Annotated in this window: 54 protein-coding genes (1 of these 54 only partly in view); 25 read left to right on the top strand and 29 right to left on the bottom strand. The window is 70.9% G+C overall.

Annotated features, from left to right (window positions below; genetic code table 11):
* Window positions 1-175: 175 nt before the first annotated feature.
* The 4 genes from ACGFWI_RS26925 to ACGFWI_RS26940 all read right to left on the bottom strand — a co-directional run bounded on the left by ACGFWI_RS26925 (window position 176) and on the right by ACGFWI_RS26940 (window position 4,349).
* Entirely contained in the window at window positions 176-1,360 is a 1,185-nt protein-coding gene (locus ACGFWI_RS26925) for a hypothetical protein (protein WP_393908611.1), read from the bottom strand.
* 85 nt (window positions 1,361-1,445) lie between these two features.
* Window positions 1,446-2,012, bottom strand: a complete 567-nt coding sequence (locus ACGFWI_RS26930) for a DUF6114 domain-containing protein (protein ID WP_393908612.1) — start codon at window positions 2,010-2,012, stop codon at window positions 1,446-1,448.
* 130 nt (window positions 2,013-2,142) lie between these two features.
* Window positions 2,143-2,760, bottom strand: coding sequence for a DUF6230 family protein (locus ACGFWI_RS26935; RefSeq protein WP_393908613.1), 618 nt, complete (start codon window positions 2,758-2,760; stop codon window positions 2,143-2,145).
* Between the two features lie 611 nt (window positions 2,761-3,371).
* The gene (locus tag ACGFWI_RS26940) at window positions 3,372-4,349 is read right to left on the bottom strand and encodes a tetratricopeptide repeat protein (protein ID WP_393908614.1); all 978 of its coding nucleotides are present in this window, start codon (window positions 4,347-4,349) and stop codon (window positions 3,372-3,374) included.
* 403 nt (window positions 4,350-4,752) lie between these two features.
* On the opposite strand from ACGFWI_RS26940, the gene ACGFWI_RS26945 reads away from it, so the two are divergent.
* On the top strand, window positions 4,753-5,397 hold the full coding sequence (locus ACGFWI_RS26945; protein ID WP_393908615.1) for a TetR/AcrR family transcriptional regulator: 645 nt from the start codon (window positions 4,753-4,755) through the stop codon (window positions 5,395-5,397).
* 58 nt (window positions 5,398-5,455) lie between these two features.
* Here ACGFWI_RS26945 and ACGFWI_RS26950 read toward each other — a convergent pair whose 3' ends face one another.
* Both ACGFWI_RS26950 and ACGFWI_RS26955 read right to left on the bottom strand, forming a co-directional pair.
* Window positions 5,456-6,457: an SDR family NAD(P)-dependent oxidoreductase gene (locus ACGFWI_RS26950; RefSeq protein ID WP_393908616.1), complete on the bottom strand. Its 1,002-nt coding sequence runs from the start codon at window positions 6,455-6,457 to the stop codon at window positions 5,456-5,458.
* The gene (locus ACGFWI_RS26955) at window positions 6,454-7,617 is read right to left on the bottom strand and encodes a glycosyltransferase (RefSeq protein WP_393908617.1); all 1,164 of its coding nucleotides are present in this window, start codon (window positions 7,615-7,617) and stop codon (window positions 6,454-6,456) included. Before ACGFWI_RS26955 ends, ACGFWI_RS26950 begins: the two co-directional genes overlap by 4 nt.
* A gap of 57 nt (window positions 7,618-7,674) precedes the next feature.
* On the opposite strand from ACGFWI_RS26955, the gene ACGFWI_RS26960 reads away from it, so the two are divergent.
* Window positions 7,675-8,397, top strand: coding sequence for a response regulator transcription factor (locus tag ACGFWI_RS26960; RefSeq protein ID WP_393908618.1), 723 nt, complete (start codon window positions 7,675-7,677; stop codon window positions 8,395-8,397).
* Window positions 8,394-9,797: a sensor histidine kinase gene (locus ACGFWI_RS26965; protein WP_393908619.1), complete on the top strand. Its 1,404-nt coding sequence runs from the start codon at window positions 8,394-8,396 to the stop codon at window positions 9,795-9,797. Before ACGFWI_RS26960 ends, ACGFWI_RS26965 begins: the two co-directional genes overlap by 4 nt.
* Window positions 9,798-9,803: 6 nt before the next feature.
* Here ACGFWI_RS26965 and ACGFWI_RS26970 read toward each other — a convergent pair whose 3' ends face one another.
* The 3 genes from ACGFWI_RS26970 to ACGFWI_RS26980 all read right to left on the bottom strand — a co-directional run bounded on the left by ACGFWI_RS26970 (window position 9,804) and on the right by ACGFWI_RS26980 (window position 11,763).
* Window positions 9,804-10,145, bottom strand: coding sequence for a hypothetical protein (locus ACGFWI_RS26970; protein WP_393908620.1), 342 nt, complete (start codon window positions 10,143-10,145; stop codon window positions 9,804-9,806).
* A gap of 16 nt (window positions 10,146-10,161) precedes the next feature.
* Complete coding sequence (locus ACGFWI_RS26975; RefSeq protein WP_393908621.1) at window positions 10,162-11,343, bottom strand: hypothetical protein; 1,182 nt, start codon at window positions 11,341-11,343, stop codon at window positions 10,162-10,164.
* Window positions 11,344-11,418: 75 nt separating this feature from the next.
* Window positions 11,419-11,763, bottom strand: a complete 345-nt coding sequence (locus ACGFWI_RS26980) for a hypothetical protein (protein WP_393908622.1) — start codon at window positions 11,761-11,763, stop codon at window positions 11,419-11,421.
* Between the two features lie 561 nt (window positions 11,764-12,324).
* On the opposite strand from ACGFWI_RS26980, the gene ACGFWI_RS26985 reads away from it, so the two are divergent.
* Window positions 12,325-12,915, top strand: a complete 591-nt coding sequence (locus ACGFWI_RS26985; protein ID WP_393908623.1) for a hypothetical protein — start codon at window positions 12,325-12,327, stop codon at window positions 12,913-12,915.
* A gap of 45 nt (window positions 12,916-12,960) precedes the next feature.
* Here ACGFWI_RS26985 and ACGFWI_RS26990 read toward each other — a convergent pair whose 3' ends face one another.
* The 4 genes from ACGFWI_RS26990 to ACGFWI_RS27005 form a co-directional block, all read right to left on the bottom strand.
* On the bottom strand, window positions 12,961-14,661 hold the full coding sequence (locus ACGFWI_RS26990) for a methylmalonyl-CoA mutase (protein ID WP_393908624.1): 1,701 nt from the start codon (window positions 14,659-14,661) through the stop codon (window positions 12,961-12,963).
* 191 nt (window positions 14,662-14,852) lie between these two features.
* Entirely contained in the window at window positions 14,853-15,185 is a 333-nt protein-coding gene (locus ACGFWI_RS26995) for a DUF3817 domain-containing protein (protein WP_393908625.1), read from the bottom strand.
* A gap of 85 nt (window positions 15,186-15,270) precedes the next feature.
* Window positions 15,271-15,780 (bottom strand): MarR family winged helix-turn-helix transcriptional regulator, encoded by a 510-nt coding sequence (locus tag ACGFWI_RS27000; RefSeq protein WP_393908626.1) that lies wholly within the window; start codon window positions 15,778-15,780, stop codon window positions 15,271-15,273.
* Window positions 15,781-15,823: 43 nt separating this feature from the next.
* Window positions 15,824-17,200, bottom strand: a complete 1,377-nt coding sequence (locus ACGFWI_RS27005) for an MFS transporter (RefSeq protein ID WP_393908627.1) — start codon at window positions 17,198-17,200, stop codon at window positions 15,824-15,826.
* Between the two features lie 83 nt (window positions 17,201-17,283).
* Between ACGFWI_RS27005 and ACGFWI_RS27010 the strand changes: the two genes are divergently transcribed.
* Entirely contained in the window at window positions 17,284-18,264 is a 981-nt protein-coding gene (locus ACGFWI_RS27010; protein ID WP_393908628.1) for a DUF5937 family protein, read from the top strand.
* Window positions 18,265-18,301: 37 nt separating this feature from the next.
* Here ACGFWI_RS27010 and ACGFWI_RS27015 read toward each other — a convergent pair whose 3' ends face one another.
* Window positions 18,302-18,613 (bottom strand): MTH1187 family thiamine-binding protein, encoded by a 312-nt coding sequence (locus ACGFWI_RS27015; RefSeq protein ID WP_393908629.1) that lies wholly within the window; start codon window positions 18,611-18,613, stop codon window positions 18,302-18,304.
* On the bottom strand, window positions 18,610-18,960 hold the full coding sequence (locus ACGFWI_RS27020) for a DUF3817 domain-containing protein (protein ID WP_393908630.1): 351 nt from the start codon (window positions 18,958-18,960) through the stop codon (window positions 18,610-18,612). Before ACGFWI_RS27020 ends, ACGFWI_RS27015 begins: the two co-directional genes overlap by 4 nt.
* A 201-nt stretch (window positions 18,961-19,161) precedes the next feature.
* Here ACGFWI_RS27020 and ACGFWI_RS27025 point away from each other — a divergent pair, with 201 nt between their 5' ends.
* The 4 genes from ACGFWI_RS27025 to ACGFWI_RS27040 all read left to right on the top strand — a co-directional run bounded on the left by ACGFWI_RS27025 (window position 19,162) and on the right by ACGFWI_RS27040 (window position 21,813).
* The gene (locus ACGFWI_RS27025) at window positions 19,162-19,800 is read left to right on the top strand and encodes an AIM24 family protein (protein WP_393908631.1); all 639 of its coding nucleotides are present in this window, start codon (window positions 19,162-19,164) and stop codon (window positions 19,798-19,800) included.
* Window positions 19,800-20,450, top strand: coding sequence for an AIM24 family protein (locus tag ACGFWI_RS27030; protein WP_393908632.1), 651 nt, complete (start codon window positions 19,800-19,802; stop codon window positions 20,448-20,450). The genes ACGFWI_RS27025 and ACGFWI_RS27030 overlap by 1 nt, the downstream gene beginning before the upstream one ends.
* The gene (locus ACGFWI_RS27035) at window positions 20,447-21,220 is read left to right on the top strand and encodes an AIM24 family protein (protein WP_393908633.1); all 774 of its coding nucleotides are present in this window, start codon (window positions 20,447-20,449) and stop codon (window positions 21,218-21,220) included. The genes ACGFWI_RS27030 and ACGFWI_RS27035 overlap by 4 nt, the downstream gene beginning before the upstream one ends.
* A gap of 116 nt (window positions 21,221-21,336) precedes the next feature.
* Window positions 21,337-21,813, top strand: coding sequence for a MarR family winged helix-turn-helix transcriptional regulator (locus tag ACGFWI_RS27040; RefSeq protein ID WP_393908634.1), 477 nt, complete (start codon window positions 21,337-21,339; stop codon window positions 21,811-21,813).
* A gap of 58 nt (window positions 21,814-21,871) precedes the next feature.
* Here the strand turns inward: ACGFWI_RS27040 and ACGFWI_RS27045 are convergent, their stop codons facing one another.
* Entirely contained in the window at window positions 21,872-23,275 is a 1,404-nt protein-coding gene (locus ACGFWI_RS27045) for a sensor histidine kinase (protein WP_393908735.1), read from the bottom strand.
* Window positions 23,276-23,279: 4 nt separating this feature from the next.
* Window positions 23,280-23,996, bottom strand: a complete 717-nt coding sequence (locus tag ACGFWI_RS27050; protein WP_393908635.1) for a response regulator transcription factor — start codon at window positions 23,994-23,996, stop codon at window positions 23,280-23,282.
* Window positions 23,997-24,104: 108 nt separating this feature from the next.
* On the opposite strand from ACGFWI_RS27050, the gene ACGFWI_RS27055 reads away from it, so the two are divergent.
* Together ACGFWI_RS27055 and ACGFWI_RS27060 are read left to right on the top strand one after the other, a co-directional pair.
* Entirely contained in the window at window positions 24,105-24,818 is a 714-nt protein-coding gene (locus ACGFWI_RS27055) for a PepSY domain-containing protein (protein ID WP_393908636.1), read from the top strand.
* Between the two features lie 539 nt (window positions 24,819-25,357).
* Window positions 25,358-26,520, top strand: a protein-coding gene (locus ACGFWI_RS27060) for an IS3 family transposase (protein ID WP_393908637.1) whose coding sequence is annotated in 2 segments (ribosomal slippage) — window positions 25,358-25,642 and window positions 25,645-26,520 — 1,161 coding nt in all. Because the reading frame shifts where the segments join, the coding sequence is not laid out codon by codon here.
* Between the two features lie 555 nt (window positions 26,521-27,075).
* Here ACGFWI_RS27060 and meaB read toward each other — a convergent pair.
* A complete protein-coding gene (gene meaB / locus ACGFWI_RS27065; protein ID WP_393908638.1) occupies window positions 27,076-28,035 on the bottom strand; it encodes a methylmalonyl Co-A mutase-associated GTPase MeaB in 960 nt (319 codons plus the stop codon).
* 72 nt (window positions 28,036-28,107) lie between these two features.
* Window positions 28,108-29,283 carry an acetyl-CoA C-acetyltransferase gene (locus ACGFWI_RS27070; protein WP_393908736.1) on the bottom strand — a complete coding sequence of 392 codons (1,176 nt, stop codon included), beginning with the start codon at window positions 29,281-29,283 and terminating at the stop codon, window positions 28,108-28,110.
* 173 nt (window positions 29,284-29,456) lie between these two features.
* On the opposite strand from ACGFWI_RS27070, the gene mce reads away from it, so the two are divergent.
* The 7 genes from mce to ACGFWI_RS27105 all read left to right on the top strand — a co-directional run bounded on the left by mce (window position 29,457) and on the right by ACGFWI_RS27105 (window position 40,008).
* Window positions 29,457-29,897, top strand: a complete 441-nt coding sequence (gene mce / locus ACGFWI_RS27075) for a methylmalonyl-CoA epimerase (protein WP_393908639.1) — start codon at window positions 29,457-29,459, stop codon at window positions 29,895-29,897.
* Between the two features lie 208 nt (window positions 29,898-30,105).
* Window positions 30,106-34,356 carry a polarized growth protein Scy gene (gene scy, locus ACGFWI_RS27080; RefSeq protein ID WP_393908640.1) on the top strand — a complete coding sequence of 1,417 codons (4,251 nt, stop codon included), beginning with the start codon at window positions 30,106-30,108 and terminating at the stop codon, window positions 34,354-34,356.
* Window positions 34,357-34,469: 113 nt separating this feature from the next.
* Window positions 34,470-35,408, top strand: a complete 939-nt coding sequence (locus ACGFWI_RS27085; protein WP_393908641.1) for a cellulose-binding protein — start codon at window positions 34,470-34,472, stop codon at window positions 35,406-35,408.
* A 142-nt stretch (window positions 35,409-35,550) separates the two neighbouring features.
* Complete coding sequence (locus ACGFWI_RS27090; RefSeq protein ID WP_393908642.1) at window positions 35,551-36,588, top strand: ABC transporter ATP-binding protein; 1,038 nt, start codon at window positions 35,551-35,553, stop codon at window positions 36,586-36,588.
* A 3-nt stretch (window positions 36,589-36,591) separates the two neighbouring features.
* Window positions 36,592-37,365 carry an ABC transporter permease gene (locus ACGFWI_RS27095; protein ID WP_393908643.1) on the top strand — a complete coding sequence of 258 codons (774 nt, stop codon included), beginning with the start codon at window positions 36,592-36,594 and terminating at the stop codon, window positions 37,363-37,365.
* Window positions 37,366-37,501: 136 nt separating this feature from the next.
* Window positions 37,502-38,773 carry an ABC transporter ATP-binding protein gene (locus tag ACGFWI_RS27100; protein WP_393908644.1) on the top strand — a complete coding sequence of 424 codons (1,272 nt, stop codon included), beginning with the start codon at window positions 37,502-37,504 and terminating at the stop codon, window positions 38,771-38,773.
* A 362-nt stretch (window positions 38,774-39,135) separates the two neighbouring features.
* Entirely contained in the window at window positions 39,136-40,008 is an 873-nt protein-coding gene (locus tag ACGFWI_RS27105; RefSeq protein ID WP_393908737.1) for an ABC transporter permease, read from the top strand.
* A 69-nt stretch (window positions 40,009-40,077) separates the two neighbouring features.
* On the opposite strand, the gene ACGFWI_RS27110 is transcribed toward ACGFWI_RS27105, so the two are convergent.
* Complete coding sequence (locus ACGFWI_RS27110) at window positions 40,078-40,425, bottom strand: ATP/GTP-binding protein (protein ID WP_393908645.1); 348 nt, start codon at window positions 40,423-40,425, stop codon at window positions 40,078-40,080.
* Between the two features lie 186 nt (window positions 40,426-40,611).
* On the opposite strand from ACGFWI_RS27110, the gene ACGFWI_RS27115 reads away from it, so the two are divergent.
* Window positions 40,612-41,652 (top strand): LLM class flavin-dependent oxidoreductase, encoded by a 1,041-nt coding sequence (locus ACGFWI_RS27115; protein ID WP_393908646.1) that lies wholly within the window; start codon window positions 40,612-40,614, stop codon window positions 41,650-41,652.
* 177 nt (window positions 41,653-41,829) lie between these two features.
* Here ACGFWI_RS27115 and ACGFWI_RS27120 read toward each other — a convergent pair whose 3' ends face one another.
* The gene (locus ACGFWI_RS27120; protein WP_393908647.1) at window positions 41,830-42,222 is read right to left on the bottom strand and encodes an SCO5389 family protein; all 393 of its coding nucleotides are present in this window, start codon (window positions 42,220-42,222) and stop codon (window positions 41,830-41,832) included.
* A gap of 249 nt (window positions 42,223-42,471) precedes the next feature.
* Here ACGFWI_RS27120 and nucS point away from each other — a divergent pair, with 249 nt between their 5' ends.
* Window positions 42,472-43,134: an endonuclease NucS gene (gene nucS / locus ACGFWI_RS27125; RefSeq protein WP_159470079.1), complete on the top strand. Its 663-nt coding sequence runs from the start codon at window positions 42,472-42,474 to the stop codon at window positions 43,132-43,134.
* Window positions 43,135-43,238: 104 nt separating this feature from the next.
* On the opposite strand, the gene ACGFWI_RS27130 is transcribed toward nucS, so the two are convergent.
* The 4 genes from ACGFWI_RS27130 to ACGFWI_RS27145 all read right to left on the bottom strand — a co-directional run bounded on the left by ACGFWI_RS27130 (window position 43,239) and on the right by ACGFWI_RS27145 (window position 48,318).
* Window positions 43,239-45,866, bottom strand: coding sequence for an ATP-binding protein (locus tag ACGFWI_RS27130; protein ID WP_393908648.1), 2,628 nt, complete (start codon window positions 45,864-45,866; stop codon window positions 43,239-43,241).
* A 335-nt stretch (window positions 45,867-46,201) separates the two neighbouring features.
* Window positions 46,202-46,525, bottom strand: coding sequence for an STAS domain-containing protein (locus ACGFWI_RS27135; RefSeq protein ID WP_393908649.1), 324 nt, complete (start codon window positions 46,523-46,525; stop codon window positions 46,202-46,204).
* Window positions 46,526-46,672: 147 nt separating this feature from the next.
* Window positions 46,673-47,521: a 3-hydroxyacyl-CoA dehydrogenase family protein gene (locus tag ACGFWI_RS27140; RefSeq protein ID WP_393908650.1), complete on the bottom strand. Its 849-nt coding sequence runs from the start codon at window positions 47,519-47,521 to the stop codon at window positions 46,673-46,675.
* A gap of 155 nt (window positions 47,522-47,676) precedes the next feature.
* Window positions 47,677-48,318 (bottom strand): TetR/AcrR family transcriptional regulator, encoded by a 642-nt coding sequence (locus ACGFWI_RS27145; protein WP_393908651.1) that lies wholly within the window; start codon window positions 48,316-48,318, stop codon window positions 47,677-47,679.
* A gap of 80 nt (window positions 48,319-48,398) precedes the next feature.
* Here ACGFWI_RS27145 and ACGFWI_RS27150 point away from each other — a divergent pair, with 80 nt between their 5' ends.
* The 3 genes from ACGFWI_RS27150 to ACGFWI_RS27160 are packed head-to-tail and all read left to right on the top strand — an operon-like array spanning window position 48,399 to window position 50,528.
* Window positions 48,399-49,181, top strand: a complete 783-nt coding sequence (locus tag ACGFWI_RS27150) for an ABC transporter ATP-binding protein (protein WP_393908652.1) — start codon at window positions 48,399-48,401, stop codon at window positions 49,179-49,181.
* 8 nt (window positions 49,182-49,189) lie between these two features.
* On the top strand, window positions 49,190-49,945 hold the full coding sequence (locus tag ACGFWI_RS27155) for an ABC transporter permease (protein WP_393908653.1): 756 nt from the start codon (window positions 49,190-49,192) through the stop codon (window positions 49,943-49,945).
* 10 nt (window positions 49,946-49,955) lie between these two features.
* On the top strand, window positions 49,956-50,528 hold the full coding sequence (locus ACGFWI_RS27160; RefSeq protein ID WP_393908654.1) for a cob(I)yrinic acid a,c-diamide adenosyltransferase: 573 nt from the start codon (window positions 49,956-49,958) through the stop codon (window positions 50,526-50,528).
* Between the two features lie 10 nt (window positions 50,529-50,538).
* On the opposite strand, the gene ACGFWI_RS27165 is transcribed toward ACGFWI_RS27160, so the two are convergent.
* Complete coding sequence (locus tag ACGFWI_RS27165; protein ID WP_393908655.1) at window positions 50,539-51,126, bottom strand: hypothetical protein; 588 nt, start codon at window positions 51,124-51,126, stop codon at window positions 50,539-50,541.
* 172 nt (window positions 51,127-51,298) lie between these two features.
* Here ACGFWI_RS27165 and ACGFWI_RS27170 point away from each other — a divergent pair, with 172 nt between their 5' ends.
* Window positions 51,299-52,534: a sensor histidine kinase gene (locus ACGFWI_RS27170; protein WP_393908656.1), complete on the top strand. Its 1,236-nt coding sequence runs from the start codon at window positions 51,299-51,301 to the stop codon at window positions 52,532-52,534.
* Window positions 52,531-53,223 carry a response regulator gene (locus tag ACGFWI_RS27175; protein WP_393908657.1) on the top strand — a complete coding sequence of 231 codons (693 nt, stop codon included), beginning with the start codon at window positions 52,531-52,533 and terminating at the stop codon, window positions 53,221-53,223. Before ACGFWI_RS27170 ends, ACGFWI_RS27175 begins: the two co-directional genes overlap by 4 nt.
* A 93-nt stretch (window positions 53,224-53,316) precedes the next feature.
* Here the strand turns inward: ACGFWI_RS27175 and ACGFWI_RS27180 are convergent, their stop codons facing one another.
* The 3 genes from ACGFWI_RS27180 to atpD form a co-directional block, all read right to left on the bottom strand.
* Window positions 53,317-53,760 carry a DUF2550 domain-containing protein gene (locus ACGFWI_RS27180; RefSeq protein WP_393908658.1) on the bottom strand — a complete coding sequence of 148 codons (444 nt, stop codon included), beginning with the start codon at window positions 53,758-53,760 and terminating at the stop codon, window positions 53,317-53,319.
* A gap of 145 nt (window positions 53,761-53,905) precedes the next feature.
* Entirely contained in the window at window positions 53,906-54,289 is a 384-nt protein-coding gene (locus ACGFWI_RS27185) for a F0F1 ATP synthase subunit epsilon (RefSeq protein WP_393908659.1), read from the bottom strand.
* A gap of 108 nt (window positions 54,290-54,397) precedes the next feature.
* Window positions 54,398-55,599 carry the 3' portion of a F0F1 ATP synthase subunit beta gene (atpD, locus tag ACGFWI_RS27190; RefSeq protein ID WP_393908660.1) on the bottom strand. 253 nt of this gene lie beyond the right edge of the window, so the window shows 1,202 of its 1,455 coding nt (coding positions 254-1,455); its start codon lies off the right edge, out of view; the stop codon is at window positions 54,398-54,400.

Below are 55,599 nucleotides of genomic sequence, written 5' to 3' on the forward strand. Positions count from 1 at the left end.
CCCCGCCGCCCCCCCCCCCCCCCCCGGGGCCCCGGCCCCCCCGGGGGGGGGGCCCCGCCCCCCCCCCCCCCCCCCCCCCGCGGGGGGGGGCCCCCCCCCGGGGGGGCCCCCCCCCCACCGCCGTTTTCTGCGGCTCCCGAACGGGTCCATGGTCCTCGGCCCGCTGCAGTGATCCTCAGCCCGTGATCGACTGATGCAGACCCGGGATGTGGAGATTGCCGCCGAACTGGCCCGCCTGGTCGATCTTCACCTTGGTGAAGTACGCGAACGGGACGTTGATCGGCGGCGGGTGCTCGGGGTCGAAGACGATCGGGATCAGACCGAAGAGGTTGCCCTGCAGCCGCTCGGTGTACATCGTCACCTTGCCGCCGCGGATCGTGGACGTCGACCCCGGTGCGCCCTGGACGTGGTACTTCTTCCCGGACGTCGGGTCGTCGACGATCTGGTGCAGATCGCCGATGTCGACGCTGTCGGCGGTGAACTTCAGGGCCTGCTTGGTGTGGCCGTTCTGTGTCTGGACATTGACGACGCCCTCATAGTTCAGACCGCGCAGGGTGAGCGCGCTGGACTCCAGGTGCCAGGGGTCGTCGGGCAGGGTGGCGGGGGTCTGCTCGCCCTTGCCCTTCTGCTTGTTCTCGACGACGCAGGGGTATGACTTCTTACCGCTGGCGTCCTTGCCGTCCAGGCCGCCGCCGGGCAGGGCGTTGTCCGCCGCACCCACCGCGCCGTGGACGGTGTCGTTGACCGTCTTCGACCCGTTCTTGGCGGCGTCCCCGGCCTTGCCGGCGCCGTCCTTGAGGCCGTCGACCGTGTCCGTGACCGGCTTGGTGACCTTGTCGGTGGCGGAGCCGGAGTCCTTGGACGCGGACGGCGAGGCCGACTCGGACGTCGAGGGGCTCGGCGAAGCCGACGGCTCGTCGGACTTGTCGCCGCCGAGGAGACCGCCGAGTGCGTCACCGACGCCGCCCAGCAGACCGCCGTCATCCTTCTTCTCCTCGGAGGCCGACGGCGACGGAGTCGCGGAGCCCGAAGGCTCGTCGGTCTTCGCGGAGCCGGACGGCGCGGGCTCGGGCGCCTTGTCGGCGTCCTTACCGGCCGAGGGTGAGGGCGAGGCGGACGGCTTGGTGTCGTCCTTGCCCTGCGTCGCACCCTTGTCGTCCGTCTTGTTCTGCTTGTCCGCCGCACCGTCCTTGGACTTGGTGTCCTTGTCGTCCACCTTGTCCGGAGCGGTGACGCACGGGCCGTCCTTGAAGGGGCTCTTGGGCGCCGGCTTGGCTATGGCCATCTGGGGCGTCAGCCCCATGCCCATGAGCACGGCGGACGGCATGGCGGCAATGGCTATCGCCTTGCCCGCGGGCACGTGGAGCCGAGTCAGCAGCGGCTTCCTCGGCGCCGCGTGCCTCGGCCCGGTTCTCGCCCCGGCAGCTGCGCTCTCGTGCAGCTCGTCACCCGGCACGGTGCCTCCCGTTCATTCCGTTGGTCGGGCTCGTTCCTGACAGGTCGTCCAGTCCATTGCCCGACCGGGGACCGGCAGCCGAGGCGGGGTGCGTGGCAAGCACCGGTCCGGCAACCGTGTTGCGGTCCGGTTCCTCGGCTTCGTCCCCGCTCCGGTCGGCCTTGCCCGGCGCCCAGGAGACTCCCAGCGCACCGCCGATCAGCCCCAGGAGGAAGCCGATCAGGAAGGCACCGAAGTTCGAGACGACCAGGGAGACCAGGGAGAGCAGAATCGCCGCCACACCCGCAAAAACGCGCGAGGCGGGCTGGAACCACATGGTCAGACCGAGCACGACCAGCAGTACGCCGATGATCAGCGAGCCGGCGCCGGCGGTGGTCGCCATGCGGACGGTCAGGGAACCGATCGTGAGATTCGCGTAAGGGATGTACATGATCGGGATGCCGGCCAGCAGAGTCAGCAAACCGCCCCAGTAGGGGCGGTGTCCGCGCCACTCCCGGAACGAAGTCCGCTTCCGGCCGATGGTCTCGATCAGCCGTGGTCGCGTTTCGGCGCTCATGTCGTACAGCTCCTCGGGACTGGCAAATCGGTGGTTCTGTGCTGGTGTCCTACTAGGCGCTACCCGGCGTACGGGCACGGGGAACGGCGAATGCCGCACAGCTCAACCCCGCGCCCGCACGCTCAGTGCGTCAGTAGCACTCGCTCTTGCCCTTGGCGACGCTCATCTTCAGGCCGCTGAGCTTGAACGTTCCGGCCGTAGTGGCCCATGCCTGCTGCCTGACGTGGGTCAGCACGGCCGAGTCGGCCTGCTGGGCGAACGAGCCCGGGTCGGCCTTGTCGCCCTTGTGCATGCCCGGACCCTTGGTCGTCGAGCCTGCAGCAACACCGATGTCGATGTTGTTGAAGGTCGCGTCCGCGTCCAGCTGGTCGAGGTCGATGTAAAGGTTCTTCGCCTCGACAGGCGTGCTACCGCCACCGGCCGACAGCTTCATCGACACATCGCCGAAGACCGGGACCGGAACGACTACCGACTGGCAGAGGTTCTTGATCTTGGCGTTCGAGAACCCCGAGACCGCCACCGGGACCTGCTTGCCGCCCTTCTGGGCGTCAATGGCTCCGTACTGAACAAATCCGGTGCCGTCCAGCCGGTCCGTAGTGACCTTGAACTGCTGGCCGGACACGCTGAACGACGCCGCGAGCGCACCCTGCGAGAGGGCAACGCCGATCGCGGCAGTAGCCGCGACGCTCGGCACCATGACGACGGCGAACCGCTTCCATCTGGTCCCGCCACGAGCCAGGGACTCCATGACTTTCCTCCTTCTCGGACGTACATCTCCGGTACGGGTCGCCTCAGTTGGGACAGCCCTACCTGGGATGGGAGAAGTGCTACGTCCTCGGGAAGGAGAGCGCCTGTCTCGGAGGCACAGCGTGTTCCGAATACCGGCGATCACCCCCGAGCGACAACCACTGGCCACGCTCTCGCGCAACCTCCTGGACAGGCCCTGCCGGGTGGGGCAGAGACCCCCCTGTCCACGGCCGGCGACATTGCCGCCGACCACTCGGTGGGGACCCAAGTACCCCGCGGCACCAACCGGATGCCGGGCTGCGGGAATGGACCGAGCCTGGCCGATCGTGGTCCATTCGAGGCCGCCGCACAAGGGGCTCGTTACTTGCGGGTAACGACCCGATAACCACGCCACGACCCACCGAAATCAACCGGACACACACGGTCGCCACTAACGGTGAGGGGACATTGGGCAATTGCGGACACAGTGCCGCAAGGAGGCCGCTCAGGCTTACTTGAAGTAACAGCGGCCACGATTACCAAGTTTTGGTAAAACGTGGCCGCCGAGTCGTTTGTTCGGTCAACTCATGGAGGTCGTACTGGTCAGAAGCGGGCGAGTTCGAAGACAGCGGGTCAGAACAGCACCCGGGCCAGCGCGGTACGCGCCGCCGTCACCCGCGGATCCTCCGCACCGATGACCTCGAACAGGTCCAGCAGCCGCAGCCTCGCGGCCTCCCGGTCGTCACCCGCCGACCGCTTCACCGCGTCGACCAGCCGGCTGAACGCGTCCTCGATGTGCCCGCCGACCAGGTCGAGGTCCGCGGCACGGATCTGCGCCTGCACATCGGCCGGATTCTCCGCGGCCTCCTGGCGCACCGCCTGCGGGTCCAGATCCTGCACCCGGCGCAGAAGTTCGGCCTGGGCCAGGCCGAGCTTGGCCTCCGGGTTGGCCGGGTCATCGTTGAGCACGTTCTTGTACGCCTGGACGGCACCGCCCAGATCGCCGTCGTCGAGCGCCTGGTTCGCGGCCTCCAGCAGCGCGTCGTAGGGACCGGCCGGGACCGGCGGGGCCTCGGCCTCCTCCGCCGGCTCGCCCGCGTCCTGCGCGTCGAGCGGCGCCCCCACGATGCCGAACTGCTGCTCGGCGGCCTGCACCAGTTGGTCGAGCACCTCGCGGATCTGCGACTCCGGGGCCGCGCCCTGGAACAGCGGGATCGGCTGCCCCGCGACGACCGCGAAGACCGCCGGGATGCCCTGCACCCCGAACTGCTGGAACAGCATCTGGTTGGCATCGACGTCGATCTTGGCCAGCACGAACTTGCCGGCGTACTCGCCCGCGAGGCGCTCCAGCAGCGGACCCAGCTGCTTGCACGGCTCGCACCACTCGGCCCAGAAGTCAATGACGACCGGGACCTCGGTGGAGCGCTGCAGGACGTCCTGCTGGAACCCCGCCTCGTCGACGTCGAACACCAGGCGGGCACCGCTCACGGGTGCCTGGCCCGTACGGGCGGCCTCGGCGCGTGCCTGCTCCGCCTTCTGCTTCGCTTCCCCGGCCGCCTTCACCGCTGCGAGGTCGACGACTCCACTCATGGACATATTGCGTGGCTGCATGGGTCCATCCTCCCCCCTGGGCGGGCCGTTCCGAAAAGCGATCCGGAAAGCACTGCGGTCGGCGACGCGGTCGGTACTGCGGCCCGCGGTGCGGACGGTCGGTCCGGTGCCCCCGCAAGGCCTTCGTGCCGGGCGGCGCACCCCGTCCGTACGCCCCGCCGGAATGCCGGCGTACGTCCGGGATCGCTGCCCGTTGCGGTCCCGAGGAGGACCGGTGTGCGGTCCCGAGGAGGACCGTCGTGCGCGGCCATGGGTCCCCACCCATGGCCAGTGGCTATCGCTCTTACGCTACGACCCGTAGCGTAACTGGCCGTCGCCCCTGCACAACAACCGGTTCCGGCCCCGTGGAGAGTGATCTGCCTCACAGGGGGCGCCGCCCGTACTCGCCGGTATGGTCGCCCGCATGCACCACGCCGCCAGCCCCCGGAAAGGCCGCACGGGCCGCCCCCGCAGCGCCGAGACCGATTTCGCGATCCTGCACGCGACCCGTACCGCGCTCGTCGATCTGGGCTGGGGGCGGCTCACCATGAGCGATGTGGCGGCCCGGGCCGGCGTCGCCAAGACGACGCTCTACCGCCGCTGGGCCAACAAGAACGAGCTCGTCGTGGACGCCGTGGCGGTCCTTTTCGACGAGCTCGAACTCCCCGACCGGGGGTGTCTGCAGTCCGACATCGAGGGCGTGGTGCTGCAGTTCGGCGCGCTGCTCGCGCGGCCGGAGACCAAGACGGCGCTGATGGCCGTGGTCGCCGAGTCCACCACCGACGAGGCACTGCGCGAACGGATCCGCTCGGCGATCGTCGACCGCCAGAAGCGGCTGGTCCTGCTCGGCCGCTCGCGTGCGCAGGCCCGTGGCGAGCTGCCCCCGGACACCCCCGGTGAGGAGGGCGAGCGGGCAGCGGCCCGCAACATGGACCTGATCTTCGATGTGATCGCCGGGGCGATCGTGCATCGCACCCTGGTCAGCGGTGAACCCGTGGATGCCGCGTGGGGGCGTGACTTCACCGCCCTCTTCCTCACCGGGCTGTCCGGCCTGGGCGACCAGGGCTGAGGCCGGAACCGGCCGCCCGGCCGCGGCGCGACACCGAGGTGCCCCGCCGCGGCGCCGGTCAGACCTGGTAGCGGTCCACCGCGAACAGCCGCAGGTTCCCGGCCACCCACTCCGACGTCCACTTCAGCCCCTGCTCCAGGGAGACCTCCGGCCGCCACGAAGCCCACTCGCGCGCCCGGGAGTTGTCCGACAGCAGCCGCTCGACCTCACTGCCGGCGGGCCGCAGCCGCGCGGTGTCCACCACCACCTCGGCCTCCCGTCCCGAGGCCGCTATCAGCGCCTCGGCGAGCGCCCCGATGGCGATCTCCCGCCCGGTGCCGAGGTTGACGACCTCGCCCAGCGCCCGGTCGCAGTCGGCCAGCGCGAGGAATCCGGCCGCGGTGTCCGTGACATAGGTGAAGTCACGGGTCGGGGTGAGCGAGCCGAGCTTGATCTGCCGGGCACCCGAGTGGAGTTGGGCCAGGATCGTGGGGATCACGGCGCGCGCGGACTGCCGGGGCCCGTAGGTGTTGAACGGCCGCACCACGGTCACCGGCAGCCCGAAGGCGTGCCGGTGCGACAGCGCCATCATGTCCGCGCCGATCTTCGAGGCGGAGTACGGCGACTGCGGCTGCAGCGGGTGGTCCTCGCCGATCGGCGCGGTCAGCGCGGTCCCGTAGACCTCACTGGTCGACGTGTGCACCAGCCGTCGCACCGCATGCCGCCGGCAGGCCTCCGCGACGTTCTCCGTACCGACCACATTCGTCTGCACATAAGCGCCCGGCGCGTCATAGCTGTACGGAATCCCGATCAGCGCGGCCAGATGGAAGACGGTGTCGCAGCCCGCGACCGCGTCCATCACCCGGCCCGCGTCGCGCACATCCCCCGCGATCATCTCGACCGGGCCGCCCGGCACGAGATAACGCGCCAGATTTCCCTTTTCGGCGTACGGCTTGTAGTGGACGAACGCGCGCACCTGGGCGCCGGCCTCCACCAGCATGTCGACCAGGGCCGAGCCGATGAATCCCTCGGCGCCGGTGACCAGGACCTGACGGCCCGTCCACTGCGTACTGCTGCTCATGCTGACTCCTTCATCGTGAGGGGGTGGTTGTCGTGCGGGTGGCCGGCCAGCGCCAGCACCTTGGCGGCCAGCAGCCCGGCGGCCCGCGCATGGGTACCGGGGTCGGCGGCCGCGCCCATCGCGGCGAGCCGGCCTGGATCGTCGAGAAGCGGGGTGACCAGCTCGTCCAGCCGCTCCGCCGAGGTCTGCGGATCGGGCAGCAGCAGCGCCGCCCCGGCGTCCGAGAGCACCCGTGCGTTATGTGTCTGGTGGTCGCCCGGCGCGTGCGGATACGGCACGAGGACGGCCGGCATCCCGATGGTGGCCAGCTCCGCGACGGTCGCCGAACCGGCCCGGCACACCACCAGATCGGCGGCGGCATACGCCAGATCCATCCGGTCCAGGTACGGCACGGCCTGGGCGACCGCGTCCCCGCCGTTCGCCGCCAGGAGGGCCCGGGTCTCCTCCAGGGCCGCGGGCCCGGTCTTGATCAGCAGCCGCAGGTCGGTACGCGACCGGTAGCGGCCGGCCAGGCCCACCGCCGCCTCGGTCAGCCGGGCCGCCCCCAGGCTTCCGCCGTTGACCAGCAGCAGCCGCGCCCCGTCCGGGACACCCAGGGTCCGCCGGGCGGTGGGCCGCAGCCCTGCCCGGTCCAGCTCGGCCAGCGGGCCCACCAGCGGCATCCCCACCGTCTCCGCCCGCTCACCGCCCGCCAGATGGTTCCGGCTGCGGTCGAAGGCGAGGGCGATGTGCGGGGTGAGCCGGGCCGCGAACTTGTTGGCCCGGCCGGGCACCGCGTTGGACTCATGGACCAGGCTCGGGAGCCCGGCCAGCCTGGCCCCGACGATCACCGGGGCGCTCGGATAGCCGCCCATACCGACCGCGACCTGGGCTTTCTGTTCCTTGAGGATCGTCCGGCACTGGGCACCCGAGCGCAGCAGCGCGGCCGGCAGCAGATAGCGTCGGGCGCCGAGCGAGGGGTCGAAGGGAATCATGTCGACGGTGTGCAGCCGGTATCCGGCCTGGGGGATCAGCCGTGTCTCCAGGCCGCGTTCGGTCCCGACGAAGGAGATCACCGCATCGGGCACGGCCCGGCGGAGCGCGTCGGCGAGAGCGAGTCCGGGATAGATGTGGCCGCCGGTGCCGCCCGCACCGATCACGACAGAGAGTGGTGTGCGCATGCTCGCCACGCTCGCGATGCGCCCTAAGAAGCTTCTAAGAGAGGTGTTTGGCAGCCTATGTCCATGCCGTCCACGCCCGGGAACACCCCCGCCGCCAAGATCCTCGTCGTCGACGACGAACCGGAGGTGCGCGCCGCCGTGGAGGACGGCCTCGCCGTGGAGGGCTATGAGGTACGTGGCGCCGCCGACGGCCTGGCCGCCCTCTCGGAGGTCGCCGGCTGGCAGCCGGACGCCATCGTCCTGGACGTGATGATGCCCGTCCTGGACGGCCTGGCCGTCTGCCGCCGGCTGCGCGCCCTGGACGACCGCACCCCGATCCTCGTCCTGACCGCGCTGGACTCGGTCAGCGAACGGGTCGACGGGCTCGACGCCGGCGCCGATGACTACCTCGTCAAACCGTTCGCCCTGGACGAGTTGGTGGCCCGCGTCCGGGCCCTGCTGCGCCGGGCCTCGACCACGGCCGTCGAGGACACCCGGTTCTCCTTCGGCGATCTGGTCGTCGACCCCATGACCCGCACCGGCCACCGGGCCGGCCGGCCGCTGGAGTTCAGCCGCACCGAATGGGCGTTGCTGGAACTGCTGCTGCTGCACCCCGGGCAGGTGCTGCCGCGCGAAGTGATCCTGGAGCGCGTCTGGGGCCGCGACTTCGGGCCTGACTCCAACTCCCTGGCCGTCTACATCGGTTATCTGCGCCGCAAGCTGGAGGCGGACGGCGAGCCGCGCCTCGTCCACACCGTGCACGGGGTGGGCTACCGCCTGGACCACGCGGAGGGCGCATGACCGGCACCCGCGGCCTGGGGGCCCGCTGGCGGCGCCGCCGCCCGCTGCGCGCCCGGCTGGCGCTGGCCGCCTCCTCCGCGGTGGCACTGGTGGCGGTCGGCGTCTGTGCGGCCGCGTTCTCCATCATCGACTACCAGATGACCCGTCAGCTGGAGCTGAACCTGACCCAGACGGCCACGCAGGCCATCCGGCAGCGCCACGACTGGGGCCCGACGGCAAGTGACACCCTCTGCCGATACCCGGCCTCGCCCTGTATCCAGATCGTGCCGTCCGACCCCGACAAGGACCCGCGCGAGCGGTATGAGCTGCCCGTCTCCGACGCCACCCGGCAGGTCGCCGACGGCCGGCACGCGGCGTTCTACAACAAGCTCACGGTGGCCGGGCAGCCGGTCCGCATGCTCACCATGCGCCTGGGGACCAAGGACGAGGCGGTGCAGGTCGCCCAGCGCTCCGACACCGTCGACCGAGGCGTACAACAGGCCGCCTGGGCGCTGTCCGCGGTCGGCGGCATCGGCGTCCTGCTGGCCGCCGCACTCGGCTACTGGGTGTCCCGTACGGGCCTGGCCCCGGTCGCCCGGCTCACCGCCACCGCGGAACGCATCGCCGCCACCCGCGACGCCCGCCACCGCATCGAACTCCCCGCGGGACCACCGGCCCGGGAGGACGAGGTCACCCGCCTCGCCACCAGCTTCAACACCATGCTCGGCGAACTGGAACAGTCCGTCACCGCCCAGCGCCGCCTGGTCGCCGACGCCTCGCACGAACTGCGCACCCCGCTGACGGCGCTGCGCACCAACGCCGAGCTCCTGGCCCGCGCCGACCGCCTGACCGACGCCCAGCGCGACCGCGCCTCGGCCGCGCTGGGCCGCCAGCTGCGCGAGGTCACCACCCTCGTCAACGACCTGATCGAACTGGCCCGTGACGAGGAGCCGCAGCCCCTGGTGGAGCAGGTACGCCCGGCCGCCCTCCTGGAGCACGCGGTGACCGCGGCCCGCGAACACTGGCCGGAGATCACCTTCAGCGCCGGAATCGACCCGGCAGCGGCCGGCCTCACGATCCCCGGAGTGCCGCCCCGCCTGTCCCGGCTGCTGTCCAACCTCCTCGACAACGCCGCGAAGTTCTCCCCGCCGGGCGGTCCGGTCGACACCGAACTCGCCGTCGTTTCAGGCGAGTTGGACCTGACGATCCGCGACCACGGCCCCGGCATCGCGGAGGACGACCTCCCCCATGTCTTCGACCGCTTCTACCGCGCCGAGACGGCCCGCGCCCTGCCCGGCTCCGGCCTGGGCCTGGCCATGGCCCGCCAGATCGCCCGCGCACACGGCGCCGAACTCACCGCCGAGCAGGCGCCGGGGGGCGGGGCGCTGTTCCGGCTGCGGGTGCCTGTCGCAACGCCGTAGAGCCGGTCACCGGCCGCCCTCAGCCTCTTTCTCCGCCGCCTTCTCCTCGACCTCCGCACGCACCGCCTGCCGGTCCTGCGGCGGCATCGACCGCCAGCTCTCCCGCATCCCGGAGATCCCGTCGGTGAGCGCCCGGTACCCGGACGGGTCGTCGAGGACGTCCTTCAGCTCCACCCGGCCACCGAGCATTTTGCGCGCCAGATCCTGCAGTGCGGGCGGCGCGGCCGGATTGCCCCGTACGGCTCGGAGCGCCTTGGTCAGGTGCTCGTTCTGCTCCTCCGAGAGGTCCTTGTCCTCGACGGGGTAGTCGCGGTCACCGGGGGCGGTGATGTCGTCGCTGCTGTTCATGGTTCGGGAGTTCCTCTCAGCCGAAGGCGTTGCGCGCCCGATCGGCCTCGGCCTGGCCGCTTTCGGTGGTGGGGGCGGGAGGAGGGGTGGGCGTGGCGCTGCGGGTGGAGGCATCGGTGGACGCCGATCCGCCGGACTCACCGGCCCCGCCGCCCGACGAGGACGAACCGCCGGACGAGGAGGCCGCAGACCGGGACCCGCCGCTCTCGGACGAGCCACCCGACCCGCCGCTTCCGGACGACGCGTCGGAGCCGCCGTCGGACGTACCGCCTTCGCCCGAGCCGTCGCCCTCGGCCGGTGCCTCTTTGTTCTTCGTGACGATCCCGGCGACTTCCGTCATCCCGGCGGCCTGCTCCTGCTGCCCCTCCCAGATCTTCTTCCCTCCGCCGGAGAAGTCGCCCTGCGCGACCTGCCCGACGCCCTGTCCCATGTGGTAGGCACCGGTACCGACCTTGCCGACGTCCTTGAGCTTGTCGCCGAATCCCACGTGGCCCTTGTCGTCGACGTCCACGACGGGCTTCAGCCCCGCCCGCCCGGCTTCCTTCCAGTCGAACCCGTCCTGCGCCCCGAAGTGGCTCTTGATGCCCTGGGTGGCGACGTTCTGCCCGAGCCCCTTGAGCGCGTCCTTGCCGATGTCCTTGAGCAGGTCCACGGCCATCTCTTTGGCGCTCTTGACGACCTTCTTCTCGATCGCCTCGGTGATGGCCTGGACGATCTTCTGCTTGGCCTCGTTGATGATCCTCCGGACGATCACCCGGGTCGTCGCCGTGGCCGCCGCCGCCCCGGCCTCGGAGGCCCCCAGCGTGACCGGCGCGGCCGCCTGGGCGATGGCGAACTCGACGGCCAGCGCGATGAGTTGGGCGATCACCGCGATCTTCATGACCATCACGATCGTGGCCACCACCTGGAGCACGACGGCGAGCACCTCGGCGGCCTCGATGGCCTCGTCCAGGTAGCCGCCGCCGTCGCCGTACTTCTTCCAGTTGTCGCCGAAGGCCTCGATCGCCTCACCGGAGTTGGCGCCGCGCACGGTGTTCGCGGCGGTGGTGCCCTCGGCCTGGTGCCGGCGAGCGGCGGCGGCGAAGCTGCTCCACGCCTCGGCCGCCTCCCGCATCTTGTCCTCGTCGACATTGGGCCACTGAAAGCCCAGCAGGTCGAGGATCCAGTCGACCTCGGTCGGCAGCATGATGGTGGCCACGGTGCGTAAATCCCCCGAAAGCGCGAATGCGTTGATGGTTATTGCGGATATCCGGCGGCGGACGCCGGTGAGGTGTCAGGTCGCGATATCGGGGCGGTTTGCCGCGTACTTCGCGAGATGGTCGTGCTGCTCCTGCTCGGTGGAGCCGTAATGCGCGCCCATCGCCTCAAGCTTGTTGCCGATCTTGGCGATCGCCTCACCGAGGTGGGGCATCGAATCGCAGATGCCCTCCGCCACCGGGCCGTAGAAGTCGTTGAAGGTACCGACGAAGTCGTCCTTGCCCCAGGCCTCACCGGGATCGCCACCCACAGCGGCCTTCAGCTTCTTGGCGGCCTCGCTGAAATCGGAACCGATATCCCCGAAGACACCACCCTGCGTCTTGAGCACGGCCGGATCCACGTCATAGCCGGAGCCTGCCACGAGCTTCCCTCCATACCATTAAAGATCAGATCATTTTGATGCCGTACGGTATCTCACGCCCGCCGGACGGAAGTGGGAGAAACGTGAAGGCCGTTCGCATCCGCATTGCTGACGACGATGCCTGTCGGACTCCCGGGGAGCGGGTTCCGTGATCCCGTCGGCGACCATGAAAGGGGTGCCGCACTCGTGTCCGAGCCTCGGCCCGCGTCCGGCGCGGTGTCATCGAGGCGCTGTGCGCAGGCGTGCTGCCGCCCGCTGCCGCCGCCGCGGCCCTCACCCTTTTCACCGTGCGGGGACTGACCACGACGGGCCCGACAGGTACACACGGAACCTTCACTGCGAAGGGGTGTTCCGAATGCCGCAACTCCACCTCACGGCAGCCCGGACGCCGGCCGCGGAGAAGTCAACCGCCGGTCAGCGCGGAAGGCCTGATCGCATGCCGGTTCCCGCCCGCTCCGGCGGTTTCAAAAAAGGACGCCCCTGGCGACGCACGACGCCGCCCGTCATGGAACATTCCCCTCACCACGACCTCACCGGAGCTCCCGGGAAAGGATGCCCAACATGCCCCAATTTCCCTCCACATCCACGATAAAGCGAGCGTGGGGGCGATTCCTCCATCTGGTCGCCATGATCATGCTCCTGGCGTTCAGCGTGGTTTTCGCCTGGCTGGGACTGGCCCAGGCGGGCGTTATGGGCACGCAGGGAACATTCACCGTCGAGGAGTGCCACCTCGTCCGGCACCACCACACCTCCGGTAAGCGCGGCACCGGTTCGACCACCGACTACACCTGCACGGGACGATTCCGCTCCGACGACGGAAAGGTCGTGGCCGAAAATTCCCAGATGAGTGGTCTGCAATCCAGCTATCCGAAGGCGTCCACCATCTCCAGCCAGCGCAGCGGCAATCAGGTCATCCTGCGCAACGACCGGGGCGCCGCGGTGAAATTCATCATCGCCTTTGCGGCTCTCCTCGTCGACGCCTTCGTCTTCTTCTGGTTTGTCACGCGTTTCGACAAGAACGGCCTGACCTTGAAGGAGACCTGGCGTACGACCAGGGGCACACCGACCCGCGCGATCGTGGTCGGCGTCTCGGCGGTGGCCCTCGTCGGGATCGCCGCCGGCACGGTCGGCGCCGTCGCGCTGCCCGGCTGAGCAGGCGGCCCGCGGGGGTTGGCCGGCGGTGCGCCCCAACCCCCGTCAGAACCCGGCCGGCTCCGTATAGACGCCCCACTCGTCCCGCAGCACCCCGCAGATCTCGCCGAGGGTCGCCTCGGCCCGTACGGCCTCCAGCATCGGCTCGATCATGTTGCCGCCGTCGCGGGCGGCTTCCAGCATCGCCTTGAGCGAGGTCTGGACCCGGGCGTCGTCACGGGACTGTTTGCGCTGTGCGAGCTCCCGCACCTGCTCGCGCTCGACCTCGTGGCTGACCCGCAGGATCTCCAGATCGCCGGTGACCGAGCCGTGGTGGCAGTTGACGCCGACGACCTTCTTGTCGCCCTTCTCCAGCGCCTGCTGGTACTGGAAGGCGGATTCGGCGATCTCGCCGGTGAACCAGCCGTCCTCGATGCCGCGCAGGATGCCGGACGTCATCGGGCCGATCGGGTGCTCGCCGTTCGGGACCGCCCGCCTGCCGCGCTCCTTGATCTGCTCGAAGATCTTCTCGGCGTCCGCCTCGATCCGGTCGGTCAGCGACTCGATGAACCACGAACCGCCGAGCGGGTCCGCGACGTTGGCGACGCCGGTCTCCTCCATCAGCACCTGCTGGGTGCGCAGCGCGATCTCCGCGGCCTGCTCGCTGGGCAGCGCGAGGGTCTCGTCGAGCGCGTTGGTGTGCAGCGAGTTCGTCCCGCCGAGCACGGCCGCCAGGGCCTCGACGGCGGTCCGTACGACGTTGTTGTACGGCTGCTGGGCGGTCAGCGAGACACCGGCGGTCTGGGTGTGGAAGCGCAGCCACTGCGCCTTGTCGCTCGTCGCGCCGTACACGTCCCGCATCCAGCGGGCCCAGATGCGGCGCGCGGCACGGAACTTGGCGATCTCCTCGAAGAAGTCCAGATGCGCGTCGAAGAAGAAGGACAGGCCGGGGGCGAAGGTGTCGACGTCCAGGCCGCGGGAGAGGCCCAGCTCCACATAGCCGAAGCCGTCGGCGAGCGTGTACGCCAGCTCCTGCCCGGCCGTCGCGCCCGCCTCGCGGATGTGGTAGCCGGAGACCGAGAGCGGCTTGTACGCGGGAATGCCGCGCGCACAGTGCTCCATCAGGTCGCCGATCAGGCGCAGATGCGGCTCGGGCTGGAAGAGCCACTCCTTCTGTGCGATGTACTCCTTGAAGATATCCGTCTGGAGGGTGCCGTTCAGCACACCCGGATCGATCCCCTGCCGCTCGGCGGCCACCAGATACATGCAGAAGACCGGGACGGCGGGTCCGCTGATCGTCATCGACGTCGTGACATCACCCAGCGGGATGTCCTGGAACAGGACCTCCATGTCGGCCGCCGAGTCGATGGCGACGCCGCAGTGCCCGACCTCGCCCAGCGAGCGCGGGTCGTCGGAGTCCCGGCCCATGAGGGTGGGCATGTCGAAGGCGACGGAGAGGCCGCCCCCGCCCGCCTTCAGGATCATCTTGTAGCGCTCATTGGTCTGCTCGGCATTGCCGAAGCCGGCAAACTGGCGGATCGTCCACGTCCGCCCGCGGTAGCCGGTCGGATACAGGCCCCGCGTGAAGGGGAACTCGCCCGGCCACCCGATCCGCTCGAACCCCTCGACCGAGTCTCCGGGCCGGGGCCCGTACGCCGGCTCGACGGGATCACCCGAGAGCGTGGTGAAGTCCGCGTCCCGCTTCCGGGCGGAGTCGTACCGAGCCTGCCAGCGGCGGCGGCCCTCATCGATCGCGTCAGCGTCCATGCTGCAAATTTACTTGGACGTCCTAGTACTTGTCGACGGGAGAGGGCCGTGAGTTGCCACACGCATCGTCGATGTCACGTTCCGTAATGGGTACCGGGCCACGCAAACGCGCCCGTCCGGCACAGGGACAGGCGCGTAGGGGGAGGTCGTAAGGGGTGCCATCGGACCGCGCCGAGGCGGACCGGGTGCGGTCAGACCTTCACCGGCTCCGGAGCGTCATCGGCGATCAGCGGCTCGATCTCCCGCACCACCTGGCGCTCCACGAAGAAGGCGGCGGTGGGGATCGTGCCCGAGATCAGCACCCACAGCAGCTTGCCGAACTTCCACTTGGCCTTGGAGCCCAGGTCGAAGGCGAAGACCAGGTAGATGATGTAGAGCACGCCGTGGATCTGCGAGACGACGAGGGTGAGGTCCTTGCCCATCCCGAAGCCGTACTTGAAAACCATGCACGTGCAGAGCACCAGCAGCATCACGGCGGTGATGTAGGCCATCGCCCGGTAGCGGGTCAGGACGCTTCGCTTCATGCCCCGAGCGTAACGACCCGTTCCGGGGCGATCTTCGCCGCCCCCCTGCGAACGCCGGGCCCGCCGGGGAGGGTGAGGACACCCGCTACTCGTCCTGGAAATCCGCCGCCGCCACCCGCAAGGGCCGCAGCATCGCGAAGATCTCCCCGCACTCCTCGGCGTCGTACGCCCTGAGTCCGAAGTCCATCTCCATCAGATCGCGGGTCGCCGCGTCACACACCTCGCGACCCTTCTGGGTGATGGTGGCGAGCGTGCCCCGGCCGTCGTTCGGGTTCGGCCGCTTGGCGACGAGACCGGACTTCACCAGCCGGTCGACGGTGTTGGTCACCGAGGTCGGATGCACCATCAGCCGCTCGCCGATCTTCGACATCGGCAGCTCACCGGCCTTGGAGAAGGTCAGCAGCACCAGTGCCTCGTAGCGGGCGAAGGTCAGCCCGTACGGCTTGACCACCGCGTCCACCTCGGCCAGCAGGATCTGATGGGCGCGCATGATCGAGGTGATGGCGGCCATCGAGGGCACGGCGCCCCACCGCTGCTGCCACAGTTCGTCGGCGCGCGCGATGGGATCGAAAGCAAGGCTGAGCGGCTTCGGCACGCTTCCGACCCTACCCGGCGCTCAAATGGTGGTCAGCCGTGTCTCAGTTTTCGGTATCGGGGAGCGGTCCGGCCGCCCCGCGCACCACTCCACCCGCCGCACGGACCGCTCCCGCCGGCCGTCCCGGCGCCGTACGCCGCACCTCCCGGATCACCGCCAGTACACAGACCACCCCCAGCACTCCGGCGGCCGGCATCACGACCCGCAGCGGTGCGTACTCCGCGGCGGCGCCGGCCAGCCCCATCGCCAGCCCCATCACCGTCATCCGCCCTGCCTGCATCACCGTCATCGCCTGTCCCAGCAGCTGCTCGGGGACCGCGGCGACGAACCAGCGGTCGACACCGAAGTTGTACGAGATCCCGGTGCCGGTCAGTACGAGCAGCAGCACCGCCCAGCCGAGCGACGGCTGCGCGGCGAAGCCGAGCGAGGGCAGGACGGCGAAGACGCCCATGGGGAAGGTCAGCCGGGTGCGGGCGTGCGGGCCGAGGAACGAGCCCGCCAGGCTCTCGGCGACCACCGCCCCGATGGGCATGCTGCACATCAGCAGCCCCATGCCGGCCGGGCCGACGCCGAGCAGACCGGCGTAGGCGATCAGCAGCGCTTCGGGGACGACGACGAACGCCGGCGGCAGCCAGGTCAGCAACAACAGCGCCCGCACCCGGCGGTCGGCCAGCAGCCGCCGGACCCCGCCCAGCGAGGCTCCCAGCAGCGCACCGCGCCCCTCGCCCCGCGCCACGTCGCGCGCCGGCCGCGCCAGGGTCCCCAGCCGCAGCAGCAGCGCCGAGCCGAGGAACGTACCCGCGGTGATCGCGAGCACCGCCCCCGGGGACACCACGGCGAGCAGCAGGCCCCCGGCCCCGAACCCGGCGAGCTGTGCGCTCTGGTTCACGATCCGGATCACCGAGCGCCCCAGGACGAACAACTCCCCCTCGCCGAGGATCTCCCCCAGCGTCGCGGCGCGGGTCCCGGCGAAGACCGGCGCGACGGCCGCGATCACACAGCGCAGCACCAGCAGGACCGCGACCGGCGTGCCCGGCGCCACCATCCCCGCCGCCGCCGGCGCGCACAGCAGATCGCAGCCGACCAGCACCCGCCGGGCCGGATACCGGTCGGCGACCGCGGACAGCAGCGTCCCGCCGAGGACGTACGGCAGCAGTCCCAGCGCAAACGTCAGGGCGCTCAGCAGCGGCGACGCGGTGAGCCGGAAGACGAGGACGGACAACGCGAGTTCGCAGACGACCACGCCCAGCGAGGACAGCAGATGCGCGGCGAAGACGAACCGGAACTCCGGGACGGCGAACACGGCGCGGTAGCCGTCCTCGCGGGCCTCGTCGGCGCAGGGTCCGGCGTCGGCGGCAGCGCCCTCATCGGGGCAGGCGGGAAGGCGGCCCGATGGCACGGGCCCGGCAGGGGAGGGCATGCACGCAGCCTGCCGGACGCCGGTTCCGCCCCGTATTGTTTCGGATGCAGCCGAATCCCGGGGCGGGGGGAGCGTGCACGGCCATGCCGGTGAACCTGCACTTCGGGGCCGACGACCTGCTCCGCATCCGGTTCGCCGTCTCACCGCTGTGCGAGACCCATGAGGCCGTCCGCACCCTGCGCCGCGCCAACCGGCACGGCTATCACGCGCCGTGGCTGCGCCGGATGCGCCAGGCGCTGGCCGGCCTGGATCTGATGCCGCTGTGGCTCTTCATGCCGTCGTCGGGCTACACACCGGACTTCCTGGGCCGCCCGCCGGAGACCCCGATGGCCGGCTTCGACGAGGAACTGGGGCGGCTGCGCGCCACCGACCCGGCCCTGGCCCGCGCCGAGATGGCCAAGTCGCTGGCGGGCACGCCGGGTGCCGCACAGTCGGCGCGCGGCCGGGCGGCGCTGGCGGATCCGGCGCGGGCCGTACACGAGCTGGCCCAGGTCACCGAGCGGGCCTGGCGGACGCTGATCGCCCCGGACTGGCCGCGGCTGCGGGCGCTGCTGGAGGCCGAGATCGCCTATCGGTCGCGCCAGTTGGCGGGCGGCGGACTGCAGCGGCTGTTCGCCGATCTGCACCCGCGGCTGTCCTGGTCGGGCGGGACACTCACGGTCCGCACCCGTACCGACATCGCCCGGATGCAGGATCTGGACGGCCGCGGGGTGCTGTTGCTGCCCAGCGTCTTCGTCTGGCCGGACGTGATCAGCGGATTCGACCCGCCCTGGCAGCCCACCGTCATCTATCCGGCGCGCGGCATCGGCGGGCTGTGGACCGAGCCGGAGACGGGCCCGGCGCTGGCGCGGCTGCTGGGGGCGAACCGCGCCGCCGTACTGGCCGCCCTCGACGCGCCGTCGACCACAACGGCCCTGGCCCACCGGCTCGGTCTGGCGCCGTCCTCCGTCTCGGTGCACCTGTCCGTGCTGCGCGACGCCGGTCTGCTGGCCTCGCGCCGGCACGGACACCAGGTGCTCTACGAGCGCACACCGCTGGGGATCACCCTGGCGGCGGGAGGGTGAAGCCCGGACGGGCGCTCAGGGGTGTCCCGCGGACGGCTCAGGAGCGGCGGGCGTCGCCGTCCGCGAGGTACCGCTCCACGGTCTCCACCTTCGAGGTCAGTCCGTCCGTGACGCCCGGCCGGATGTCGGCCTTGAGCACCAGGGAGACCCGCCCGGAGCGCGCCTCGACGGCCGCGACCGCGCGCTTGACGACGTCCATGACCTCGTCCCACTCACCCTCGATGGAGGTGAACATCGCGTCCGTGCGGTGCGGCAGCCCCGATTCGCGGACGACCCGGACCGCGTCGGCGACGTACTCGCCGACGTCCTCGCCGACACCCAGGGGGCTCACGGAGAAGGCGACGATCATGCGTTCAGGACCCCTTCCTTGCGGGCGCGGGCCGCGATCACGCCGGCCTCTTCTTCGCGCTTGAGCACCTTGTCCCCGTAGAGGCCGCCGAACGGCAGGATCGCCAGCACGAAGAAGAAGGCGACGCGCTTGGCGGGCCACTTCGTGCGGTTCCACACGTCCAGCAGCAGGACCACGTAGGTGATGAAGAGCAGGCCGTGGATCAGGCCGAGCGGCATCACCAGGGAGTCGTAGTCGAAGGCCAGACGGAAACCGGTGCCGAAGATCAGCAGCGCCGGGAAGGAGAGCGCCTCCGGGATGGATGCCAGGCGCAGTCGGTGCAGGGCGGCGGCGGTCTTGATGTCCACGGGAACCTCGTTCGGGTGGCGGGCGAGGAGCACTGCTTGTGCAAGAGTTCACAAGCTTCGCCCCATTGTTACAGCCGTCTCGGCGATCACCGCGCCGGGGGGAGGTACGGGACGCCCCGGGCCGGCGCCCGGCGGAGATCAGGGCGATATCAGGGCCGAAGGACCTGCCCCGCGCGGCCGCGGCCGACTACCGTCTGACCCGTGGCTCAGTTTCGGCTCCAGGGGAGCAAGGTGCTCGCCGTCGACATGACGGGCGACGCCGTCAAGGCGAAAAACGGTGCGATGGTCGCGTACGACGGCCAGATGTCGTTCAAGAAGATGTCCGGTGGCGGCGAGGGCCTGCGCGGCATGGTCACCCGGCGGCTCACGGGCGAGCAGATGGCCGTGATGGAGGTGAAGGGCCACGGCACCTGCTTCTTCGCCGACCGCGCCAGCGAGATCAACTTGGTGCAGCTGCAGGGCGAGAAGCTGTACGTCGAGGCCAGCAATCTGCTGTGCACGGACGCCGCGCTGCGGACGGGCACGACCTTCACCGGCCTGCGCGGCGCCTCCCAGGGCAACGGCCTGTTCACCACCACCGTCGAGGGCAGCGGCCAGGCGGCGATCACCTCCGACGGCCCCGCGGTGGTACTGCGGGTCACCAAGCAGTACCCCCTCCAGGTCGACCCGGGTGCGTATGTCGCCCACACCGGCGACCTCAAGCAGCACTTCCAGTCCGGGGTGAATTTCCGCACCTTCCTCGGGGAGGGCTCCGGCGAGGCCTTCCAGATCCGCTTCGAGGGCGAGGGTCTGGTCTACGTCCAGCCCAGCGAGCGCAACACCGTGGGAGGTGAGGTCTGATGCCGTTCACGGTGCTCAACTCCCGCATGGTGGAGGCCAGGATCGGGCCGGGCCAGCGGCTGTTCAGCCAGCGCGGCGCGATGCTCGCCTACCGGGGCGACGTCAATTTCACCCCGAACATCCAGGGCGGCCAGGGCGGTGTCGGCTCGATGATCGGCCGCCGGATCGCCGGTGAGGCCACCCCGCTGATGACCGTCGAAGGCACGGGAACGGTCATGTTCGGCCACGGCGGCCATCACGTCCATGTCGTCGACCTGACGGGCGAGACGCTCTACGTCGAGGCCGACCGGCTGCTGGCCTTCGACGGCTCGCTCCAGCAGGGCACGATGTTCATGGGCTCGCAGGGCGGGGTGATGGGCATGGTGCGCGGCCAGGTCACCGGCCAGGGCCTGTTCACCACGACCCTCAAGGGCGTCGGCTCGGCCGCGGTGATGGCACACGGCGGCGTCATCGAGCTGCCGATCACGTCCCAGCGCCCGGTCCATGTCGACCCGCAGGCCTATGTCGCCCACCGCGGCGACGTCCGCAACAAACTGTCCACGGCGCTCGGCTGGCGCGACATGGTCGGCCGCGGCTCGGGCGAGGCCTTCCAGCTGGAGCTGTCGGGACAGGGCACCGTCTACGTACAGGCGTCGGAGGAAAAGCTGTGACCGGTCCCGTCGTCCACGACGCCTCTTCGCTCCCCTCCGACGACAACGTCAACGCGTACGCCTTCAGTGTCGAGCTGAACGGCCAGTGGTTCCTGCAGAAGGGGAAGATGATCGCCTACTACGGGCAGATCGACTTCCACGGCATCGGGCACGGCCGCCTGGACCGCCTGATCGCCGGAAGTTTCCATTCGCCATTGCACGCCGCGGACTGGGTCGTCGCCGAGGGCCGCGGAAAGATGCTGCTCGCGGACCGTGCCTTCGATGTGAATTCCTTCGATCTGGAGGAAGGCAACCTCACGATTCGCTCGGGCAACTTGCTTGCATTTCAGCCATCTCTCGCACTGAAACAGTCGATCATCCCGGGCTTCCTCACCCTCATCGGGACGGGCAAGTTCGTGGCCGCTTCCAACGGCCCGGTGGTCTTCGTGGAGCCGCCGATCCGGGTGGACCCGCAGGCGCTCGTCGGCTGGGCCGACTGCCCCTCCCCGTGCCACCACTACGACCACCAGTACCTGCGGGGATTCCTGGGCGGGCTGCGGGCGCACACCGGAATCGGCGGCGCGTCCGGCGAGGAGCACCAGTTCGAGTTCATCGGCGCCGGCACGGTCCTGCTGCAGTCCACCGAGCAGCTGATGCCGGAGCTGGCAACTGGGGCGGTACCGAACGAGGCGGGCGTTCCGGGCGGGGGTGGACACGCTCCGCAAAGTGGCTCACAACTGCCCCAGCTCCCTGGCAACCTCGGGAGCCTCCAGCGCCGCTTCGGGCTGTGAGCGGTACTCTGCGGACGGTGACCTCGAACGTCTGACCAACGTCCGCCCCCGGCCGCCGGTGTCACCACCTTCAGCTGATTAATTCACTATTCAACTTTCACGGGTAGAATCATTCCATGACGACCGACAGCGACACCCCCTGGCTGACCGACCAGGAGCAGTGTGCCTGGCGCACCCACCTGGACGTCAGCAGGCTGCTGATGCACCAACTCGAACGCGATCTGCAGCCGTTCGGCCTGACGAACAATGACTACGAGATCCTGGTCAACCTCTCTGAGGCCGAGGACCGACGGCTCCGGATGAGCGACCTGGCAACCAGCACCCTGCAGTCCAAGAGCCGTCTCTCCCACCAGATCACCCGGATGGAGAACGCGGGTCTGGTGCGCCGCGAGAGCTGCGAGTCGGATCGCCGCGGCCTCTACGCCGTGCTCACCGACGAAGGCTGGGACACCATGCGCCGGGTCGCCCCGCACCATGTCGCCTCGGTCCGCAAGCACTTCATCGACCTGTTCACCACCGACCACCTCCAGGCGCTGCGCACCTCGCTCGCCCCCGTCGCCGAGCACCTGCGCAAGGAGCGCGGCGGCCTCTGACCGCCCGGCCTCGGCCCCCTGACCGGGCCGAGGCCCCGCGGCCCCGGGCCGCGGCGGGTCAGTCGGCCACCGGCAGCCGCAGCTCGAACACCGACCCCGCGCGCACGGCCAGCGAGCCACCGTGCCGCACCGCGACGTCCCGCGCAATGGCCAGCCCCAGCCCGGCCCCGCCGTCGTCCCGTGCCCGCGCGTCATCGAGCCGCACGAACCGCTCGAAGATCCGCTCCCGCTCGCCTTCCGGCACCCCGGGTCCGTCGTCCTCGACCCGCAGCACCACCCACTCCCCCTCGCGCACCAGGCCCACCCGCACGGACGAGACGGCATGCCGCTGCGCATTGTCGAGCAGATTCCCCAGCACCCGCCCCAACTGGCCGCGGGACCCGGTCACTTCCCCGCTCGCCGGCTCCCCCACGCGCACCGGGATCCGGTCCGCGATCCGCTGCGAGCTCTCCTCGCGCACCATCGCCGCCAGATCGACCCGGGCATCCGCCGGCCGCTCCCCCGCATCCAGGCGCGCCAGCAACAGCAGATCCGCCGCCAGCCGCTGCAGCCGTACGGTGTCTTCCACCGCACCCGGCACATCCAGCAACTCCGGGTGTGCCACCCCCACTTCGAGCTGGGTGCGCAGACTCGCGATCGGGCTGCGCAGCTCGTGCGAGGCGTCCGCGACGAACCGCCGCTGCCGCTCCACGGACGACTCCAGCGCCGCCAGCGTCTCGTTGGTCGTCCGCGCCAGCCGGCCGACCTCGTCCTGCGACGACGGCACCGGCACCCGCCGGCTCAGATCCGTACTCGCCGTGATCGCGGCCATCTCCCCGCGGATCCCCTCCACCGGCCGCAGCGCCCGCCGGGTCACCAGCCAGGTCACCCCCGCCACCACCACGAGCAGCAGCGGCAGCCCGCTCAGCATGGCCGTCCGCACCGACCCCACGGCATCCTGCTCCGGCTCCAGCGGCGACCCCGCCCGCACCGTCGCCTTCTCACCACGGGTGTCCTTGGCCTCCACCAGCGCGAACCGGTAATCGGCCACCTTCCCGTCGACGTTCGCGGTCCCGTCCCGGTGATCGACATCCCCGTCGACCTCACCGGGCTTGAGCCCACGCCTGTCATCGTCGTCGTCATCGCCCGACACCCCCGGCCCGACGCTCCCCGCCCCCTGCTTCGCGCCGCCGACCGGCTTCCCGTCGACCGCGCGCACCTCCTCGCCGACCGCCAGCACCCGTCCGTCCTCATCGGCGACCACCACCGGATGGTCCTCGCCGTCCGGCAGTTCCAGCTTGTCGTACGGCGTACCCGTCGCGATCTTCGAGGCCACCTCCCGCGCCGCGACCTCGGCCTGCAGCCCGGCCTGCTCCTGCAGATTGCCGCGCAGCACCAGCAGCACCGCCGTCCCCGCCGCGATCAGCGCCAGGGCCACCACCACGGTCGCGCCGGCCGCCGCCCTGGCCCGTACGGAGCCCAGCACCCTACGCACCGGCCACCAGCCGGTATCCCGCGCCGCGCACCGTCACGATGTGCCCGGCGCCGAGCTTGCGCCGCAGTGCGCTCACATACACCTCGATGATGTTGACATCGCCCTCGTAGGCGAAGTCCCAGACGTGCTCCAGGATCTCCGCCTTGGAGACCACCTCCCCCGCCCGCAGCGCCAGCTGTTCCAGCACGGCGAACTCCTTCGTCGTCAGCGCCACTTCGGCACCGTCCCGCTCCACCCGCTGCGCGCCCTGGTCGAGGGTCAGCGCCCCCACCCGCAGCACCGGCAGCGCACTCCGGCCGTGCCGGCGCAGCAGCGCCTTCACCCGCGCCACCAGGACCACATACGAGAACGGCTTGGTCAGATAGTCGTCGGCGCCGGTGTCCAGGCCCTCGGCCTCGTCGTACTCGCCGTCCTTGGCCGTCAGCATCAGCACCGGCACGTCATGGCCGGCGGCCCGCAGCGCCCCGCACACGCGGTAGCCGTTCATCCCCGGCAGCATGATGTCGAGCACGATCAGGTCATAGCCGTCCGCCGTCGCCCGGCGCAGCCCCTCCAGGCCGTCGTGCACCACGTCGACCGCGTACCCCTCGGCCATCAGACCCTTGGCCAGCGACAGTGCCAGCCGCTTCTCGTCCTCCACGATCAGGAGACGAAAGGGACGGCGCGCGGCGTCTCCGGGAGGGCGGTGGCGCGTGACGGGCGGGTACATGCGCTCACCATGCCACCCCGTAGCTGAAGCCCGCTTCAGGTGCCTTCAGCGTCCCTTCAGCTTCGTTCGGCCAGTGTGTGGGCACAGCCGATCGCAAGGGGAGAACACATGAAGCGCCGACTCATCATCGCCACCGCCGCCGCGGCCGCCCTCGTCGCGGGCGGCACGGTCACCGCCGTCGCGGTCAGCAACGACGGCGGCGCCGGCACCCCGTCCGGCCACCCGCTCTCGGCACAGCCGGCCGCCCAGCACGCGGGGTCGCACGGCTCGGGCACGGCCCAGGTGCAGGACGGTTCGTCCAGCATCCGGATGCAGGACGACGACGCGAACGGCCAGGAGGAGATCCGCGAGGCCAACGCCGCCAAGGTGACCGCACCGGACGTCGCGGCCGCCGCCCTGAAGGCCGTCCCCGGCACCGTGACCGGTCTCGACCTGGACGCGGACCGCCCCGGCCTGGTCTGGGACGCGGATGTCCTGGGCAAGGACGGCACGTGGCACGAGATCACCCTCGACGCCGGCAATGCGCGGGTTCTGAACCAGCACGTCGACCACGAGGACGACGACGACCACGCCCGGGAGCGGGCCGCCGTCAAGAACGCCAGGACCGACGCCGCGGCCGCCGCGCGTACCGCCGCGGCCTCGCACGGCACGGTGACCTCCGTCGAGCTGGACGACGACCACCGGGCGAAGGCCGTCTGGGAGGTCGAGACCGTCACGAAGGACGGCAAGGAGCACAAGCTGCTGGTCGACCCGCAGTCCGGCAAGCTGAGCGCCGCACCGCACCACGCGGACGACGACGACAACGACGGTTCGGACGACTGACGCCGGACGCCGCCTCCGACCGGCCCTCGCCCACGATGCTGTGGGCGGGGGCCGGTGGCGTGGCTTGTGACGGGGACCGGTGGCGTGGCTTGAGGCGGGGCCGGTGCGTGGCTGGGGTCTCCGGTGCGTGGCAGGGGCCGGTGCATGGCTGGGGTCTCCGGCGCGTGGCCGCTTCGCCGTTCGGCTCCGTGCGCGTTGCCGGTGGCTGGGGCCGTTTCGCCTCTTCCCCGCGGGTGGTGGGCCGGAGGGGACGCCCGGTACCCCGTCCTCGGCGCGGGCGGCCCTGGTACGAGCGGAAGGCACCCCGGCGTTCGCTCCGGTCCTGCGGGCGGGGCACCGGACATCCCCTCCGACCGCCGCACGTCGGCGACCGTCCCGCCGTACCGATGACCGTCACGGCCACCGCGCTCGCCCCTTGCCAGGGCACTGGGCAACGGCCAGGTTCGAGCCGCACCAGGACTTGGCAGGGCGGGTCTGCTGCACGATCAGGTGACATCTGAACTGGCTTGCCCTGTAGGGCGGGTGGAAAGGATGTCGCTGTGCCCAAGCCTTATCCGGAAGAGTTCCGCCAGGACGTCGTGCGGGTCGCGAGAAACCGCGGCCCGGGCGTGACGGTGGAGCAGGTGGCCACCGACTTCGGAGTCCACCCGATGACGTTGTGGAAGTGGATGCGCCGGGCGGATATCGACGACGGGACCAAGCCCGGGGTGACCAGCCAGGAGAGCGCGGAACTGCGGGAAGCACGTCGGCGGATCAAGCTGCTGGAGCAGGAGAACGAGGTCCTGCGCCGGGCCGCGGCCTACCTGTCACAGGCACATCTGCCGGGAAAATGATCTACCCGCTCGTGAAAGAGCTGGCCGTTGACGGGGTGCCCGTCACGGTCACGTGCCGGGTGCTCAAGCTCGCCAGACAGCCCTACTACCGCTGGCTGGGCAAGCCGGTTGCCGACGCCGCGCTGGAGGAGGCATATCGCGCGAACGCCCTGTTCGACGCCCACCGCGACGACCCGGAGTTCGGCTACCGGTTCCTGGCCGATGAAGCCCGTGGTGCCGGAGCCGGCATGGCCGAGCGCACCGCGTGGCGGATCTGCCGGGACAATCGCTGGTGGAGTGTCTTCGGGAAGAAGCGCGGCCGGAGCAAGAAGGCCGGCCCGCCAGTGCACGACGATCTCGTGAGCCGCAACTTCACCGCGACCGGCCCGAACCGGCTGTGGCTCGCCGACATCACCGAACACGCCACCGGCCAAGGCAAGCTGTACCTCTGCGCGATCAAAGACGTCTTCAGCAACAGGATCGTGGGCTACTCCATCGATGCGCGGATGAAGTCCCTCCTCGCCGTAGCCGCCCTGGACAACGCCGTGGCCCGACGCAACCACGTCGCCGGGTGCATCCTGCACAGCGATCGCGGATCACAGTTCCGGTCCCGGAAGTTCGTCCGAGCCCTCGACCACCACCGGATGGCCGGATCGATAGGGAGAGTCGGGGCGGCCGGCGACAACGCGGCCATGGAGTCCTTCTTCAGCCTGCTGCAGAAGAACGTCCTCGACCGCCGGACCTGGGCCACCCGTGAAGAACTGCGGATCGCGATCGTGTCCTGGATCGAGAGGACCTACCACCGGCGCCGCAGACAAGCCGCACTCGGCCGGCTGACACCCGTCGAATTCGAGACCGTCATGACCACACCGGCCCTCCAGGCCGCGTGAACGAACCTGTCACCCGAACCTGCATCAGCCCCGGCACCGGCCGGGCGTGCAGATTTTTGGCCGCCCAGCCATCGTCATCGGGCCGGCCACACCCCACGTGTGCCCTGACCGGAGCCGGCCTGCGATCGCGGCATGTGATCGGTAGCAGACGGTGCCGCCGGGCCGCGGACGGGAACGGGCGTAGGTCGGAGGGGATGTACCGGAGCCCGCCCGCAGGACCGGAGCGAACGCCGGGGCACTCAATTCCACGGACCAGGGCCGCCCGCGCCGAGGACGGGCTCCGGTGCGTCCCCTCCGACCCCCGCGGCAATCACCGACCCCGCAAAACCCCGGCCCCCACCGGCCCAAGGTCAAAAAGCAAACCCGCAGCCCCGACCCGGACCCACCCAGGCACGAGCCACCAGACACCAAGCCACGGCAAGCGGCAAGCGGCAAGCGGCAAGCGGCAAGCGGCAAGCGGCAAGCGGCAAGCGGCAAGCGGCAAGCGGCAAGCGGCAAGCGGCACACACAAACCCGGACCACGGCCCAGCCGCAACGCCGCCCCGCCCCTCGGTCTCAGTCCCCGTTCGTCAGACCGTCGACCAGCTCGTCGGCCGCCCGGTACGGATCCGTCTCGCCGGAGACGATGCGCTCGGCCAGTGCGTCCAGGCGGCGGTCGCCCCGGAGATCGCCGATGCGTTCGCGCAGCGCCGTGACCGCGATCGTCTCGACCTCGTGGGCCGCGCGGGAGCGGCGCCGCTCGGCGAGGACGCCGCGCTCCTCCATCCAGGCCCGGTGCTTCTCCAGCGCCTCGACGACCTCGTCGACGCCCTCGCTGCGTGCCGCCACCGTCTTGACGATCGGCGGCCGCCAGTCACCGGGCGTACGGGATTCGCCCAGCCCCAGCATGTGGTTGAGCTCGCGGGCGGTGGCGTCGGCCCCGTCCCGGTCCGCCTTGTTGACGACGTAGACGTCGCCGATCTCCAGGATTCCGGCCTTGGCCGCCTGGATGCCGTCGCCCATTCCGGGAGCGAGCAGCACCACGCTCGTATCGGCCTGCGAGGCGATCTCCACCTCGGACTGGCCGACGCCGACCGTCTCGACGAGGACCACGTCGCAGCCCGCCGCGTCCAGTACCCGGATCGCCTGCGGCGCGGCCCACGCCAGGCCGCCCAGATGGCCCCGGGTGGCCATCGAGCGGATGTAGACGCCGGGATCCGAGGCGTGCTCGCTCATCCGTACGCGGTCGCCGAGGAGCGCGCCGCCGGAGAACGGCGAGGACGGGTCGACGGCGAGGACGCCGACCCGTTTGCCCGTCTTGCGGTACGCCGTCACCAGCGCGGAGGTGGTGGTGGACTTCCCGACGCCGGGCGAGCCGGTCAGCCCGACCACATAGGCGTTGCCGGTGAGCGGCGCCAGGGCCGCCATCACCTCGCGCAGCTCCGGTGACGCCCCCTCCACGAGGGAGATCAGCCGGGCCACGGCCCTCGGCCGGCCCTGCCGTGCCTGCTCCACCAGCTGTGGGACGTCCACCATCGCTGCTCGGCTCCTTCGGTTCGCTCGTACGCGAATCGGCCCGCTCGCACGCGTCCGCGTACGAGTTCCCGCTTACTTACCCGGTACGCGAATGATCAGCGCGTCGCCCTGACCGCCGCCACCACAGAGCGCGGCGGCACCCACGCCGCCACCCCGCCGGCGCAGCTCCAGCGCGAGATGCAGCACGATGCGGGCTCCGGACATCCCGATCGGGTGACCCAGCGCAATGGCGCCGCCATTGACATTCACCTTTTCCGGCGACACCCCGAGGTCCTTCATCGACTGCACGGCAACGGCCGCGAACGCCTCGTTGATCTCGATCAGGTCAAGATCGCCGACGGTCAGTCCGTCCTTGCCCAGCGCGTGGTTGATCGCGTTGGACGGCTGGGACTGGAGCGAGTTGTCGGGGCCGGCGACATTGCCGTGGGCGCCGATCTCCGCGATCCATTCGAGACCGAGTTCCTCGGCCTTGGCCTTGCTCATGACGACGACCGCGGCGGCGCCGTCGGAGATCTGCGAGGAGGTGCCCGCGGTGATCGTGCCGTCCTTGGCGAAGGCCGGACGGAGCTTGCCCAGCGACTCCGCGGTGGTCTCGCCGCGGATGCCCTCGTCCTTGCTGAAGACGACCGGCTCGCCCTTGCGCTGCGGGATCTCCACGGGGGTGATCTCGGCCTCGAAGAGCCCGTTCTTCTGGGCGGCGGCGGCCCGCTGATGGGAGCGCGCGGCGACCTCGTCCTGCTCCGGCCGGGCGATGCCCAGCCGGGTGTTGTGCTTCTCGGTCGACTCGCCCATCGCGACGCCTTCGTAGGCGTCCGTGAGGCCGTCGTGGGCCATCGCGTCGAGCATCTCCACCGCGCCGTACTTGAAGCCCTCACGGGACTTCGGAAGCAGATGCGGGGCGTTGGTCATGGACTCCTGGCCGCCGGCGACGACGACGTCGAACTCACCGGCGCGGATGAGCTGGTCGGCCAGCGCAATGGCGTCGAGACCGGAGAGACAGACCTTGTTGACGGTCAGCGCGGGGACGCTCATGGGGATACCGGCCTTGACGGCTGCCTGGCGTGCCGGGATCTGCCCTGCCCCGGCCTGGAGAACCTGGCCCATGATCACGTACTGCACCTGGTCGCCACCGATGCCCGCCCGGTCCAGTGCGGCCTTGATGGCCACGGCGCCCAGGTCGGCGCCGGAGAAGGTCCGCAGGGATCCCAGGAGCCGCCCCATGGGGGTGCGCGCTCCCGCCACGATCACTGAGGTGCTGCCGTTCGTGCCGTTCGTTGCAGACATGCGGTGCGGCCTTCCTTTGCAGGGAAGTTAACGAGGGTTCCCGTCAATGTACTGAGCGGTACGCGCCGGGTCACCGGCAAGCGGGTGTGATCGCGCGCACGTTGCGTAACCAGCCATGCGGGCGGTGCACTGGACCCATGCTGACGCGAATCGACCACATCGGGATCGCCTGTTTCGACCTCGACAAGACTGTCGAGTTCTACCGTGCCACGTACGGCTTCGAGGTGTTCCACACCGAGGTCAACGAGGAGCAGGGAGTCCGGGAAGCCATGATCAAGATCAATGAGACGTCGGACGGAGGCGCCTCGTATTTGCAGCTCCTGGAGCCCACCCGCGAGGACTCCGCGGTGGGCAAGTGGCTTGCCAAGAACGGCGAGGGCGTGCACCACATCGCCTTCGGCACCGCGGACGTGGACGACGACTCCGAGGCCATCCGCGGCAAGGGCGTCCGGGTCCTCTACGACGAGCCCAGGACGGGTTCGATGGGGTCCCGGATCACCTTCCTGCACCCCAAGGATTGTCACGGAGTGCTCACCGAACTCGTCACCGCAGCGCCCGCCACCTCAGAAGACCACTGACCATCGCCTTCCCCGGCCGGTAGAGTGCAGCCTCGGCCGGGGTACGGGAGTGGGGCTCGGTCCATACTCTGCCGATGATCTGACACCATTTCTTCGGAAGGGTCAGCTCCGATGGGCGCGAGTCCGGTACGACGTGACGTGTACGGGACGAGCGCCGCAGGACCGGAGACGGCCGCCACCATGACCAGGGGACGGATGGGACCGCGCAGTGCGGGGCAACGACCGCTACGAGGCTGACGACCACCTCTCGCAGTTCGAGGCCGAGATGGAGCGGCTGAAGAGCGAGCGGGACAAGGCCGTTCAGCACGCCGACGACCTCGGCTACCAGGTCGAGGTGCTGCGCGCCAAGCTCCACGAGGCGCGCCGCAACCTCGCGACCCGCCCTGCCTACGACAACGTCAGTCATCAGGCGGAGCAGCTGCTGCGCAATGCGCAGATCCAGGCGGACCAACTGCGTACGGACGCCGAGCGCGAGCTTCGCGAGGCGCGGGCGCAGACCCAGCAGCTGTTGCAGGAGCAGGCCGAGCGGCAGTCCCGGCTTGAGGGCGATCTGCACGCCGAGGCGGTCACCCGGCGCCAGCGGCTCGACGAGGAGCTCAACGAGCGCCGGCAGACCGTCGAATCGCATGTCAACGAGAACGTCGCCTGGGCCGAGCAGCTGCGTGCCCGTACGGAGTCGCAGGCCCGTCGGCTGATGGAGGAGTCCCGCCGGGAGGCCGAGCAGGCGCTGTCGGCCGCGCGGGCCGAGGCGCAGCGGCTGGCCGAACGCGCCCGTGAGCGGCTCGGCACCGAGGCCGAGGAGGCCCGCACCGAAGCGGAAAGCATCCTGCGCCGCGCCCGGACGGATGCCGAGCGGCTGCTGAACGCCGCCTCCAACCAGGCCCAGGAAGCCACCGATCAGGCCGAGCAGCTGCGCACCAGCGTCGGCACCGAGTCGGAGGATGCGCGCCGGCAGGCCGCGGAGCTGACCCGCACCGCCGAGGCCCGCGTCCAGGAGGCGGACAAGGCGCTGCGCGAGGCGCGCGCCGAAGCCGAGAAGCTGGTCGACGAGGCGCAGCAGAGCGCCACCAAGCGGCTGACGGCGGCTGAGTCGGACAACGAGCAGCGCACCCGTACGGCCAAGGCGGAGATCGCCCGGCTGGTCGGTGAGGCCACCAAGGACGCCGAGGCGCTCAAGGCGGAGGCCGAGCAACTGCGGGAGGACGCCCGCACGGAGGCCGACCGGCTGATCGCCGAGGCGCAGGAGTCCGCCCGGTCCCAAGCGTCGGAGGACGCCGCGGCACAGCTGGCGAAGGCCGCACGCACCGCCGAGGAGGTGCTGACCAAGGCCTCGGAGGACGCCAAGGCCACCACCAAGGCGGCCGCGGAGGAGGCCGAACGGCTGCGCAGCGAGGCGGAGTCCGAGGCGGACCGGCTGCGCGAAGAGGCACATGACACCGCGACCCAGCTCAAGGGCGCGGCGAAGGACGACACCAAGGAGTACCGCGCCAAGACCGCCGAACTCCAGGAGGAGGCACGACGGCTGCGCGGTGAGGCGGAGCAGCTGCGTGCGGACGCGGTCGCCGAGGGTGAGCGGATCCGCAGCGAGGCCCGCCGGGAGGCGGTCCAGCAGATCGAGGAGGCGGCCGGGTCCGCCGAGGAGCTGCTGGGCAAGGCCAAGGCCGATGCCGAGGAGACCCGTTCGGGCGCCGTCACGGAGAGCGAGCGGGTACGGACCGAGGCCATCGAGCGCGCCACGGCGCTGCGCCGGCAGGCCGAGGAGGCGCTGCAGCGGGCCCGTTCGGAGGCCGAGGAGCTGCTGACCGAGGGCGCCCAGGCCGCGGAGATGGTCACCACCGAGGCCGAGGAGTCCGCCGCGCGGCTGCGCGTGGAGGCCGAACAGGCCGCGGAGGAGCTGCGGACCGACGCCCAGGCCGAGCTGGACCGGCTGCACAGCGAGGCGGAGGACAGGGTCACCGCCTCCGAGGAGTCGCTGCGCGGTGCCCGCGCGGAGGCGGAGCGGCTGCGCCGGGAGACGCAGGAGGAGGCGGCCCGCCTCAAGGCGGAGTCGGCGGAGCGGCGTCGGATGCTGACGCAGCAGGCCGAGGAGGAGGCCGAGCGGCTGCGCGCGGAGGCCGCGTCCGACGCCTCGTCGGCACGTTCCGAGGCCGAGTCGGTGGCGGCACGGCTGCGTACCGAGGCATCGGGCGAGGCGGAGCGGCTGAAGTCGGAGGCGCAGGAGACCGCGGACCGGGTGCGTGCCGAGGCCGCGACGGCCGCGGAGCGCACGGGTACGGAGGCGGCACAGGCACTGGCCGCCGCCCAGGAGGAGGCCGCACGGCGGCGCCGGGAGGCCGAGCAGCTGCTGGGCGAGGCGCGCGAGGAGGCCCACCTGGAGCGGACCGCGGCGCGCGAGCAGAGCGACGAGCTGCTGGCGTCGGCCCGTACGCGGGTGGGCGAGGCGCAGGTGGAGGCCGAGCGGCTGGTCGAGGAGGCGGACCGGCGTTCGGGCGAGCTGGTGGCGGCGGCCGAGCAGACCGCACAGCAGGTGCGGGACGCGGTCGCGGGGCTGCACGAGCAGGCCGGTGAGGAGATCGCCGGGCTGCGTTCGGCGGCGGAGCATGCCGCGGAGCGCACCAAGACCGAGGCGCAGGACGAGGCGGACCGGGTCCGCAAGGACGCGTACGAGGAGCGGGAGCGCGCCTCGCAGGACGCGGCACGGGCGCGGCAGGAGGCCCAGGAGGCGACGGAGGCCGCGAAGTCACTGGCGGAGCGGGCGGTTTCCGAGGCCATCGAGGAGGCCGAGGCGCTCCGCACGGAAGCGGCCGGTGTCCTCGACGAGGCGCGCCGGGACGCCAATACGGCGCGGGCGGAGTCCGCCGAGCAGGCCGACCGGCTGGTGTCGGAGGCGACCGCGCGGGCCGAGAAGCTGGTGGCGGACGCCACGGCGAAGGCGCAGCAGCTGCGTACCGAAGCCTCGGAGGCGCTGGCCACGGGCGAGCAGGACGCGGCGCGGGCCCGCGCGGAGGCGCGGAACGACGCGAACCGGATGCGCTCGGGCGCCGCGGAGCAGGCCGACCGGCTGATCACCGAGGCGCGCACGGAGGCGGAACGGATCGTCACCGAGGCGACCGAGCTGACGTCTTCGGCACAGGACGACGCGGACCGTACGGTCCAGGAGGCCCAGCAGACCGCCGAGCGGCTGCGGACCGAGGGCGAGCAGCAGGCGCACTCCCTGGTGGGCGAGGCGACCGAGGCGGCGGAGCGGCTGCGCACCGAGGCGGCCGAGGTGCTGGAGAAGGCCCGTCTGGACGCCGAGCAGACCGGCGACCAGGCGCGCGAGGCGGCCAACAAGACGCGTTCGGACGCCGCCGAGCAGGCCGACCAGCTGATGTCGGAGGCCGCGACCGAGGCGGAGCGGCTGCGCACCGAGGCCGCGGAGTCGACCGCGGACGCCGAGCGGGACGCGGACCGTACCCGGGCCGATGCCCGGGAGCAGGCGGACCGCATGATCGCGACGGCCACCGCTGAGGCGGACCGGCTGCGCGCGGATGCGGCCGAGACGGTCACCTCCGCACAGGAGCACGCCACCCGTACCCGTAACGATTCGGCGAAGGTCAAGGAGGACGCCGAGGCGGCGGCCGAGCGGACCCGGACGGAGGCGCAGCAGGAGGCGGAACGGCTGCTCGACGAGGCGCGCAAGGACGCCGCCAAGCGCCGCGGGGACGCGGCCGAGCAGGCGGACCAGCTCGTCGCCAAGGCCCAGGAGGAGGCGCTGAAGGCCGCCACGTCCGCCGAGGAGCAGGCCGACACGATGGTCGGCGCGGCCCGCAAGGAGGCCGATCGGCTCATCTCGGAGGCGACGTCCGACGGCAATGCCCGGGTGGAGAAGGCCCGCACGGACGCGAACACGCTGCTGGAGGAGGCCCGCGGGGACGCCACCGGCATCCGGGAGCGCGCCGAGGAGCTGCGGCAGCGGATCGAGTCCGAGGTCGAGGAGCTGCACGAGCGGGCCCGCCGGGAGTCCGCGGAAACGATGAAGAACGCCGGCGAGCGGGTCGACAAGCTCATCGCGCAGGCCACGGCCCAGCAGGTGGAGGCCGAGGAGACGGCCGACCGGATGGTGGCGGACGCGAACAGCGAGGCGAGCAAGGTCCGGATCTCGGCGGTGAAGAAGGCCGAGGGCCTGATCAAGGAGGCCGAGAACAAGAAGGCCGAGGCGGTGCGCGACGCGGAGCGGATGCGCGGCGAGGCCGAGGCGGAGGCCGCCCAGATCGTGGACGAGGGCAAGCGGGAGCTGGAGGTTCTGGTGCGCCGGCGCGAGGACATCAACGCCGAAATCTCCCGCGTCCAGGACGTTCTGGAGGCCCTGGAGTCGTTCGAGACACCCGGCGGAAACGGGGAGGGCAAGGGCGGCGGGGTGAAGGCGGCCGCGGGCGCGGGCGCAACTCGTTCGAGTGGCAAGCAGTCTGAGGGGTAGCCACTCAAATGAGGGGTCATTCTCCAGATCAAACGGGCAATGACTCGATGACACGCCGTTGTGACCCCTAGGATTCTCCTTATCACCTCACCGGTCTCTTCGACAGGAACCCCATGAGCGACACTTCCTCCCCCTTCGGCTTCGAGCTCGTGCGGCGTGGGTACGACCGCGGTCAGGTGGATGACCGCATTACGAAGCTCGTCGCCGATCGCGACAGCGCGCTGGCCCGCATCACGTCGCTGGAAAAGCGGATCGAGGAGCTGCACCTCGAAACGCAGAACGCCCAGGCGCAGGTCAATGACGCCGAACCGTCCTACGCGGGCCTCGGTGCACGCGTGGAGAAGATCCTCCGTCTCGCCGAAGAAGAGGCGAAGGATCTGCGCGAAGAGGCCCGCCGGGCCGCCGAGCAGCACCGTGAGCTGGCCGAGTCGTCCGCCCAGCAGGTCCGTAACGACGCCGAGCAGTTCGCCACCGACCGGAAGGCGAAGGCGGAGGACGAGGGCGCCCGGATCGTCGAGAAGGCCAAGGGCGAGGCGGCCACGCTGCGCTCCGAGGCGCAGAAGGACGCGCAGTCCAAGCGCGAGGAGGCGGACTCCCTCTTCGAGGAGACCCGCGCCAAGGCCGCGCAGGCCGCAGCGGACTTCGAGACCAACCTCGCCAAGCGCCGTGAGCAGTCCGAGCGCGACCTGGCCTCGCGTCAGGCCAAGGCCGAGAAGCGCCTCGCGGAAATCGAGCACCGCGCCGAGCAGCTCCGGCTGGAGGCCGAGAAGCTGCGTACGGACGCGGAGCGCCGGGCCCGCCAGACGGTGGAGACCGCGCAGCGCCAGGCCGAGGACATCGTGGCCGACGCCAACGCCAAGGCGGATCGTATCCGCAGCGAATCCGAGCGCGAGCTGGCGGCGCTGACCAACCGCCGCGACTCGATCAACGCCCAGCTCACCAACGTCCGCGAGATGCTGGCGACGCTGACCGGCGCGGCGGTGGCCGCGGCCGGCACCCCCGGCGAGGAGGAGACCACCTCCCGCGGGGTCCCCGCCCAGCAGACCCGCTGACCCGCCGGCAGGTTCCGAACCGGTCCGGACCGCGCCCCCGTGCCGCCTCTGTGGTGGCGCGGGGGCGCGGTGCGTACAGGGGGTCAGCCGGGCGGCCCCGCCCCGGTGGCAGGGGCCACGGGACGCGCCTAGCGTGCTGTACATGATCGAGCTCGAGGGGCTGACCAAGCATTACGGCGACAAGGTCGCCGTGGACCACCTCACCTTCACGGTGCGGCCCGGTATCGTCACCGGCTTCCTCGGCCCCAACGGCGCGGGCAAGTCGACGACCATGCGGATGATGCTCGATCTGGACAACCCGACGTCGGGCACGGTCCGGATCGACGGCAAGCACTACCGGCAGCTGCGGGACCCGCTGACGTACATCGGGGCGCTGTTGGAGGCGAAGTCGGTGCACGGCGGCCGGAGCGCCGCCAACCATCTGCTGTGTCTGGCACAGAGCAACGGCATTCCCCGCAGCCGGGTCGGCCAGGTGCTGGACACCGTGGGGCTGAGCACGGTCGCCAAGAAGCGGGCGAAGGGGTTCTCGCTCGGTATGAGCCAGCGGCTCGGCATCGCCGCGGCACTGCTCGGCGATCCGCAGGTGCTGCTCTTCGACGAGCCGGTCAACGGCCTCGACCCCGAAGGCATCCACTGGATCCGCAATCTCATGAAGAACCTCGCGGGCCAGGGCCGGACCGTTTTCGTCTCCTCCCATCTGATGAGCGAGATGGCACTGACCGCCGAGCACTTGATCGTGATCGGGCAGGGCCGGCTGATGGCGGACACCTCGATGAAGGACTTCATCCACCAGAACTCGCGGTCCTATGTCCGGATGCGGTCCCCGGAGCAGGAGAAGCTGCTGGATCTGCTGCACGCCGAGGGACTCCATGCGGCGGCGGTCGGCAACGGCTCGCTGGAGGTCGACGGGGTGCCCGCCGAGCAGCTGGGCGAACTGGCCGCCAGGCATCAGCTGGTGCTCCATGAGCTGAGCCCCCAGCAGGCGTCCCTGGAAGAGGCCTTCATGCAGTTGACGGCCGATTCGGTGGAGTATCACGCGCACGACGGCGAACCGGTGCCGACTCAGGCCGGAGGGCCGCCGACGGCGTGGCCCCCGGGAGAACCGCAGCCGGCCGGGGCACGGCCGGGCGAGCCGCAGCCGACCGGCTGGGGTGCGGACTGGCAGAAGAAGAGGAGCTGACGGATGTCGGCGGTCGGGCAGGTCATTCGGTCGGAGTGGACCAAGATCAGGTCGGTGCGGTCCACGGTGTGGACGCTGGGCATCGCCGTCGTGGTCACCATTGGGCTCGGTGTGCTGATCTGCACCCTGGCCAACAACGACTTCAACTCGATGCCGGCCAGGGACCGGCTGGCGTTCGACGCCACCAACATCAGCTTCGCCGGGATGGGGCTGGGCCAGCTCGCGATGATCGTCTTCGGGGTGCTGGTGGTGTCGAACGAGTACAGCACCGGCATGATCCGCGCCTCGCTGGCGGCCGTACCGCAGCGCAGCACCTTCCTGTTCTGCAAGCTGCTGGTGGCCACCGCGCTGGTCTTCGTCGTCGGCCTGGCGACCAGCTTTGTGACGTTCTTCGCCGGACAGTCGGTGCTGGGCGATCTCCGGGCGCACATCGGCGATCCGGGCGTACTGCGTGCGGTCTTCGGCGGCGGGCTCTATATGACGCTGATCGCGCTGTTCTCGATGGCGGTGGCCACGATGCTGCGCAGTCCGATGCTTTCGCTGGGCATTCTGATGCCGTTCTTCTTCCTCATTTCCAACATTCTCGGAAATGTCTCGGCGACCCGGAAGATCGGCCGCTTTCTGCCGGACCAGGCGGGTTCGAAGATCATGCAAGTGGTGACGCCCGCCAGCAGCGATGTGCCGTACGGCCCGTGGGGCGGGCTGGCCATCATGATCGCCTGGACGGCCGCGGCGCTCGTCGGCGGATTCGTACTCCTCAAGAAGCGAGACGCGTAACGCACGAGGCAGGCCTCCGCCGACGTCAGGCATGAACGGGGGGAATTGACGGGAACCGTCAACCGCCGGATAGCCTCCTAACCCTCACGGGGGCACGAGGGCGCCTCTGCCCCGACGATCTCGCGAGGGGCGGAGAATGATCGAGGCAGTCGGCCTGACGAAGCGCTACGGCGCCAAGACGGCCGTGTACAACCTGTCGTTCCAGGTACGGCCGGGCACGGTGACCGGCTTCCTGGGGCCCAACGGCTCCGGTAAGTCGACCACGATGCGCATGATTCTGGGCCTGGACGCACCGACCTCGGGGCGGGCCACCATCGCCGGCCGGCCCTTCCGCAGCCTCCCCAACGCTCCGCGCCAGGTGGGCGCGCTGCTGGATGCCAAGGCCGTGCACGGCGGCCGCAGCGCGCGCCAGCATCTGCTCTCGCTCGCCCAGCTGTCCGGCATCCCGGCCCGCCGAGTCGACGAGGTGCTCGGGGTGGTCGGTCTGCAGGACGTCGCGGGGCGGCGTTCCAAGGGCTTCTCGCTCGGTATGGGCCAGCGGCTGGGCATCGCCGCGGCGCTGCTCGGCGATCCGCAGGTGCTGCTCTTCGACGAGCCGGTCAACGGCCTCGACCCCGAAGGCATCCTGTGGGTGCGCAATCTGATGAAGCAGCTGGCGTCCGAGGGCCGTACGGTCTTCGTCTCCTCGCATCTGATGAGCGAGATGGCGCTGACCGCCGAGCACTTGATCGTGATCGGCCGTGGACAGCTGATGGCGGACATGCCGGTCAAGGACTTCATCTCGGCCAACTCCGCCGATTTCGCCCGGGTGCGTACGCCTGACACCGAGCCGGAGCAGCGCGAGAAACTGACCGCCGTGATCGCTGAGGCGGGCGGGCAGACCGCGCCCGAGCCGGACGGTGCGCTGCGGGTGACCGGGCTGCCGCTCCCCCGTATCAGCGATCTCGCGCATCAGGCCGAGGTCCGGCTGTGGGAGCTCTCGCCGCACCAGGCCTCGCTGGAAGAGGCGTATATGCGGATGACGCAGGGCGCGGTGGACTACCGCTCGACGGCCGACCCGCGGGCCGGTCTGCAGGGCGCCCCCGCCGGGTACGCCCCGCAGGGCGCCGCACCGCAGGGGTTTGCGGGCGGCCCGGGGTACGCGCCCGGTCAGCCGGGCCAGGTTGCGGCCGGTGTCCCCGGCCAGGGGCAGCCGAATCCGTACGCCCAGCCGGATCCGTACGCCCAGCAGGCGGCCGGGGCCGCTCCGGGACCGGGCTATCCGCCGCCCGCGCAGGCTCAGGGTCACCCGTACGGGTCGCCCGAGTCGTACGGCGCACCTCACCCGTACGGGCAGCAGCCCGCCGCGCCGATGCCGCCCGCCGCCCCCGCCGACCAGCCCACGCCGCACCACAAGGACGCCCGATGACCAGCCCTCAGCAGCCGCAGCCCCAGCCGCAGCCTGAGCGCGGACCCCACGACACCGGCGCGCACGAGCAGCCGATGCCGGCCGCGCCGCCGATGCCCCCCACCGCACCGCCGGCCGCACCGCCGCAGCAGCAGGACACGCCGCCGCAGGCACCGCCCGCCGGGCCGGAGCAGCCCGGTCAGCAGCCGGCACCGCAGCAGCCTGCGCCCGCCAACGAGGCCGGCACGATGATGCTCCAGGCCCAGCAGCCCCCAGGGCAGCCCGCACCGGCCAAAGAAGCGGGCACGATGATGCTGCAGGCCCAGCAGGCCCCCGGGCCCCAGCCGCTCGCGGCGCACGGGCCGGGCAGGGAAGCGGGCACGATGATGCTCCAGGCCCAGGCGCCGTCCCAGGCCCAGGCCCCGCAGCCGCCCGTCCAGCACCACCCCCAGCAGGCCTATGCCGGCGGACCGGGCGGCTATGTCTCGCCCATCCCCGTGCGCCCCACCCACCTCGGCCATGCGCTGGCCTCCGAGTGGACGAAGATCCGCTCGGTGCGCTCGACGATCTGGACGCTGGGCGTGATGCTGCTGCTGATCGTCGGCATCGGGCTGCTGACCTCCCTCGCGGCGGGCTCGGAGCGCGAGTTGGACCCGCTGCTGGGCCTCGGCTTCGTCGGCGTGCTGCTCGGCAGCCTGTGCGTGATCACCCTGGGTGTGCTGTCGATCTCGTCCGAGTACGGCACCGGCATGATCCGTACGACGCTGACCGCCTGCCCCAGCCGCGTCCGGCTGCTGACCGCGAAGGCCCTCGTCTTCTTCACCCTCGCGCTGGTGCTCACGACGGTCGCGACCACCCTGGTCGCCCTGCTCGACAGCGCGATGCTCAACGGCCCCGCGCCGACCGCCGATCAGTGGGTGCGTGCCACCTTCGGTGCCGGTCTGTACGTCGCACTGCTCGGCCTGCTGGCGCTGTCCGTCGGCACCCTGCTGCGGCACTCGGCGGGCGCCATCAGCACGATGATGGGTGTGGTGCTGCTGCCGATGCTGCTGGCGCTGTTCCTGCAGGGCGAGAGCCTCAAGGACATCCAGCGGACGCTGATCGAGTACTCGATCCCCAGCGCCCTCGCGACGCTGTACGACATTCCCTTCCTCAGCACCGGCCCGACCGGCTGGACCCCCGTGTGGATCCTCGCCGGGGTGACCGCGGTGACGCTGGGCGGCGCCTACGCCGCCGTCATGCAGCGCGACGTCTGACGCCGCGCCCGCGAGTCCCCCGCAGAGCCTGTCTTTGCGCCCCGGCCGGGGCGCAAAGGCGGGCTCTGCTCAGTACCGGGGCGCGTTCCGGGAGCGCTGGAGCCGCGCGCTCCGGCGGTCCCGTGCGTTCCAGCACGCCTTGTGCCAGTGTCTGCGGTCGTCGACATCGCCGTGCTGCGGCCAGGCGACGACATGCGGCACCCCGGGCGGGATCTCCTGGTCGCAGCCGGGGCAGCGGTAGTGCTTGGCCGCGCCGCCGCCCCCGACGTACCGCACGACCCAGTCCTCGCCGCGCCACTCCTCGGTGGTCTCCCAGCCGCCACCGCCGGGAGACGCCCCCATCCGGCCGTAGTGGTCACCGCCCGGGCGGTCGATGGGCTTCGCACCGCCGTGCTGGCGGTTTCGGCGCGGGGACACAGAACACCTCGGCTATGTACGGAGTCACGGGCTGTCACCAGCGTACGCGGCGCGGTCAGGGGTGGACGCCCCTCGGCAGGATTCTGCGATCATCAGGAAATTTCGCGTCAGGCCGTGCCCTTGGCACGTGTCACACGTTGTTGCCTGTAAGGGGGAGTCGCGTCGGCTGCGAGGAGGCAGAGAGCGATGCGCGTTGGGGCTTTCATCCTGGCCGCTCAATTCCCCGGCCAGGGACAGGGGGAAGCACTGCACCGCGCGGTGCGCTCCGCGGAGGTCGCGGAGGAGGCCGGACTCGATGATGTCTGGCTGGCGGAACACCACTTCGTACCGTACGGCGTCTGCCCGAATGCGGCGACGCTGGCCGGGCTGCTGCTGGGGCGGACCCGCAGGATCGGCGTCGGGACGGCGGTGAGCGTGCTGCCGACCCAGCATCCGGTCGCACTCGGTGAGCAGGCGGCGCTGCTGCATCTCACCTCCGACGGGCGGTTCACGCTCGGTGTCGGCCGGGGCGGTCCGTGGGTCGATCTGGAGGTGTTCGGTTCCGGGCTCGAAGCGTACGACCACGGCTTCCCGGAATCGCTCGATCTGCTGATGCGCTGGTTGCGGGAGCCCCGGGTCGGCGCGCGGGGCGAGCGCTATACGTTCCGGGAAGTAGCGGTGGTACCGCGGCCTGCCGAGGCGCTGACCGATCCGGGCGCCGGTTCCCCGGGCCCGCCGGTGGTGGTGGCCTGTACCTCCCCCTCATCGGTGCGGACGGCCGCGGTGCGTGGGCTGCCGATGCTGCTGGGCATGCACTGCGGCGACGAGGAGAAGGCCGAGATGGTCGCGCTGTGGCGGGCGAGCGCGCGCGAGGCCGGCCTGGACGGCGATGAGGTGGCCTCGGCCGGGCACGTCTCGGCCGGCGTGGTGCAGATCGCCGACGCCCGCGCGGCCGCGAGGGAGACCCTGACGAAGGCGATGCCCGGCTGGCTGCGGCAGGGCTTGGGCGCCCATGTGACGGTCGACGGCCGCTATCGCGCGATGCGTGATCCGCTGGCTTATACGGAGTTGCTGTGCGGGATGCATCCCGTCGGCCCGCCGCAGCTGTGCGCCGACCGGCTGGCGGCGACCTCGGAGCGTACGGGCATCACACGGTTCGCGCTGCTCGTCGAGGGCTCCGGCGATCTCGCGGCGACGGAGGAGAACGTCCGCCGGCTGGGCACGGAGGTCCTGCCGCAGCTGGAGTGAGCCGGACCCGGTACGGCCAACGGCATGCGGGTGCCGTGTGCGGGCGACCGTGCCCGTGGTGCGGGTTGCGATGGCGCCGTACGTGGAAGGAAAGGCCGGCTTTCCGTGAGTGGTGCTGCCGCTGGCGCACCGGCACGGTGTGTTTCACCACCGTGTGCGCAGCGGCAGCAACTCCGTTCAGCAGTCGCGGAGTTCGGGCGACTGGTTCAGCAGCTGGCCCCGAATGGACGTGAATCGGGCCAGTCGGTCGTCCACCACCGGGTCGAGCGGGAAAACCGCGACACGGTGGCAGTTCTGAAAGGCGAGCCGCACACCGAAGTGGCGCTCCAACGAACCACGGATGGCGTCACTCGCCAGCGCGCGCAGCAGCTGGCCGCGCGCCTGCTCGTCCGGGGGCGGCGTCTGATTGTCGGCGAACTCTCCGCCGTCCACCTTCAGCTGGGCCACCAGAGAGCTGATCATCCCCCATGCGTAGGGCAGGGAGGACCGGACGCAGTCGACAAATACGGCTTCGTCGACCTCGCCTCGCTCGGCCTGTTCGAGGAGGGCCGGTGAGACGTCGAGCGACATGAGGTTCTCCTCTCGCGGCCCCGCCGGGACGGACAGGGCCTAGGGACGGGACAAGGGGCTTTGCGACGGAGCGTGTTCGCCTCACAACCCCCCGCTTCAACGGTATGCCGCACAAGAGGCCCGCACCAGGAGATTGCACATACAACCGGCCATTGGCGAACGCCGGGGGTGCGGGGATTTCCCCCGTAAAGGCACAGTGATCCAGGGCGAATCGCGTGGGGGGCCTCCGGTCGAGTAGCGTTTCGCCCCATGCGTCTCGTCATCGCCCGCTGCTCCGTGGACTACGCGGGCCGGCTCACCGCCCACCTCCCCTCGGCCCCTCGCCTCATCCTGGTGAAGGCGGACGGCTCCGTCTCCATTCACGCGGACGACCGGGCCTACAAACCCCTCAACTGGATGTCGCCGCCCTGCACTCTCAAGGAGGGCGACGGGGAAGTGTGGACGGTGGAGAACAAGGGGGGCGAGAAGCTCATCATCACCCTCGAGGAGGTCATGCACGACTCCTCGCACGAGCTCGGCGTCGACCCGGGGCTCATCAAGGACGGGGTGGAGGCGCACCTCCAGGAGCTGCTCGCGGACCGGATCGAAACCTTGGGCGAGGGATACTCCCTGATTCGGCGTGAATACCCCACTGCCATCGGCCCGGTGGATATCTTGTGCCGGGACGCCGATGGCCAGACCGTCGCCGTCGAGATCAAGCGGCGTGGCGAGATCGACGGTGTCGAGCAACTCACCCGTTATCTCGAACTCCTCAACCGTGACCCGCACTTGGCGCCGGTGAAGGGTGTCTTCGCGGCGCAGGAGATCAAGCCGCAGGCGCGGGTGCTGGCCACCGACCGCGGTATCGGCTGCGTCGTCCTGGACTATGACGCGCTGCGCGGCATCGAGGACGACAAGCTCCGTCTGTTCTGACCCCGTGCGGCCCCCTGGGCGGCCGTACAGCGCGATGGCCCGGTAACTAGTACCGGGCCCATCGTGCTGTCCGCTGTACGGCCGTCAGCCGGGAAGCGGGGCCGTCAGCCGGCCGGGGCGCTCTGCGTACCGGAGGCCGAGGGGGCCGTTCCGTCCGACGGTGCGCCGCCGTCCGTCGCCGGTGATCCACCGGACGGCGTGGTGCCGCTGCCGCTGGAGGTGCCACCGGAGGGGTTGGCGGCCGACTGCGACGGACTCTGTGTCGTCGGCTTGCCCGTGGGCTTCTCCGTGGACGTCGGATCCGGCGACGGGTCGGTCGGTTCGTCCGTCGGCGTCGGGTCCGTCGGCTCGCCGGTCGGCGGGCGGGTATGGGTCGGCCGGCCGGTGGGCGTGGTGGGTCGCCCGGTCGGCTCGGTCGGACCGGTCGTCGGGCCCGTGGGCCCGGTGCTGGGGTCGGTGGGCGAACCGCTGGTGGCGGAGCCGCTGGCCGACGGGGACGGGTTCTCCGCGTGGCCGGGAGTGCCGGGCCGGGAGGTGCCGGGGCCGGTGGGCGGCAGGCTGGAGCCCGTGGCGGGCTGTTCGGCGGGCAGGTCGCTGCTGTCGCCGTCGTCCGTGGTCTGATCCGTGCTGACCTTGTCGTCGTGCGGGTGGTCGCCACCCGTCGTCCCGAGGGTGACGACGGTGCCGAGGACGGCCGCCAGCAGCACGCCGGCGCCCGCGGCCACGGCATTGCGGCGCGCCCCGCCGAACACCCGCAGGGCGCCCTTGCCGGTCTCGGTGCCGCCGGCCACGGCCGGGACGGCCGTGGTGGCGGAGGCCGCCGAAGCGCCCCGGGCGACGATCGTGGCCGCGGTCTCCCCGGCGCGCGCCGCCCGCAGCTTGGCGGTCGATACGGTGTCGCGCGGCCTGCCGGCCCGCTCCTTCGGCACCTGCTGTTTCGATGCGGAGGGCGCGCCGGCCGCTTGCGGGAGCGCGGTGGTGGCCGCCGCGGCCGCCTCGGCCCGCGAACGGTCGGTCACCAGCGCCAGGGCACGCCGTCCGGCGACCGCGCCGTTGCGGTCGGAGAGCACCCCGCGCAGCCCGATGGACGCCTCCAGCTCGGCGCGCGCCCGGTCGAGGCTGCCGGTGCACAGCGCCAGCACGCCCAGCTCGTGATGGAAGTAGGCCTCCTCGGCGACCTCACCGGCCAGCCGCGCGGCCTCCTGGCCGTGCCGCAGGCTGCGCTCCCAGGCGTTCCACTGCAGGGCGGCGGCGAACGCCGGGGCGGCCGTACGGGCGAGCAGCACGGCCGCGCTGGCGTGCCCGCTCTCCCGGCTGCCGGTCAGTACGCCCATCGCGGCCAGCGCCACATCGGATTCGGCGGCGGCCCGCTCGGGGGTGACCGAGGGGTGGCCGGCCCACCAGGCGTAGTGCTGGGCGGCGGTGTGCGCCCGTGCGGCGGCGCCCTCCGTGTAGCCGGCCCCCTCCAGCTGCTCCTGGACGGTGGCGGCGAGCCGGTAGTGGCTGCCGACCGGGGTGATCAGACCGCAGACCAGCAGCTCGCCGAGGGCGGCGTCGGCGTGGGTGTCCTGGGTGAGGGCCGGCAGATGCGCCTGGTGCGGCAGTTCGCCGCCGAGCGCGACGGCGAAGCGCAGTGTCTCCCGGGCGGCGGCGCTCAGCCGGGAGGCGAGCAGCGGGGCGGGTGCGGCGGCGTCACCGAGGGACGGCAACGGCACCTCGGGCTGCTCGCCGGGCTCGGCGATGGTGTCCGCGGTGGTGTCCGCGGTGCCGGCGTCGGCTGTCCCCTCCGCGGGGAAGAGGCCGTAGCCGTCGTCGAGGGCGCTCGGTCCGGCCCGCATCCGGTCACGCTGCCGCAGCAGCGCGGCGGCCTGGACGAAGCGCAGCGGCAGCCCCTCGGACTCGAACCAGAGGTCGGCGGCCCAGGCCTCCTCGTCGTCGGTGAGCGGCCGGTCCACGGCGCGCTCCAGCACCCGGGCGCAGCCGGCGCGGCCGAGGCCGCCGAGGAAGACCTCTTCGAGGTGCGAACCGGCGCTGGGGGCCGCGACGTCGGGGGTGGCGGCGATCAGGAAGGCACATTCGGGGGTGGCGTCGAGCAGCTCGTCGAGCGCCGTGCCGCCGAATTCCAGGTCGTCCAGGACGACGATGGCGCCGATCTCGGCGATCCTGCGCAGCAGCTCGGGCCGGTCGGGGCGGTGCTGCGGGGCCCGGTACACGGCGGCGAACAGCGCGTACAGCAGGTCGGTGGCGGTGCGGTGGTAGCCCGAGAGCCGGATGACGCCGTCGGGGGCGAGATCGGCGCAGGCGGTGGCGACGGCGTCCAGCAGCCGGGTGCGGCCGGAGCCGGAGGGGCCGGTGACGCGTACAGAGCGACCGCGGGAGAGCAGCCTGACCAGGCGTGCGGTGTCCTCGGCGCGCTCTTCGAGCGCGGCCTGGTGGCCGGTGAATCCGGGCGGGCCCGGGGGCAGCGGGGGCGCGGCGGCGCGGGCGGCAGCGGCACGTTCCTGCGGGTCGAGCCTGCCGGGGGCCTCGGGGCGCTCTCCGGGCGGGCAGGGTTCTATTTCGCTGCCGTCGACGGGGTTGACGGTGACGAGGTAGGGGTCCGAGACGAGCCGGACGACGCGGGCGAGCCCGCCGGAGCTGCCGCGCGCGCCGCCGAACGCGGGGGCCGGCGGCTCGGCAGGTCTGTCCTGCTCGCCGTACTCCTCAGGTCCCCGGTGGGTGTTCGGGTCCATGCTGCAAGCTCCCAGATCTGGCGTGCCGACTGCGCTTCCGGCCGTCCGCACTCCCCCGGCTCCGGCAGGTCGTCCTCAGCCGTCGCGTCTGGTCCGGTGCCCGCCGCGGATGCTGGCATACGGGCGGGAACCGAACCTTAGACCTGGAGAGCGGGCCGGTGCACCGCCGGGGCCCGGTCCTGACCGGAACTTCCTGGATTGGTCAGTATCGCGCTGTTTACGACATTTCTATCGCTCAGCTCTTCAGTTTTCGTCATGCTTTGGGCGCGATCCTGATCGCCCGGGGGATGTCCCGGATCCCTGTGCGGGACATCGGGCGACTCGCCGCGCCTGCCTCACACCCGGGGAAGCGATTCCGCTTCGATCCCGCCCTCGATGGCGAGGATGCGGTGCAGCCGGGTGGCGACGAGCAGGCGCTGCATCTGGGGCGGCACTCCGCGCAGCACCAGCCTGCGGTTGACCCGGCCCGCGCGACGGTGCGCTCCCATGATCACGCCGAGGCCGGTGGCGTCCCAGGAATCCAGCTCGGTCAGGTCCAGCACGAGATCGCCGCGACCGGAGTCGACGGCGGCATGCAGGGCCGTACGGGCGTCCGCCGCGCTGCGGACGTCGAGGCGGCCCCCGACAACCAGCTCGGCGTGGTCGCCCCTGATGTGCATATGCGCTCCCCGATGTCATGGGTGGTGACGCCTGGACGTCTACAGAACTGACTGCCTCTCATGCGGCGAGGTTGCCGCCTGTAAGCGAACCGATACCGAATTCACCCCACGGGGTGACCCCATCAAGCCGATGGGGCTGACGCGGCATCAGTGCTTGTAGAAGCCCTGCCCACTCTTGCGACCGATATCGCCCGCATCGACCATTCGCCGCATGATCTCCGGCGGTGCGAACTTCTCGTCCTGGGACTCGGTGTAGATGTTGTCGGTGGCGTGCAGCAGGATGTCGACGCCCGTCAGATCGGCGGTGGCCAGCGGTCCCATCGCATGGCCGAAGCCCAACCTGCAGGCGGTGTCGATGTCCTCGGCGCTGGCCACGCCGGATTCGTAGAGCTTGGCGGCCTCGACGACCAGCGCCGAGATCAGGCGGGTGGTGACGAAGCCGGCCACGTCCTGGTTGACGACGACACAGGTCTTGCCGACCGACTCGGCGAACTGCCGGGCGGTGGCAAGGGCTTCGTCACTGGTCTTGTAGCCGCGGACCAGCTCGCACAGCTGCATCATCGGCACCGGCGAGAAGAAGTGCGTACCGACGACCCGCTCGGGGCGGGACGTGGCGGCGGCAATCTTGGTGATCGGGATGGCGGAGGTGTTGGAGGCCAGCACCGCCTCGTCCTTGACCAGCTTGTCCAGAGACTGGAAGATCTCCCGCTTGACGTCGATCCGCTCGAAGACGGCCTCGACGACGATGTCGGCGTCGGCGGTGGCTTCGAGGTCGGTCGTGGTGGTGATGCGGGCCAGCGCCTGCTCGGCATCGGCCGCCGACAGCTTGCCCTTGGCGACGAACTTCTCGAACGAGGCCTCGATACCGCCCTTGCCCCGGGCCAGCGCCCCCTCCGTCACATCGCGAAGAACCACGTCCCAGCCCGCCTGGGCGGAGACCTGCGCGATACCGGACCCCATGAGTCCGGCCCCGATGACGGCGAGCTTTTTTGCCACTGCTGTCCCCTCACACCCTGTGCATTTGACGGTCCTGGGTGACGTTAGCGGTCGTGAGCGATCGTTTGGAGGGTAAGAGATGCGCGTCACGTCTCAGATGACGGACATCACACCGACGGGGTCTCCAGGCGGGTCGCGATCCGGACAGCCCGACGTCAGTCGGTCGCCCGTACGGCGTAGTTGAGGACCTTTTCGCCCAGCAGCTCTTCCATCTCGTCGAGGAGGACAAGAGCCTCCCGGGAGGCCTCCGCGGGTTTGCGGCCGGCGAGCATCTGGTCCGCGATCCAGCCCATCAGACTCTGGTGCACCCAGCCGATCTGGCCGGCCATCAGGCCGGGCAGCGGGTCGTCGGCCGGTGCGCCGGTCTCCTCCCGGAGCGTTTCCTCCAGGTTGAGGTGGATCTCCTGCTGCATGTACCAGAGGCGGGCCTTGAGGGTGGGCGCCTCGTGCACCACCCGCATGAACTGGTCGTAACCCTCCATCAGGCCGACCCGCGGCGACACCGCCTCCACCTCCTCGCGCAGCTCGCGCAGCACGGCGGTGGCCGCGGACTCCCCGGCCGCCCGGCCGCGCACGAAGCGCGAGAGCCGGTCCAGGACGCCCTTGCTCCGGTCGAAGAAGAGGTCCTCCTTGGCCGGGAAGTAGTTGTAGACGGTGTTCACGGAGACCTCCGCGGCCTCGGCGACCTCCGCAATGGTCACCGCATCGAAGCCGCGCGCCATGAACAGGCCGGTGGCCACGTCCGAGATGAACTGGCGGGTCTGCCGCTTCTTCCGCTCCCTGAGTCCCTCTGCCATGGCCTCACCCTACCCTTCGCTGGGCACAGTGAAATTTTGGAGACGTTGCAATTTTTCAGTCACTCTGTTTTTCTGTGGGCATGCCAGTCCTCAGCGCGTCCGGACTCGCCCGGACCTTCACCACCCAACGCGGCACCGTCGAGGCGGTGCGCGGTATCGACCTCCGCGCCGAGCGCGGCGAGATCCTCGGCTTCCTTGGGCCGAACGGCGCCGGGAAGACCACCACCCTGCGCATGCTCACGACCCTGCTGACACCCACCGGCGGCACCGCGGCCGTCGCCGGCTGCGACCTCGTCCGCGATCCGGCGGGCGTACGCCGCGCCACCGGCTACGTCGCCCAGTCCGGCGGCGTCGACCCGCACGTCTCGGTACGCGAGGAACTGGTCACTCAGGCCCGCCTCTACCGCCTCGGCAAGGCCGAAGCCCTGGCCCGTACCGAGGAGTTGGCCGCCGATCTGGGCCTGGACGGACTGCTCGACCGCAAGACCGCCACGCTCTCCGGCGGCCAGCGGCGCCGGCTGGACATCGCGATGGGTCTCACCCACCGCCCCCAGGTGCTGTTCCTCGACGAGCCGACCACCGGGCTCGACCCGGGCAGCCGCGCCGATCTGTGGGAGCTGGTCCGCCGGATCCGCACCGAGCACAGCACCACCGTCTTCCTGACCACCCACTACCTCGACGAGGCGGATGCGCTCGCCGACCGGCTGGTGATCATCGACAAGGGCGTGGTGGTCGCGGAGGGCACTCCGGACGCCCTCAAACGCGCCCATGCCGGCTCCCCCGACGCCTCCCTCCAGGACACCTTCCTCGCCATCACCGGGCGCGGTGCCACGCCCCACGACCAGGCCCCCGTAGCCGTCTAGGAGCCCCCTTGTCCACGCTTGTCTCCGACACCGCGCTGATCTTCGGGCGGTACGCCCGTCAGACGCTGCGCTCCAAGCTCCAGATGCTCTTCGGCGTGCTGATGCCGCTGCTGTATCTGCTCTTCTTCGGCCCGCTGCTGACCGATCTGCCGCTGTCCTCGTCCGGCAGCTCCTGGCAGGTGCTGGTGCCCGGACTGCTGCTCCAACTCGCCCTGTTCGGCGCCTCGTTCTGCGGTTTCGGCATCATCGTCGAGAAGCAGTACGGGGTCGTGGAGCGGATGCGGGTGACGCCGGTGAGCCGGCTGGCGCTGCTGCTGGGGCGGGTGCTGCGGGACGCCGCGCTGTTCGTCTTCCAGGCGGTGCTGCTGGTGCTGGTCGCACTGGCCATGGGGCTGCGGGCACCGCTGCCCGGCATCCTCATCGGCTTGGCCTTCGTCGCCGTACTGACCGTGACACTGGCCTCGCTGTCGTACGCGCTGGCGCTGAAGGTCAGCACACCGCAGGAGTTCGGACCGGTCATCAACTCCGTCACCATGCCCACGATGCTGCTGTCCGGGCTGATGCTGCCGATGGCGCTGGGGCCGAAGTGGCTCGATGTGCTCTCGCACTTCATGCCGTTCCGCTATCTCGTGGACGCGGTGCGGGCGGCGTTCGTCGGCTCCTACGCCTCGTCGGCCATGCTCTACGGCGCGCTGGTGGCGGTCGCGTCCGCCACCCTGTCCGTGACCTATTGCACCCGGGTCTTCCGCAGGTCCGCGGCGTAGGCTCGCCCCCATGGTGAATCTGACCCGCATCTACACCCGCACCGGCGACAAGGGCACCACCGCCCTGGGCGACATGAGCCGTACCGCCAAGACCGATGCGCGGATCTCGGCGTACGCGGACGCCAATGAGGCCAATGGGGCGATCGGCGTGGCCCTGGCGCTCGGCTCGCTCCCCGAGGACGTTGCGGCGGTGCTGCTGCGGGTGCAGAACGACCTGTTCGACGTCGGCGCGGACCTGTCGACGCCGGTGGTGGAGCACCCGGAATTCCCGCCGCTGCGCGTCGAGCAGAGCTATATCGACAAGCTGGAGGCCGACTGCGACCGGTTCCTGGCGGAGCTGGAGAAGCTGCGCAGCTTCATCCTTCCCGGCGGTACGCCCGGCGCCGCGCTGCTGCACCAGGCGTGCACGGTCGTCCGCCGGGCGGAGCGCTCGACCTGGGCCGCCTTCGAGGAGCACGGCGAGACCATGAACCCGCTGACGGCCACCTACCTCAACCGCCTCTCCGACCTCCTGTTCATCCTGGCCCGTACGGCCAACAAGGAGGTCGGAGACGTGCTGTGGGTGCCGGGCGGAGAGCGCTGAGCGGCCGCCGCTAGCGCAGCGTCTTGTGCTGCGGCCGGGCCGCTTCCTCGGGGGCGGCGGCCCGGGCCGGGGCCTTCTTCTGCCAGATGAGGTAGGTCAGCGCGATCACCCCGTGGATGCTGACGATCTTCAGCGCGGTGCCCTGCCACTCGTGCAGCGAGGTGCTGTCGCCGCCGTCACCGACGTACCAGATCGCGATCTGCAGCAGCCCGCAGGCGACCACGGCCATCACCACCGTGCGCAGCCACAGCTTCCCTTCGTGCTTGGCGCGGGCAAGGCCGTACTGCGGCGCCTTGACCGGCGGCGGGCCGCCCGCGAAACGGTGCGAGAAGTGCCCGTCGACCCACTTGATCGTGTAGTGGCCGTAGGCGACCGTGAAGCCGATGTAGACGGCGGCCAGGCCGTGCTTCCAGTCCGCGGCCGCGCCGTTCTTCAGGTCGATCGCCGTGACGATCAGCAGGATCAGCTCCAGCAGCGGCTCCATCAGGAGCACCGCCGCTCCGGTACGCGGCATCCGGGCCAGGTAGCGCAGCGCCAGACCGAGGGCCAACAGCACCCAGAAGCCGACCTCGCAGGCGATGATCAGCGCGACGATCACGGCTGTCTCCTTTCAGGGCTCTCCACCGAACACCTCAAGCCTTCCAGCGGCCGCCGCCCGCCACGTCGTCGCACACGATGATCCGGGACTGCATCTTTCGATGTAGCGCGCGGCTCACGGGGATGACCCGGACGTGGAGGCAGCGGGCCCCGGCGCCGTGTTTGATGGAGGGGTGACCGCCAGATCCCTCGCCGCCCCCGGCCGGCCGCACCGCCTCGATGTCCTCATCGCGGGCGGCGGGCTGCTCGGCGGACTGCTGCTCTGGGCGATGAATCTGCACGGTGGTCCCTCCCACCTGGGGCTGCCCACCTCGCTCACCCTGGTCGCGCTCACCACGATGTCGGTGGCGGAACTGATGCGCCGTACGGCCCCGATGGCGGCGCTGGCCCTCGCGGTGCCGGCACTGGCCCTGGACATCTGCGCCGGCACCCTGGTCGCCACCGTCCTGATGTTCACGGACGTGGTCTATGCCGCGGTGCTCTACGGCCCGGCCCATGCGGCCCGCCGGATCCCGCTGCACTCCGTCCTGGTGACGGTCCTGGCGGCCATCGCACTGACCGCGCTCTGGCAGAACCCGCAGGTCATCATGGCCGTCATCGGCATCGCGCTGGTCACCATCGCCCCGGCCTGGACCGGCATCATCATCCGTAATCACCGCGACGCGGCGCAGGCCGCCCAGCTGCGGGCCGAGCAGATCGCGCTGCTCGCCGAGATCGACCGGACGCAGGCGGTGGCCGGCGAGCGGGCACGGATGGCCCGCGAGCTGCACGACATGGTCGCCAACCACCTGTCCGCCATCGCGATCCACTCCACCGCCGCGCAGTCCATCGACGACCCGTCGGCGACCCGCGAGGCGCTCGGGGTGATCCGTGAGAACAGCGTGCAAGGTCTGGCCGAAATGCGCCGTCTCATCGGGCTGTTGCGGGACCCGAAGACGGCCGAATGGGACGAGGAGCCCGCCGCGACCCCCACGCTCGACGGGCTGGACGCGCTGCTCGACCAGGTCCGTACGAGCGGCGGCAGCAGCGGGCTGACCTTTGTGCTGGAGGACGCGCGGGGCCAGGACGTCCCCGGCGCCGGGCCGAAGCCGCCGGCACCGGTCGAGCTGGCCGCGTACCGCATCGTCCAGGAATCGCTGACCAACGCACTCAAGCACGCCGCGCCCGGCGAGGTGCGGGTACGCATCGCCCACGACCGCGGCGGGGCGCTCACCGTCGCCGTCCGCAGCCCGTTCGCCGACCGCCCCGACCCCCGTGCGCCCGGCTCCGGCACCGGCCTGGTCGGGATGCGCGAGCGGATCGCCCTGCTGGGCGGAGCATTCGAGGCCGGCCCGGAGGGCGGGCCGGCCGGCACAGTCTGGCTGGTGCGGGCAGCGTTGCCCGCCGCCGAGGAGGAAGAACAACGATGACAGGCGCCGACGCGCAGCCGATCCGGGTTCTCGTCGCCGAGGACCAGTCCGCCGTACGGGCCGGGCTCGTCCTCATCCTGCGCTCCGCCCCCGATATCGAGGTCGTCGGGGAGGCCGAGGACGGCGAGGAGGCGGTACGGCTCGCCCGCGAGCTGCGCCCCGCCCTCGTTCTCATGGACATCCAGATGCCCCGCCTCGACGGGGTCTCCGCCACCCGGCAGGTGGTCTCCGAGAAACTGGCGGACGTCCTGGTGCTGACCACCTTCGACCTGGACGAATACGTCTTCGGGGCGTTACGGGCGGGGGCGGCGGGCTTTCTCCTCAAGGACAGCGACGCGGCCGCGCTGCTGACCGCGGTGCGCACCGTGGCCTCCGGTGAGGGGCTGATCGCTCCGGCGGTGACCCGGCGGCTGATCGCGGAGTTCGCGAGCCCGCGCACGGCGGTCCGGCGGCCTGCGCGGGACGGCGAGGCCCCGGATCCGGCGGTCCTGGACGCCCTGACGCCACGCGAGCGGGAGGTGCTGGGCTGTCTGGGGCGGGGGCTGTCGAACGCCGACATCGCGCTGCGGCTGGCCATGGCGGAGGCCACCGTGAAAACACATGTCAGCCGGCTGCTGGCGAAGCTGGATCTGCGCAGCCGGGTGCAAGCGGCCGTGCTGGCCCAGGAGTTGGGGGTGGACGGGCCGTAGGGGGTGGCCGAACACGTCCCGTAGGGGATACGTGGCCCCCCTTGTGGGGCCACAATGCGGCGGGGCCGGAGGGTATTCCCGTGGCCCCTCGAATCAGGCCACGTTCACCCGCTGGCCGGGAGGTGCCGCCTCCAGCCAGGCGAGGAAGCCGGTGAGTGCGTCCTCGCTCATCGCCAGTTCCAGGCGGGTTCCGCGGTGCCGGCAGGCCAGCACGATGGAGTCGGAGAGCAGTGCCAGCTCCTCCTCACCCTGCGGGGTGCGCCGCTCCAGGACCTCGATGGCGGAGCGCTCCAGGACACGGCGTGGCCGGGGCGCGTACGAGAACACCCGGAACCATTCGATCCGGTCGCCGTTGTAGCGCGACACACCGTAGATCCAGCCTTTGCCGCCGGTCTCGTTCTCCGGCACCTGCCAGCGCAGACTGCAGTCGAAGGTGCCACCGGACCGCTGGATGAGCCGCCGCCTCAGTCCGAAGACGAACAGCCCCAGCAGCACCAGTACCAGGACCACGCCGCTCACAAGCAGAGCGAGGACCATCTCGACCGACCTCCTCGCCTCGGTGGGGTTACCCCCCAGACACCGTCTGAGGGCAGGAAACGCACCTGCATTGCCTCAGCCGCGGGCCGCTCCGGACAACTCCGGGCAGCCCGCGGCTGAGGATCGATCTCGTCGGTGACGGGGCTCAGTGAACGCCCGTCACCGCACGCAGCCGGACATCGGCGCGGCGCTCGGCGGCCGCGTCGGCCTCCGACTTCGCTCGCTCCAGGGCCCGCTCCGCGCGCTGGACATCGATCTCGTCCGACAGCTCGGCCACCTCTGCGAGCAGAGACAGCTTGTTGTCGGCGAACGAGATGAAGCCGCCGTGCACCGCGACGACGACGGTGCCGTCCCCGCTCTCGCCGGTCGTACGAATCGTCACCGGGCCCGACTGCAGCACGCCGAGAAGCGGCTGGTGTCCGGGCATGACGCCGATGTCGCCCGACGAGGTGCGCGCGACAACCAGGCTGGCCTCGCCGGACCAGATCTGGCGGTCCGCGGCAACCAACTCGACGTGCAGCTCAGCCACGATGGCTCCTCGGGTCTCCACCTGCCTGGCTCGGCAGATGTTGGGTCAAATACTAGTGGTCGTACGGACCGGGGGCGGCCAGGGCCGCCCCCGGGACCGGTGCCGGGGTCAGGAGACGCCCAGCTCCTTGGCATTGGCCTTCAGGTCCTCGATGCCACCGCACATGAAGAACGCCTGCTCGGGGAAGTGGTCGTAGTCACCGTCGGCGATCGCGTTGAACGCCGCGATCGTCTCCTCCAGCGGGACGTCCGAGCCGTCGACACCGGTGAACTGCTTCGCCACGTGGGTGTTCTGCGACAGGAACCGCTCGATACGACGGGCGCGGTGGACGGTGAGCTTGTCCTCCTCGCCGAGCTCGTCGATACCCAGAATCGCGATGATGTCCTGGAGGTCCTTGTACTTCTGCAGGATCGTCTTGACGCGCGAAGCGCAGTCGTAGTGCTCCTGCGAGATGTAGCGGGGGTCCAGGATCCGGGACGTCGAGTCCAGCGGGTCGACCGCCGGGTAGATGCCCTTCTCCGAGATCGGGCGCGACAGAACGGTCGTCGCGTCCAGGTGGGCGAAGGTGGTGGCCGGCGCCGGGTCGGTCAGGTCGTCCGCGGGGACGTAGATCGCCTGCATCGAGGTGATCGAGTGACCACGGGTCGAGGTGATGCGCTCCTGGAGGAGACCCATCTCGTCGGCCAGGTTCGGCTGGTAACCCACCGCGGAGGGCATCCGGCCGAGCAGGGTCGACACCTCGGAACCCGCCTGGGTGTACCGGAAGATGTTGTCGATGAAGAACAGCACGTCCTGCTTCTGCACATCGCGGAAGTACTCCGCCATGGTCAGACCGGCCAGGGCGACGCGCAGACGGGTGCCCGGGGGCTCGTCCATCTGACCGAAGACCAGCGCGGTCTTGTCGATGACGCCGGACTCCGTCATTTCCTCGATGAGGTCGTTGCCCTCACGGGTGCGCTCGCCGACACCGGCGAACACCGACACACCGTCGTGGTTGTTGGCCACGCGGTAGATCATTTCCTGGATCAGAACGGTCTTGCCGACACCGGCACCACCGAACAGACCGATCTTGCCGCCCTTGACGTACGGGGTCAGCAGGTCGATGACCTTGACGCCGGTCTCGAACATCTCGGTCTTGGACTCGAGCTGGTCGAAGGACGGAGCCTTGCGGTGGATCGCCCAGCGCTCGGTGACCTCGGACGCGGCCTCCGGCTTGTTGAGGATCTCGCCGAGGGTGTTGAACACCTTGCCCTTGGTGACATCGCCGACGGGGACGGTGATCCCGGCGCCGGTGTTGGTCACCGCGGCCT

The sequence above is a fragment of the Streptomyces sp. NPDC048434 genome, assembly GCF_043200375.1.
Classification (GTDB): domain Bacteria; phylum Actinomycetota; class Actinomycetes; order Streptomycetales; family Streptomycetaceae; genus Streptomyces.

What these genes read in the sequence shown, in the direction of transcription:
- ACGFWI_RS26930 (WP_393908612.1), bottom strand. Translation starts at nt 2,012, where the DNA reads ATGAGCGCCGAAACGCGACCACGGCTGATCGAGACCATCGGCCGGAAG.
- ACGFWI_RS26935 (WP_393908613.1), bottom strand. Translation starts at nt 2,760, where the DNA reads ATGGAGTCCCTGGCTCGTGGCGGGACCAGATGGAAGCGGTTCGCCGTC.
- ACGFWI_RS26940 (WP_393908614.1), bottom strand. Translation starts at nt 4,349, where the DNA reads ATGCAGCCACGCAATATGTCCATGAGTGGAGTCGTCGACCTCGCAGCG.
- ACGFWI_RS26945 (WP_393908615.1), top strand. Translation starts at nt 4,753, where the DNA reads ATGCACCACGCCGCCAGCCCCCGGAAAGGCCGCACGGGCCGCCCCCGC.
- ACGFWI_RS26950 (WP_393908616.1), bottom strand. Translation starts at nt 6,457, where the DNA reads ATGAGCAGCAGTACGCAGTGGACGGGCCGTCAGGTCCTGGTCACCGGC.
- ACGFWI_RS26955 (WP_393908617.1), bottom strand. Translation starts at nt 7,617, where the DNA reads ATGCGCACACCACTCTCTGTCGTGATCGGTGCGGGCGGCACCGGCGGC.
- ACGFWI_RS26960 (WP_393908618.1), top strand. Translation starts at nt 7,675, where the DNA reads ATGTCCATGCCGTCCACGCCCGGGAACACCCCCGCCGCCAAGATCCTC.
- ACGFWI_RS26965 (WP_393908619.1), top strand. Translation starts at nt 8,394, where the DNA reads ATGACCGGCACCCGCGGCCTGGGGGCCCGCTGGCGGCGCCGCCGCCCG.
- ACGFWI_RS26970 (WP_393908620.1), bottom strand. Translation starts at nt 10,145, where the DNA reads ATGAACAGCAGCGACGACATCACCGCCCCCGGTGACCGCGACTACCCC.
- ACGFWI_RS26985 (WP_393908623.1), top strand. Translation starts at nt 12,325, where the DNA reads ATGCCCCAATTTCCCTCCACATCCACGATAAAGCGAGCGTGGGGGCGA.
- ACGFWI_RS26990 (WP_393908624.1), bottom strand. Translation starts at nt 14,661, where the DNA reads ATGGACGCTGACGCGATCGATGAGGGCCGCCGCCGCTGGCAGGCTCGG.
- ACGFWI_RS26995 (WP_393908625.1), bottom strand. Translation starts at nt 15,185, where the DNA reads ATGAAGCGAAGCGTCCTGACCCGCTACCGGGCGATGGCCTACATCACC.
- ACGFWI_RS27005 (WP_393908627.1), bottom strand. Translation starts at nt 17,200, where the DNA reads ATGCCCTCCCCTGCCGGGCCCGTGCCATCGGGCCGCCTTCCCGCCTGC.
- ACGFWI_RS27010 (WP_393908628.1), top strand. Translation starts at nt 17,284, where the DNA reads ATGCCGGTGAACCTGCACTTCGGGGCCGACGACCTGCTCCGCATCCGG.
- ACGFWI_RS27015 (WP_393908629.1), bottom strand. Translation starts at nt 18,613, where the DNA reads ATGATCGTCGCCTTCTCCGTGAGCCCCCTGGGTGTCGGCGAGGACGTC.
- ACGFWI_RS27030 (WP_393908632.1), top strand. Translation starts at nt 19,800, where the DNA reads ATGCCGTTCACGGTGCTCAACTCCCGCATGGTGGAGGCCAGGATCGGG.
- ACGFWI_RS27040 (WP_393908634.1), top strand. Translation starts at nt 21,337, where the DNA reads ATGACGACCGACAGCGACACCCCCTGGCTGACCGACCAGGAGCAGTGT.
- ACGFWI_RS27050 (WP_393908635.1), bottom strand. Translation starts at nt 23,996, where the DNA reads ATGTACCCGCCCGTCACGCGCCACCGCCCTCCCGGAGACGCCGCGCGC.
- ACGFWI_RS27055 (WP_393908636.1), top strand. Translation starts at nt 24,105, where the DNA reads ATGAAGCGCCGACTCATCATCGCCACCGCCGCCGCGGCCGCCCTCGTC.
- meaB (WP_393908638.1), bottom strand. Translation starts at nt 28,035, where the DNA reads ATGGTGGACGTCCCACAGCTGGTGGAGCAGGCACGGCAGGGCCGGCCG.
- mce (WP_393908639.1), top strand. Translation starts at nt 29,457, where the DNA reads ATGCTGACGCGAATCGACCACATCGGGATCGCCTGTTTCGACCTCGAC.
- ACGFWI_RS27085 (WP_393908641.1), top strand. Translation starts at nt 34,470, where the DNA reads ATGAGCGACACTTCCTCCCCCTTCGGCTTCGAGCTCGTGCGGCGTGGG.
- ACGFWI_RS27090 (WP_393908642.1), top strand. Translation starts at nt 35,551, where the DNA reads ATGATCGAGCTCGAGGGGCTGACCAAGCATTACGGCGACAAGGTCGCC.
- ACGFWI_RS27095 (WP_393908643.1), top strand. Translation starts at nt 36,592, where the DNA reads ATGTCGGCGGTCGGGCAGGTCATTCGGTCGGAGTGGACCAAGATCAGG.
- ACGFWI_RS27100 (WP_393908644.1), top strand. Translation starts at nt 37,502, where the DNA reads ATGATCGAGGCAGTCGGCCTGACGAAGCGCTACGGCGCCAAGACGGCC.
- ACGFWI_RS27105 (WP_393908737.1), top strand. Translation starts at nt 39,136, where the DNA reads ATGATGCTCCAGGCCCAGGCGCCGTCCCAGGCCCAGGCCCCGCAGCCG.
- ACGFWI_RS27115 (WP_393908646.1), top strand. Translation starts at nt 40,612, where the DNA reads ATGCGCGTTGGGGCTTTCATCCTGGCCGCTCAATTCCCCGGCCAGGGA.
- ACGFWI_RS27120 (WP_393908647.1), bottom strand. Translation starts at nt 42,222, where the DNA reads ATGTCGCTCGACGTCTCACCGGCCCTCCTCGAACAGGCCGAGCGAGGC.
- nucS (WP_159470079.1), top strand. Translation starts at nt 42,472, where the DNA reads ATGCGTCTCGTCATCGCCCGCTGCTCCGTGGACTACGCGGGCCGGCTC.
- ACGFWI_RS27130 (WP_393908648.1), bottom strand. Translation starts at nt 45,866, where the DNA reads ATGGACCCGAACACCCACCGGGGACCTGAGGAGTACGGCGAGCAGGAC.
- ACGFWI_RS27135 (WP_393908649.1), bottom strand. Translation starts at nt 46,525, where the DNA reads ATGCACATCAGGGGCGACCACGCCGAGCTGGTTGTCGGGGGCCGCCTC.
- ACGFWI_RS27145 (WP_393908651.1), bottom strand. Translation starts at nt 48,318, where the DNA reads ATGGCAGAGGGACTCAGGGAGCGGAAGAAGCGGCAGACCCGCCAGTTC.
- ACGFWI_RS27150 (WP_393908652.1), top strand. Translation starts at nt 48,399, where the DNA reads ATGCCAGTCCTCAGCGCGTCCGGACTCGCCCGGACCTTCACCACCCAA.
- ACGFWI_RS27160 (WP_393908654.1), top strand. Translation starts at nt 49,956, where the DNA reads ATGGTGAATCTGACCCGCATCTACACCCGCACCGGCGACAAGGGCACC.
- ACGFWI_RS27175 (WP_393908657.1), top strand. Translation starts at nt 52,531, where the DNA reads ATGACAGGCGCCGACGCGCAGCCGATCCGGGTTCTCGTCGCCGAGGAC.
- ACGFWI_RS27180 (WP_393908658.1), bottom strand. Translation starts at nt 53,760, where the DNA reads ATGGTCCTCGCTCTGCTTGTGAGCGGCGTGGTCCTGGTACTGGTGCTG.